The sequence below is a fragment of the Burkholderia sp. AU15512 genome, from assembly GCF_002223325.1.
Taxonomy (GTDB): domain Bacteria; phylum Pseudomonadota; class Gammaproteobacteria; order Burkholderiales; family Burkholderiaceae; genus Burkholderia.
Map to the genome: position 1 here is coordinate 338,685 of NZ_NKEX01000003.1, position 57,127 is coordinate 395,811.

At 67.0% G+C, this 57,127-nt stretch carries 51 protein-coding genes (2 of these 51 only partly in view); 34 read left to right on the forward strand and 17 right to left on the reverse strand.

Annotation, left to right across the window (positions count from 1 at the left end; translation table 11 throughout):
* Positions 1-221, forward strand: the 3' portion of a protein-coding gene (locus CFB43_RS04055) for a polyketide cyclase (RefSeq protein WP_089495243.1). 181 nt of this gene lie to the left of the window's left edge; the window shows 221 of its 402 coding nt (coding positions 182-402); its start codon lies off the left edge, out of view; it ends in the stop codon at positions 219-221.
* Between the two features lie 34 nt (positions 222-255).
* Here the strand turns inward: CFB43_RS04055 and CFB43_RS04060 are convergent, their stop codons facing one another.
* From CFB43_RS04060 to CFB43_RS04070, 3 genes are all read right to left on the reverse strand, one after another.
* On the reverse strand, positions 256-1,203 hold the full coding sequence (locus CFB43_RS04060; protein ID WP_011351110.1) for a LysR family transcriptional regulator: 948 nt from the start codon (positions 1,201-1,203) through the stop codon (positions 256-258).
* Positions 1,204-1,271: 68 nt separating this feature from the next.
* Complete coding sequence (locus tag CFB43_RS04065; RefSeq protein ID WP_089439342.1) at positions 1,272-1,910, reverse strand: 2-hydroxychromene-2-carboxylate isomerase; 639 nt, start codon at positions 1,908-1,910, stop codon at positions 1,272-1,274.
* A 94-nt stretch (positions 1,911-2,004) separates the two neighbouring features.
* Complete coding sequence (locus CFB43_RS04070) at positions 2,005-3,447, reverse strand: TAXI family TRAP transporter solute-binding subunit (protein ID WP_089494192.1); 1,443 nt, start codon at positions 3,445-3,447, stop codon at positions 2,005-2,007.
* Between the two features lie 438 nt (positions 3,448-3,885).
* Between CFB43_RS04070 and CFB43_RS04075 the strand changes: the two genes are divergently transcribed.
* The 5 genes from CFB43_RS04075 to CFB43_RS04100 all read left to right on the forward strand — a co-directional run bounded on the left by CFB43_RS04075 (position 3,886) and on the right by CFB43_RS04100 (position 10,180).
* Positions 3,886-4,251, forward strand: a complete 366-nt coding sequence (locus CFB43_RS04075) for a BON domain-containing protein (RefSeq protein ID WP_089424630.1) — start codon at positions 3,886-3,888, stop codon at positions 4,249-4,251.
* Between the two features lie 136 nt (positions 4,252-4,387).
* Entirely contained in the window at positions 4,388-6,478 is a 2,091-nt protein-coding gene (locus CFB43_RS04080) for a D-(-)-3-hydroxybutyrate oligomer hydrolase (RefSeq protein WP_089494193.1), read from the forward strand.
* 617 nt (positions 6,479-7,095) lie between these two features.
* Entirely contained in the window at positions 7,096-8,931 is a 1,836-nt protein-coding gene (locus CFB43_RS04090; RefSeq protein ID WP_089494194.1) for a S10 family peptidase, read from the forward strand.
* 221 nt (positions 8,932-9,152) lie between these two features.
* Positions 9,153-9,743 carry a nucleotidyltransferase domain-containing protein gene (locus tag CFB43_RS04095; RefSeq protein WP_089494195.1) on the forward strand — a complete coding sequence of 197 codons (591 nt, stop codon included), beginning with the start codon at positions 9,153-9,155 and terminating at the stop codon, positions 9,741-9,743.
* A complete protein-coding gene (locus tag CFB43_RS04100; protein WP_089494196.1) occupies positions 9,743-10,180 on the forward strand; it encodes a hypothetical protein in 438 nt (145 codons plus the stop codon). Before CFB43_RS04095 ends, CFB43_RS04100 begins: the two co-directional genes overlap by 1 nt.
* A gap of 107 nt (positions 10,181-10,287) precedes the next feature.
* On the opposite strand, the gene CFB43_RS04105 is transcribed toward CFB43_RS04100, so the two are convergent.
* The 5 genes from CFB43_RS04105 to CFB43_RS04125 form a co-directional block, all read right to left on the reverse strand.
* On the reverse strand, positions 10,288-11,076 hold the full coding sequence (locus tag CFB43_RS04105) for a sulfite exporter TauE/SafE family protein (protein WP_089430683.1): 789 nt from the start codon (positions 11,074-11,076) through the stop codon (positions 10,288-10,290).
* A 342-nt stretch (positions 11,077-11,418) separates the two neighbouring features.
* Positions 11,419-12,855 (reverse strand): DHA2 family efflux MFS transporter permease subunit, encoded by a 1,437-nt coding sequence (locus CFB43_RS04110; protein ID WP_089430684.1) that lies wholly within the window; start codon positions 12,853-12,855, stop codon positions 11,419-11,421.
* A gap of 136 nt (positions 12,856-12,991) precedes the next feature.
* Positions 12,992-13,723, reverse strand: a complete 732-nt coding sequence (locus CFB43_RS04115; protein WP_089494197.1) for a DsbA family oxidoreductase — start codon at positions 13,721-13,723, stop codon at positions 12,992-12,994.
* A 206-nt stretch (positions 13,724-13,929) separates the two neighbouring features.
* A complete protein-coding gene (locus tag CFB43_RS04120) occupies positions 13,930-14,724 on the reverse strand; it encodes a helix-turn-helix transcriptional regulator (RefSeq protein ID WP_069247283.1) in 795 nt (264 codons plus the stop codon).
* On the reverse strand, positions 14,721-15,695 hold the full coding sequence (locus CFB43_RS04125; protein ID WP_089494198.1) for an ornithine cyclodeaminase family protein: 975 nt from the start codon (positions 15,693-15,695) through the stop codon (positions 14,721-14,723). Before CFB43_RS04125 ends, CFB43_RS04120 begins: the two co-directional genes overlap by 4 nt.
* A 384-nt stretch (positions 15,696-16,079) precedes the next feature.
* On the opposite strand from CFB43_RS04125, the gene CFB43_RS04130 reads away from it, so the two are divergent.
* The 9 genes from CFB43_RS04130 (at position 16,080) to CFB43_RS04175 (ending at position 25,206) form a co-directional block, all read left to right on the forward strand.
* Positions 16,080-16,859: an ABC transporter substrate-binding protein gene (locus tag CFB43_RS04130; protein WP_089439353.1), complete on the forward strand. Its 780-nt coding sequence runs from the start codon at positions 16,080-16,082 to the stop codon at positions 16,857-16,859.
* A gap of 73 nt (positions 16,860-16,932) precedes the next feature.
* Positions 16,933-18,177, forward strand: a complete 1,245-nt coding sequence (locus tag CFB43_RS04135; protein ID WP_089424639.1) for an NAD(P)/FAD-dependent oxidoreductase — start codon at positions 16,933-16,935, stop codon at positions 18,175-18,177.
* 483 nt (positions 18,178-18,660) lie between these two features.
* Positions 18,661-21,570, forward strand: a complete 2,910-nt coding sequence (locus CFB43_RS04145) for a beta strand repeat-containing protein (protein WP_089494199.1) — start codon at positions 18,661-18,663, stop codon at positions 21,568-21,570.
* 295 nt (positions 21,571-21,865) lie between these two features.
* Positions 21,866-22,225 (forward strand): COG4315 family predicted lipoprotein, encoded by a 360-nt coding sequence (locus CFB43_RS04150; RefSeq protein WP_089494200.1) that lies wholly within the window; start codon positions 21,866-21,868, stop codon positions 22,223-22,225.
* A 34-nt stretch (positions 22,226-22,259) separates the two neighbouring features.
* Complete coding sequence (locus CFB43_RS04155) at positions 22,260-22,775, forward strand: sigma-70 family RNA polymerase sigma factor (protein WP_089472250.1); 516 nt, start codon at positions 22,260-22,262, stop codon at positions 22,773-22,775.
* On the forward strand, positions 22,772-23,554 hold the full coding sequence (locus tag CFB43_RS04160; RefSeq protein ID WP_089494201.1) for an anti-sigma factor family protein: 783 nt from the start codon (positions 22,772-22,774) through the stop codon (positions 23,552-23,554). Before CFB43_RS04155 ends, CFB43_RS04160 begins: the two co-directional genes overlap by 4 nt.
* 31 nt (positions 23,555-23,585) lie before the next feature.
* Positions 23,586-24,017 (forward strand): quinol oxidase, encoded by a 432-nt coding sequence (locus CFB43_RS04165; protein ID WP_373452528.1) that lies wholly within the window; start codon positions 23,586-23,588, stop codon positions 24,015-24,017.
* Entirely contained in the window at positions 24,014-24,646 is a 633-nt protein-coding gene (locus CFB43_RS04170) for a LolA family protein (RefSeq protein WP_089494202.1), read from the forward strand. The genes CFB43_RS04165 and CFB43_RS04170 overlap by 4 nt, the downstream gene beginning before the upstream one ends.
* Positions 24,647-24,690: 44 nt before the next feature.
* Entirely contained in the window at positions 24,691-25,206 is a 516-nt protein-coding gene (locus tag CFB43_RS04175; protein WP_089494203.1) for an SRPBCC family protein, read from the forward strand.
* 76 nt (positions 25,207-25,282) lie between these two features.
* Here the strand turns inward: CFB43_RS04175 and CFB43_RS04180 are convergent, their stop codons facing one another.
* The 6 genes from CFB43_RS04180 to CFB43_RS04205 all read right to left on the reverse strand — a co-directional run bounded on the left by CFB43_RS04180 (position 25,283) and on the right by CFB43_RS04205 (position 33,042).
* Positions 25,283-26,332 carry an ABC transporter ATP-binding protein gene (locus CFB43_RS04180; protein ID WP_089494204.1) on the reverse strand — a complete coding sequence of 350 codons (1,050 nt, stop codon included), beginning with the start codon at positions 26,330-26,332 and terminating at the stop codon, positions 25,283-25,285.
* A gap of 28 nt (positions 26,333-26,360) precedes the next feature.
* Positions 26,361-27,959, reverse strand: a complete 1,599-nt coding sequence (locus CFB43_RS04185) for an ABC transporter permease (protein ID WP_089494205.1) — start codon at positions 27,957-27,959, stop codon at positions 26,361-26,363.
* A 2-nt stretch (positions 27,960-27,961) separates the two neighbouring features.
* The gene (locus CFB43_RS04190) at positions 27,962-28,996 is read right to left on the reverse strand and encodes an iron ABC transporter substrate-binding protein (protein WP_089494206.1); all 1,035 of its coding nucleotides are present in this window, start codon (positions 28,994-28,996) and stop codon (positions 27,962-27,964) included.
* A 65-nt stretch (positions 28,997-29,061) separates the two neighbouring features.
* Complete coding sequence (gene efeB / locus CFB43_RS04195) at positions 29,062-30,366, reverse strand: iron uptake transporter deferrochelatase/peroxidase subunit (RefSeq protein ID WP_089494207.1); 1,305 nt, start codon at positions 30,364-30,366, stop codon at positions 29,062-29,064.
* Positions 30,367-30,377: 11 nt separating this feature from the next.
* Complete coding sequence (locus CFB43_RS04200; protein WP_089494208.1) at positions 30,378-31,511, reverse strand: hypothetical protein; 1,134 nt, start codon at positions 31,509-31,511, stop codon at positions 30,378-30,380.
* Positions 31,512-31,575: 64 nt separating this feature from the next.
* Entirely contained in the window at positions 31,576-33,042 is a 1,467-nt protein-coding gene (locus CFB43_RS04205) for a carbohydrate porin (protein ID WP_089494209.1), read from the reverse strand.
* Positions 33,043-33,722: 680 nt separating this feature from the next.
* Here CFB43_RS04205 and groES point away from each other — a divergent pair.
* Together groES and groL are read left to right on the forward strand one after the other, a co-directional pair.
* Entirely contained in the window at positions 33,723-34,016 is a 294-nt protein-coding gene (gene groES / locus CFB43_RS04210) for a co-chaperone GroES (protein WP_039361157.1), read from the forward strand.
* A gap of 46 nt (positions 34,017-34,062) precedes the next feature.
* The gene (gene groL, locus CFB43_RS04215) at positions 34,063-35,703 is read left to right on the forward strand and encodes a chaperonin GroEL (protein WP_039361154.1); all 1,641 of its coding nucleotides are present in this window, start codon (positions 34,063-34,065) and stop codon (positions 35,701-35,703) included.
* A gap of 189 nt (positions 35,704-35,892) precedes the next feature.
* Here the strand turns inward: groL and CFB43_RS04220 are convergent, their stop codons facing one another.
* Positions 35,893-36,759, reverse strand: coding sequence for a hydroxymethylpyrimidine/phosphomethylpyrimidine kinase (locus CFB43_RS04220; protein WP_089439368.1), 867 nt, complete (start codon positions 36,757-36,759; stop codon positions 35,893-35,895).
* 254 nt (positions 36,760-37,013) lie between these two features.
* Here CFB43_RS04220 and CFB43_RS04225 point away from each other — a divergent pair, with 254 nt between their 5' ends.
* From CFB43_RS04225 to CFB43_RS04260, 8 genes are all read left to right on the forward strand, one after another.
* On the forward strand, positions 37,014-37,184 hold the full coding sequence (locus CFB43_RS04225) for a rubredoxin (protein WP_004186709.1): 171 nt from the start codon (positions 37,014-37,016) through the stop codon (positions 37,182-37,184).
* Positions 37,185-37,288: 104 nt separating this feature from the next.
* Positions 37,289-38,590: a hypothetical protein gene (locus CFB43_RS04230; RefSeq protein WP_089494210.1), complete on the forward strand. Its 1,302-nt coding sequence runs from the start codon at positions 37,289-37,291 to the stop codon at positions 38,588-38,590.
* Positions 38,591-38,772: 182 nt separating this feature from the next.
* Entirely contained in the window at positions 38,773-39,351 is a 579-nt protein-coding gene (locus CFB43_RS04235; protein WP_011351143.1) for a YqgE/AlgH family protein, read from the forward strand.
* A complete protein-coding gene (gene ruvX, locus CFB43_RS04240) occupies positions 39,348-39,797 on the forward strand; it encodes a Holliday junction resolvase RuvX (RefSeq protein WP_011351144.1) in 450 nt (149 codons plus the stop codon). Before CFB43_RS04235 ends, ruvX begins: the two co-directional genes overlap by 4 nt.
* Complete coding sequence (gene pyrR, locus CFB43_RS04245) at positions 39,784-40,296, forward strand: bifunctional pyr operon transcriptional regulator/uracil phosphoribosyltransferase PyrR (RefSeq protein WP_039361132.1); 513 nt, start codon at positions 39,784-39,786, stop codon at positions 40,294-40,296. The genes ruvX and pyrR overlap by 14 nt, the downstream gene beginning before the upstream one ends.
* Before the next feature lie 73 nt (positions 40,297-40,369).
* Positions 40,370-41,401 carry an aspartate carbamoyltransferase catalytic subunit gene (locus tag CFB43_RS04250; RefSeq protein ID WP_006476735.1) on the forward strand — a complete coding sequence of 344 codons (1,032 nt, stop codon included), beginning with the start codon at positions 40,370-40,372 and terminating at the stop codon, positions 41,399-41,401.
* 52 nt (positions 41,402-41,453) lie between these two features.
* A complete protein-coding gene (locus CFB43_RS04255; RefSeq protein WP_089494211.1) occupies positions 41,454-42,734 on the forward strand; it encodes a dihydroorotase in 1,281 nt (426 codons plus the stop codon).
* 19 nt (positions 42,735-42,753) lie between these two features.
* Positions 42,754-43,611, forward strand: coding sequence for a lysophospholipid acyltransferase family protein (locus tag CFB43_RS04260; protein WP_089494212.1), 858 nt, complete (start codon positions 42,754-42,756; stop codon positions 43,609-43,611).
* Positions 43,612-43,643: 32 nt separating this feature from the next.
* On the opposite strand, the gene CFB43_RS04265 is transcribed toward CFB43_RS04260, so the two are convergent.
* On the reverse strand, positions 43,644-44,483 hold the full coding sequence (locus CFB43_RS04265) for a symmetrical bis(5'-nucleosyl)-tetraphosphatase (protein WP_089494213.1): 840 nt from the start codon (positions 44,481-44,483) through the stop codon (positions 43,644-43,646).
* Positions 44,484-44,836: 353 nt separating this feature from the next.
* Between CFB43_RS04265 and rfbB the strand changes: the two genes are divergently transcribed.
* Genes rfbB through CFB43_RS04290 form a run of 5 tightly spaced genes read left to right on the forward strand, consistent with a single transcriptional unit; the run spans position 44,837 to position 49,162 of the window.
* The gene (gene rfbB / locus CFB43_RS04270) at positions 44,837-45,898 is read left to right on the forward strand and encodes a dTDP-glucose 4,6-dehydratase (protein WP_089494214.1); all 1,062 of its coding nucleotides are present in this window, start codon (positions 44,837-44,839) and stop codon (positions 45,896-45,898) included.
* Between the two features lie 11 nt (positions 45,899-45,909).
* A complete protein-coding gene (rfbA, locus tag CFB43_RS04275) occupies positions 45,910-46,803 on the forward strand; it encodes a glucose-1-phosphate thymidylyltransferase RfbA (protein ID WP_089494215.1) in 894 nt (297 codons plus the stop codon).
* Entirely contained in the window at positions 46,788-47,339 is a 552-nt protein-coding gene (gene rfbC / locus CFB43_RS04280) for a dTDP-4-dehydrorhamnose 3,5-epimerase (protein ID WP_089494216.1), read from the forward strand. The genes rfbA and rfbC overlap by 16 nt, the downstream gene beginning before the upstream one ends.
* 21 nt (positions 47,340-47,360) lie before the next feature.
* Complete coding sequence (gene rfbD, locus CFB43_RS04285) at positions 47,361-48,266, forward strand: dTDP-4-dehydrorhamnose reductase (protein ID WP_089495245.1); 906 nt, start codon at positions 47,361-47,363, stop codon at positions 48,264-48,266.
* Positions 48,260-49,162 (forward strand): glycosyltransferase family 2 protein, encoded by a 903-nt coding sequence (locus tag CFB43_RS04290; RefSeq protein WP_089494217.1) that lies wholly within the window; start codon positions 48,260-48,262, stop codon positions 49,160-49,162. Before rfbD ends, CFB43_RS04290 begins: the two co-directional genes overlap by 7 nt.
* A 35-nt stretch (positions 49,163-49,197) precedes the next feature.
* On the opposite strand, the gene CFB43_RS04295 is transcribed toward CFB43_RS04290, so the two are convergent.
* Entirely contained in the window at positions 49,198-51,363 is a 2,166-nt protein-coding gene (locus CFB43_RS04295; RefSeq protein ID WP_256989911.1) for a glycosyltransferase family 2 protein, read from the reverse strand.
* A 461-nt stretch (positions 51,364-51,824) separates the two neighbouring features.
* Here CFB43_RS04295 and CFB43_RS04300 point away from each other — a divergent pair, with 461 nt between their 5' ends.
* The 4 genes from CFB43_RS04300 to CFB43_RS04315 all read left to right on the forward strand — a co-directional run.
* Complete coding sequence (locus CFB43_RS04300; RefSeq protein WP_226204511.1) at positions 51,825-52,580, forward strand: ABC transporter permease; 756 nt, start codon at positions 51,825-51,827, stop codon at positions 52,578-52,580.
* 3 nt (positions 52,581-52,583) lie between these two features.
* Entirely contained in the window at positions 52,584-53,297 is a 714-nt protein-coding gene (locus CFB43_RS04305; RefSeq protein WP_089494220.1) for an ABC transporter ATP-binding protein, read from the forward strand.
* 179 nt (positions 53,298-53,476) lie between these two features.
* Positions 53,477-55,699: a glycosyltransferase gene (locus CFB43_RS04310; protein WP_089495246.1), complete on the forward strand. Its 2,223-nt coding sequence runs from the start codon at positions 53,477-53,479 to the stop codon at positions 55,697-55,699.
* A 12-nt stretch (positions 55,700-55,711) separates the two neighbouring features.
* Positions 55,712-57,127, forward strand: partial view of a class I SAM-dependent methyltransferase gene (locus CFB43_RS04315; RefSeq protein WP_089494221.1) — the 5' portion only. It continues 639 nt past the right edge of the window; 1,416 of the gene's 2,055 nt are visible here — the first part of the coding sequence; it begins with the start codon at positions 55,712-55,714; its stop codon lies beyond the right edge, outside the window.

A 57,127-nucleotide genomic window follows, 5' to 3' on the forward strand; every position in this document is an offset into this window, starting at 1 on the left:
TGTTCGACAAGCTCGCCGGCGCGAAGCCGGGGCTGCGCATCACGCTGTCGGACACCCGCGTACTCGCGGCCGATGCGTCGCATGCGACGCTCACCTATCTCGAAGCGCAGCACGCGGCGTCGGGCGAGCTGCCCGCGCGGCGTGCAACCGCCGTGTTCGAGCGCGACGCGGCGGGCGTCGTGCGCTGGACCCATCTGCAGGAAACCTTCTGCACGGGCTGAACCCGAGCGGCCGCGCCCCGTTTTGTGCCGCGGCTCAGCGCTTGCGGCTGCGAGGAACCGTCAGCTCGTCGGACACGCTCTGCATCAGCGCGCACAGCCACGCGATGTCGGTCGGGCGGTCGGGCTGCGGATGCGTGAGCAGGTAGCTCTTGATGCGCGGGAACGGCACGGGCGGCGTGACGACCACGAGCGGCAGCAACTGCGCATAGTGCGTCGCGAAGCGGCGCGTCGTCGTGAAGATCAGGTCCGACTGCAGCAGCACCTGCGGCACGATGCCGAAGTAGGGCAGCGTCGTCACGATGCGCCGCGTGAGACGCGCGCGTGCCAGGCCGATCTCGATCGCGTTGCGCTTGTCGCCGGTGTACGGCGTCGGCGCGACGTGCGCGGCCGATGCGTACGCTTCGCGCGTGAGCGGCACGCGTGCGAGCGGGTGCGCATCGCGCATCAGGCACACGATCGTGTCGGAGAACAGGTCCTGGCGTGCGAACTGCGGGTCGGGCTTCGGCCAGTTGCCGATCACGAGATCGAGCGCGCCCGATTCGAGCGCGCCCGCGTGATCGAGCGCGGGATTCAGCGAATCGATTTCCAGATGCGCATGCGGCGCCGCGTCGCGAAAGCGCTCGATCAGCGTGGGCATGAAGAAATCGTTCAGGTAATCGGGGGCGGCGACGCGGAACGTGCGCCGCGCGGACGAAGGATCGAAATCGCCGTGCGGTGTCGCGATGAAGTCGACCTCGCGCAGCGCGCGCTGCGCCGCCTCGAGCAGCGACGCGCCGTATTCGGTCGGCACCATGCCGGATTTGCCGCGCACGAGGATCGGGTCGTTCAGCGTCTCGCGCAGCTTGCGCAGCGCGGTGCTGATCGCCGGCTGGGTCTGGTTCAGCCGCAGCGCGGCCTGCGTGACGCTGCGCTCGAGCAGCAGCGTGCGCAACACGCGCACGAGCCAGATATCGAGCGAGGCGGTACGGTCGTCTTCTTCCATCGTAGGCGGGGATTGCGGGGAAGCGTAACCTTACCGCAGCCGCGCATTGGCGTGCGTGATACCGGCCATCACACACGGCCCTTCGGCAGCACGCTGATCCGCTTGACCTCGCGAGATTCCAGCCAGTTCGGCGTGCGCGCGCAGTACAGCACCATCGGCAGCGCGTCCTCGCCCCAGAACAGCTGCTGGTTCATCCAGAAGGTCGGCACGCCGAACACGCCGAGCGCGATCGCGTCGTCGGTGTTGCGGCGCAACTGCGCGCTCGTCTCCTCGAATTCGATCAGCTCGTCGCCGTGGCCGACGCCGACACGCTCGCACAGTGCCGCGAAGCCTTCCGGCGTCGACGGGTCGTTGCCGTCATGCCAGATGAAGCGGAACATTTCCAGCACGGTCGCGATGTCGGCGCGCAGCGCGATCGCGAGGCGCAACACCTTGTCTGAATCGAACGGATGGGCGGGCGGCATCTTGAAGCGGATGCCGAGCTGCTCCGCGCGAAACAGGGCGTGACGGTACGTGAACACGCGCTTGGCGGGCACGTCCGCGCTCGAGCGTTGCCCCCAGTGGCGCTGCAGGTCGGGCAGCGACACCGCGACGGGCTCGAACGGCACGTCCGGCCATTTGTCGAGCTGTTCGAGGAGCAGGTAGGAGAACGGCGACACGAAGTCGTAGAACCAGGCGGGTTGGGCGGTGTCGAGGCCGGTTGTCATGGCGATCTCCAGAGGGTGGGGCGAGCGGCGCCTGGCGGCGGCCTCCATGTTACGCGGCGGCGCGCGCATGCGGCAATGATCGCGGATCGTCCGCTCACGCGGAACCGGGAGTCGCCCGAGGGGGCGTGCCGGCCGGCGGCGCGGTTTCGGCCCGTGCCTGCGGCGGGCCGCCGGCGCCCGGCGGGCTGGCCGGCGTGTCCTGGTCGTGCGCGGTGAGCCGTTCGCGCACGAAACCGATGTGCTCGCGCAGCACGTAGAACTGCCCGGCATAGGCCAGCGGCATCTTCATCCGGTTCACGGCTTCCTCGATGTCGTCGAGCTCGTCGAGCAACTGCACGCGCTCCTCGGCCGTGTGCTCGCCGAGCGCGCTGCGCTCGAGCGCGATCAGCGCGCCGTACCAGCGGTAGATGCGCGAGCGCACGCGCCAGCCGTACAGCGACGGCACGAGCCGCAGCCCGGGGATCAGCACGACGATCAGCGGCACGACCACGACGAGCAGCCGGTCGACGAGGCTCGCGACCCAGAACGGCAGCCGTCGGTACAGGAAGGTCTTGCCTGATTTGTAGTAGCGCGCGGCGTCGTCGGAGAGCGGGAACCCGCGCGTGACGGGCGACGGGAATTCGCCCGCGTGCTGCAGGATCGTCGCGTGGCCGTGCACCTCGCGCGCGGCCTCGATCAGCAGGTCGGACAACGCGGGGTGCAGCGAGTCGCGCGCGACGAGTTCGATGGTCGGCGCAACCGTGTGGATGTCGGCGGGCGGCAGGTTCCGGCCGAGATCGTAGACCCCCATCGGCAGCGTGATCGCGGTCAGGTACGGAAAGCGCCGCGCGTACGCCTCGGCCTGCGTGAACGAATACACGTGCACGCCCGGCGCGCGGAACAGTTTCGCCATCACCGGGATCTGCGTCGAGTCGCCGGACAGGAACGCCGCGTCGATCTTGCCGTCGAGCAGCGCGGTGGCTGCGTCCTCGCCGGCGGTCGGCAGCAGCTCGGTCGAGCCGCCCGGCACGATGCCGTTCATCTTCAGCAGCGCGAGGCTCAGCTCGCGCGCGCCGCTGCCCTCCGCGCCGAGCGCGAGCCGCTTGCCCTTGAAGTCGGACAGGCGCGCGACGACCGGGCCGCGATACATGATCGCGAGCGGCACGTAGCCGATGCTGCCGAGCGACACGAGGTGTTCGTCGCGCTCCTTCGGGCCGATGCCGCTCTGCACGAAACCGACGTCGACCGGCGCGTTCGGGTTCGACAGCCGCGCGAGGTTCTGGGCGGACCCTTCGGACGACTGGACGTCGAGCGTGACGTCGTTCTTCGCGAGAATCGTCTTGTATTTCTGCGCGGCGTTCCAGTACGTGCTGCCGGGCGGCCCGGACGAGATCACGAGCGTGGACGGCGGGGCCGGCTGGATCAGCTTGACCGCGAGCCAGACGGCCGCGCCGGCGAGCAGCACGGTCGGGCCGATCGACAGCGCGAGGTCGCGCCACGACACCGCGACGAAGCGGGCGAGGATGCGGCGAGGCGGGCGAGGGCGGGCTGGCTTCATGGGGGCGGCGGATGACGCTGGCGTGACGTATCGGTGACGATCGGACGGTGGTCATGGACGACGCCGATGCTCGCGGCGATGGTACCCGGTTTCACCGGACGTGCGCGAGTGGGGCGGCCTGGCGCGGCCCCGCGGCGACAGTGGCGGGCGCCCCCGCGTCAAAAGCTTTGCGCTTCCGCGGGCGCTGGATTACATTGTGCGACGCAGCCGCGCCCGATTTGCGCGCGACCCGGCACGCAATGAGACCGGGCGCGTTCGGCCGGCGGCTGTCCGGCCCGGCCGGCCCGCTTTCGCGTGCGCCGGCCGCCAGCCCGTCTCGCCTCTCTCGTATCGCCGTGGAAAACACCGGCTGTCCCGCCCGTTCGCGCGCGGGCCGGCTGTTTTTGGGGGTAATCGGCCGTACTGTGCACGGCCGTTCCGGAGTGATAAGGAGATAGCATGAAGTCGATCGTGTTGAGAGCGTTGGGCGTTGCCGCCGTGGCGGCCTGTCTGTCGGGCAGCGTGTATGCGCAGTCGAGCGATGCCGCGGCAACGGAAGCGCCCGCGGCCGCGACCAGCGCGCCGAAGGCCGCCGCGAAGACCGCGAAGAAGGCGAACCGCAAGCTTGGCTATGCGGTGCGCAAGGCCATTACGAAGGCGGGCGGCATCGACGTGGCGAACATCGTCGTGCGCTCGAAGGGCGGCGCGATCACGCTGGAGGGCACGGTGCCCGACCAGGCCCAGATCGACAAGGCGGAAGAGGCGGCGAAGGGTGTGAGCGGCGTGACGTCGGTGTCGAACAAGCTGACGGTTCAGCAGCAGTGACGCCGGGCGGCGGCGCGCGAGCGCCGCGTGCGCCCGTTTTCAGGCGGGCCCCGGCATGCCGGGGCCCGTTTGCGCTTGAGAGGCCGCAAGCCGCACGAAGCGGCGGCGGACCGATAACGATATCGAGAGGGCGGCGATGACGAGACTCGGGTGGGGCAGGCGGATGGTTTTCGGCGCGGCGCGGGCCGCGGTCGCGATACTCGGCGCCTGTAACGGCGACGAGTCGGCCGAGCGCAACCGGTTGCCCGGTTTCGTGTCCGGCAGCGTGCGCACGACGGCCTATGACGGCGCGAGCGACGACCTGCTGACGGCCGGCCTCGGCAAGACGGGCCTCGGCTCGGCGAGCGCCCCCGGCTTTGCGAATGCCGCCCGGCCGACGGGCGCCGAGCTGCGCCGTCTCGCGATCTGGTCGAACTACCGCGCGCTCGTCGACATGAGCGCCAACGGCGGCTACGGCCGCTTCTGGGGGCCGAACGTCGACCTCGACGGCAACGACACGCTCGGCGAAGGCAAGATTCCCGGCACCGAATATCTCGCGTACGCCGACGACGGCAGCGGCAGCAAGAACGTCACGCTGCTCGTGCAGGTGCCCGCCAGCTTCAATCCCGCGCAGCCGTGCATCGTCACCGCGACGTCGTCGGGCTCGCGCGGCGTGTACGGCGCGATTTCCGCGGCCGGCGAATGGGCGCTCAAGCGCGGCTGCGCGGTCGCCTACAACGACAAGGGCGGCGGCAACGGCGCGCACGAGCTGATGTCGGACACCATCACGCTGATCGACGGCACGCTCGCCAACGCGGTGCTGGCCGGCGCCGCGAGCCTGTTCACCGCGAACGTCACCAGCGGCGATCTCGCCACGTTCAATTCCCGCTTCCCCAACCGCTATGCGTTCAAGCACGCGCATTCGCAGCAGAATCCCGAGCAGGACTGGGGGCGCGTGACGCTGCAGTCGGTCGAGTTCGCGTACTGGGCGCTCAACGAGCAGTTCGGACCGCTGGTCGACGGCTCGCATCACGGCGTGCGCTATCGTGCGGGCGACATCACGACGATCGCCGCGTCGGTCAGCAACGGCGGCGGTGCGTCGCTCGCGGCGGCCGAACAGGACAACCGCGGCTGGATCACCGCGGTCGTGGTCGGCGAGCCGCAGATCAACGTGCGGATGGCGCCGAACGCGGTTGTGCGCTCGGGCGGCCAGCCCGTGCCGTCGTTCGGCCGGCCGCTGGCCGACTACGCGACGCTCGCGAACCTGCTGGAGCCGTGCGCGGCCGCGTCGGCGTCGCTTGCCGACGCGCCGTCCCTGAGCGCGCTGCCGGCGGCGACCACGCAGTCGATCCGCACCCAGCGCTGCGCGACGCTCGCCGCGGCCGGGCTCGTGTCGGGCGCCGATACGCAAAGTCAGGCCGCCGACGCGCTCGCGCAGCTCCACGCGGCCGGCTACCTCGCCGATTCCGACCTGCTGCAGGCGCCGATGTGGGATTCGCAGGCGATTCCGGCGATCGCGGTCACGTATGCGAACGCGTACACGCGCTCGCGCGTCACCGACAACCTGTGCAATTTCAGCTTCGCGACGACGAACCCGGCGACGGGCGCCGTCGCCGCGCCCGCCACGTCGCCGATGCCGGCGGTGTTCGGCGTCGGCAACGGCGTGCCGCCGACGGCCGGCATCAACCTCGTGTTCAACACGGGCGCGGGCGTCGACCACCGGCTCGCGACGCCCGACGGGAGCTTCGCGGGCGCGCTGTGCCTGCGCCAGCTCTGGACGAACGGGATGCTCGGGATGCCCGCGAACGTCGACGCGGTGCGCGTGAACGCGAACCTGCAGGGCAAGCCGGCGATCATCGTGCAGGGCCGCAGCGATGCGCTCGTGCCCGTGAATCACGCGTCGCGCGCGTACGTCGCGCAGAACGGCATCAGCGAAGGCGGGCGCAGCCAGCTCGTGTTCTACGAGGTGACGAACGGCCAGCACTTCGACGCGTTCCTGCCGGTGCCGGGCTTCGACACGCGCTTCGTGCCGGTTCATTACTACAACCTGCAGGCGCTGAACCTGATGTGGAAGCACCTGAAGAACGGCGCGCCGTTGCCGCCGTCGCAGGTGATCCGCACGGTGCCGCGCGGCGGCACGCCGGGCGCCGCGCCCGCGCTGACGGGCGCGAACCTGCCGCCGATCTCGGCCGCGCCGGGCGCGAATGCGATCGCGACCGGCGCCGGCGCGATCGACGTGCCGCTCTGACGGCGCGCGCCGCGCCGCCCTCACGAAGCCGGACAGTCGTCCGGCTTTTTCTTTTTGGGTGCTCTGGAATCGGTCCCGCACTGCCTTTTATCGGATTGGCGAGCGCCGTAACAAATTATTACTTTACGGCGATAAATCGGGACCCTAATATGCGCCGGTATTTTCACTTAATTTAATAAATTCCAGATACGAGATATTCCTTTCCGTTTAGTTAATCGATCCTTTCGATTTTATTAAATCGGCTCGAGTCGCGATTGATCGTCGTTTTGCGATTAATCGGCATCTCGCCGAGGGGGATTGTTCGTCTGTTCGAAGCGAGGCGCCCTTGTCAGGGCTTGTCTGGCAAGGGCGCGCTTTTGCTGTCGATTTTGTGCGTGTGCAAATGCGCCAAATGAATCTGTATTGCTGCGGATTATCGAATTGTCGTTCGCAATGGAATTGATTTCATTGTGCGATCGCAAAAAAATATGGGTGGGGTAAATCATGCCGGTCGGTATTCGCCGAGCCGGTAAAAAACTCGGGGTGCGTCGCATAACGAATGCATTCCCGGTGCGGAGCGCCGGCGCAAATGATCCTTTGCGACCGGCGGTATTTATCGTTCTGTTCGAGAGGCAATAATGACGACACGGAAGTCCTTGAAAGACGGTTTCGCGCTATTCGGAACGACACTGAGCGTGCCGCTCGCCGCGGCCGCGGCTGCGGCGCTGCTCGTCACGGGGTGCGGCGGCGACGACGGGTCGAGCCCGGCCGCATCGGCGGCGGCCGCCGCCGCGACGTCGGCCGGCGCCAGCACGTCGGCCAACACCACCGCAACGGCCGCCGCGGCCGACCAGCCGTACGTCGACAACGACGTGTACGGCACCGGGCCGAACGACGCGGTCACGGATTCCACGGAAGGGGCGGCCGTCGTGCACCGCACGGTCACGATCGGCGGCAAGACCGTCAAGTACACGGCCACCACGGGCCACCTGACGACGATCGATCCGGTCACGTCGGCGCCGAACGCGAAGATGTTCTACGTCGCGTACACGCAGGACAATCCGGACCCGTCGAAGCCGCGCCCGGTCACGTTCTTCTACAACGGCGGCCCCGGCTCGTCGTCGGTCTATCTGCTGCTCGGCTCGTACGGGCCGAAGCGCCTGCAGTCGTCGTTCCCGAACTTCACGCCGCCCGCGCCGTACAAGCTGCTCGACAACCCGGACAGCCTGCTCGACCGTACCGACCTCGTGTTCATCAACCCGGTCGGCACCGGTTACTCGGCGGCGATCGCCCCGGCGAAGAACAAGGACTTCTGGGGCACCGACCAGGACGCCCGCTCGATCGACCGCTTCATCCAGCGCTACCTGACCAAGTACTCGCGCTGGAATTCGCCGAAGTTCCTGTACGGCGAGTCGTACGGCACCGCGCGCAGCGCGGTCGTGTCGTGGGTGCTGCATGAGGACGGCATCGACCTGAACGGGATCACGCTGCAGTCGTCGATCCTCGACTACGCGAACGCGCTGTCCGCGCCGGGCACGTTCCCGACGCTCGCGGCCGATGCGTTCTACTGGAAGAAGACGACGCTCAACCCGACGCCGACCGACCTCGACGCGTACATGGTCCAGGCCCGCAACTACGCGGACAACACGCTCGCGCCGCTCGCGCAGAAGCCGAACCCGCAGGACGGCGGCTTCGTGAACGTGCGCCTGAACCTGAACCTGCAGACCGCGCAGCAGATGGGCGCGTACATCGGCACGGATCCGACGTCGCTGATCCAGACGTTCGGCAATCCGGCCGCGCTCGGCAACGTGCCGTCGTCGAACGACAACCCGCCGTACACGTTCTTCCTGACGCTCGTGCCGGGCACGCAGATCGGCCAGTACGACGGTCGCGCGAACTTCACGGGCAAGGGCATCGCGCCGTACATCCTGCCGAACTCGGGCAGCAACGATCCGTCGATCACGAACGTCGGCGGCGCGTACACGGTGCTGTGGAACAGCTACATCAACACCGACCTCAAGTACACGTCGACGTCGTCGTTCGTGGACCTGAACGACCAGGTCTTCAACAACTGGGACTTCAGCCACACGGATCCGACCGGCGCGAACAAGGGCGGCGGCAATACGCTGTACACGGCCGGCGACCTGGCGTCGACGATGAGCGTGAACCCGGACCTGAAGGTGCTGTCGGCCAACGGCTATTTCGACGCCGTCACGCCGTTCCACCAGACGGAGCTGACGCTCGCGCAGATGCCGCTCGACCCGACGCTCAAGGCACAGAACCTGACGATCAAGAACTACCCGTCGGGCCACATGATCTACCTGAATGACGCGTCGCGGACCGCGCTGAAGGGCGATCTCGCCAACTTCTACGACGGCATCCTGGCCAACCGCACCGCGCTGCAGCGCGTGCTGAAGCTGCAGATGCGCACGCAGCAGCTCAAGCAGCAGAAGTTGCAGCAGCAGGGGCAGTAAGCGCTGTGGGCGGCTTGCGCCGCCTGACGTGATGTCAAGGCGCTGCCCGGCCACGTGCTGTAATTCGTCACGTGACGTGTGTTGATGGCGGTGCTGTCGTTCCCCAAGATGCCCCGTGAGTCATGGACTTGCGGGGCATCGTCTTTTCCGGAGATTGGCGCCGTAATCCTCAAAATGGGGATGATTGGCCTTCTATTGAGGATTTTTTGGAAATCCCTATAATGAGGCCGATCATCCCCAAATCGAGGATTGTCGTGAGTCTCGCGGATTTTCTCTTCACGCCGGGCATGCAACGGGTCCTTGGGGCCACGCTGCTGCGACCTGACCGCAGTTTTACGCTCCAGGAGCTGCTGCTTCTGGCAAACAGCGGGCGCGGAAGCGCTCAAAAGCAGGTGGACCGGCTGGTCGAGGTTGGCGTCCTGAAGGAAGACGCCAGGCGCGGGCGACAGCGGAGCATCCGAGCGAATACGGAATTCGTCCTTTATCCGGAACTGGTCAGCATCGCGCGCAAGTCATTTGCCGTTGCGGAGCCGTTGACGGAAGCCTTGTTGCCCTTTGCCGCGCACATCTCCACGGCGTTCGTGTTTGGCTCAGTGGCCAAGGGTACCGACAGCGGCCGTAGTGACATCGACCTGATCGTCATCGGGAACGTCCCGCTCCTCGAGCTATCCGAAGCCTTGCACGTGGTCGAGCAAAACCTGCTACGCCCCGTCAACTTCTCTTTGTACGAGCCCGATGAATGGACTGCGCTGGTAGAAGCCGATCCGGTCATGGCCCAAATCGCGCAAAGCCCTACGCTGAGGATACTGTGATGTCGCGCCCGACTGAATACGAAACCCTGATCAAGGCAAATGCCTTCGATGAGGTTGCTCCGACGCCCGGGGCAATCGCCGGCTTCCTTCGCAATGCCGCGGACTACAAGGTAACTGCCGACGAGTTGGATTCCGCTCGACATCTGCAGGTATTTACCTTGGCCTACGAAGGCTATTTTCAGGTAGTCCAGGCCATCCTGGAATTCTACGAAGTGCGAACCAAAGATGCCGGCCGCAACCTCGCCATCCAGCGGGTGTCCGCCTCGTTGGGTGTGAGCCCCCAAGAGTTTGCCTTCATCACGAAGGCGCACGAGCGTCGCAATGGAACGTCGTACGTTTCGCCGTTTCCGCCAGTGTCGAAGGCAGAGGCCGCCACCATGCTGAGCATCCTGACGAAATACCTGCCGGTGGCGCATACGCTGACCGGTACGCCGTAAGACTAGTCCGGACGACTGCCAAGACAGGGAGCGAAGGCCGGGGCGTGAGCCCGTGCGGTGTGTTTCGTCTGGGGCGAGAGGAAGTCGATGCGCGGCAGTCGCGCCGCTTACGCCAGCACGAGCCGCACGCCGACCGCGACGAGCGTCGAGGCGAGCAGGTTGCGCAGCAGCCGTTCAGGCGCGCGCGCCGACAGCAGGCTGCCGATCACGATGCCGGGCAGCGAGCCGAGCAGCAGCGACAGCAGCATCGACCAGTCGACCGAGCCGAGCAGCCAGTGGCCCATGCCCGCGACGAGCGTGAGCGGCACCGCGTGCGCGATGTCGGAGCCGACGATGCGGGTGGTCGCGAGCATCGGATACAGCAGCAGGAGCACGGTCACGCCGATCGCGCCGGCGCCGACCGACGTCATCGACACGAGCACGCCGAGCACGGCGCCTGTCAGCACGGTCGACCACAGCGTGCGCGCGGGGCTCGGCGCGAGCGGGTTGCGTGCGGCGAACGCGGTGAGCTGCGGCCGGAAGATCAGCGCGAGCGACGTGAGCAGCAGCGCGATGCCGAGCACGAGCTGGATCATCCGCGCGGTGCCCGGCGCGTTCATCCCGTGCGTGTGCAGCCACCACAGCGTGACGGCCGCGGCCGGGACGCTGCCCGCCGCGAGCCGGCCCGTGATGCGCCAGTCGATCGAGCCTTTCAGGCCGTGGACGAGCGTGCCGGTAGCCTTGGTCGCGGCCGCGTACAGCAGGTCGGTGCCGACCGCCGTGGCCGGGTGGACGCCGAACAGCAGCACGAGGATCGGTGTCATCAACGAACCACCGCCAACGCCCGTCAGGCCGACGAGGATGCCGACGAACAGGCCGGACAACGAGTACAGCAGATCGATATGGGGAAGCGACATCGGAAGCGGACGGTTATGCGGCGACGGTTATGCGATGTTCGGCGGCGGCACGTGGCCGCGGCGCGCGCGTCAAAGTCCGCCATTGTCGCAAATGTGGCGCGTCGATGTACGACTGCGTTAAAAATCGGCGGGGGAAGCCCGTGGGGCGGGCATCTGGCCCGAAGTAAAACAGGCGTTTGAGCGGAGCGAGGGGCGTGATGGCTGTTCTCCTCGCGACTGATCCGCCCGAAACGCCCGGTGAAGCGAGAGCGGGTGCCAGGCCCGGCACGCATAAAAAAGGGCGCGACAGTACGCGCCCTGGTTCAAGGGCAGCGGTCGATGCCACCCGCCGCCGGCTAGCGGTCAGTGCATTGCGGAGCCGACGCCTTCGACCGCACCCTGCTGCCGGATGCGCAGCGCGAGGCCGATCAGCGCGGCGACGGCAGCGAATGCCGCGCCGAACGCGAAGGCCGCATGGTAGCCGCCGTTCAGCGCGTCGAGCGGCGCATTCGCCGCCGCGAGCGCGTTGGTGCGGGCGGCCGCGAGGCTCGCGAGCACGGCGAGGCCGAGCGCGCCGCCCATCATGAATGCGGTGTTGACGATCCCCGACGCGAGCCCGGAATCGGCCGGATCGACGTCGCTCATCGCGGCGAGCAGCACCGGATTGAACGCGACGCCCGCGCCGATGCCGAGCAGCGTCATGCCGGGCAGCACGTGCCAGACGAAGCCGCCGTCCACCGGCGCACGCGAGAACAGTGCGAGGCCGCAGGCCGCGATCAGCAGGCCGGCCGCGATCGGGCCGCGGATGCCGAAGCGCATCACGATCCGCGCGGACAGCCCGAGCGAGAACGCGGCCATGATCAGGTTCGCCGGCAGGAACGCGAGGCCGACCTGCAGCGGCCCGTAGCCGAGCACGCGCTGCATGTACAGCGCGGACAGGAAGAACCACGCGAACATCGCGGCCGCCCACAGCACGGCGATCACGTTCGCGAGCGCGACGTTGCGCGACGCAAACAGCGAGAGCGGCATCAGCGGATGCGCGGCGCGCGCCTCGATCGCGATGAACAGCGCGAGCAGCGCGGCGGCCGCGCCGATCAGCGCGACGGTCTGCGTCGACAGCCAGCCGGCTTCGTTGCCGCCGACGATCCCGTAGACGGCCAGCATCAACGAAGCAGTGACGGTGATCGCGCCCGCGACGTCGAGCCGCGCGTTGCCGGCCGGCGCGCGCAGGCGCGGCAGCAGCGCGGCGCACATCGCATACACCGCGATGCCGATCGGCAGGTTGACGAGGAAGATCCAGTGCCACGACAGCGAGCTCGTCAGCAGCCCGCCGAGCAGCACGCCGATGCTGCCGCCGCCCGCGCAGACGAAGCCGTACACGCCCATCGCGCGGGCGCGTTCGCCGGGCTCGGTGAAGAGATTCATGATCAGCGACAGCGCGACGGCCGATACGACCGCGCCGCCGATGCCCTGCACCGCGCGCGCGGCGATCAGCATCGCCTGCGATTGCGCGAGGCCGCACGCGAGCGATGCGAGCGTGAAGACGACGAGGCCGGCGAGGAACATGCGCCGCTGGCCGTACAGGTCGCCGAGCCGTCCGCCGAGCAGCAGGCAGCCGCCGAACGTCAGCAGGTACGCGTTGACGACCCACACGAGGGCCGTCTCGGTGAAATGGAGGTCGGTGCTGATCGACGGCAGTGCAACGTTCACGATCGTGCTGTCGAGCACGATCATCAGCACGCCGAGGCAGAGGACGATCAGCGCGTACCAGCGCTTCTCGCCGTGAATCCCGTGGGTCATGGGCTTGCCGCCTTCTGATAGTTATTTGAAAGGCTGCATTGTAGACCCCCTCGGCGCGGGCTTCCTGCCGGTTTGTGGCAGCAGCGATGCGTAGTCGCGCGTCCGCGCGGGACGCGCGCGATGGATGCGACGGGCGTTACGAGCGCGCCGGCAGTTCGCAGCCATCGGGGCCGCACGCGGCTGCGTCGCCGCCGTCGAGTTCGACGATGCCGTCGCGCCATGCCTGGTCGAGCGCCTGCGCGAACGCGTCGGCCGGTTGCGCGCCCGACACCGCATAGCGGCCGCCGAACACGAACAGCGGCACGCCGCGGCCGCCGATCTGCGCGGCGCGGGCGGCATCGGCCTCGACGTCGGCGCGGTACAGGTCGCTGCGCAGCACGGCTTCGACGGCCGAGCGCTCGAGCCCCGCTTCGACCGCGAATTCGGTCAGCTCGGCGTGATCGAACAGCGAGCCGTGCTCGCAGAAATACGCGCGGTACAGCCGCTCGGTCAGCGCGTGCGCGCGGCCCGTCGCTTCCGCGAGCTTCACGAGCCGGTGGCCGTCGAGCGTATCGCCGACGAGCGTGCCGGGCAGGTCGTAGCGCAGCCCGACGCTCGCGGCCGCATCGGTCACCTGGCGCAGCATCTGGTCGACCTGCGCGGGCGACATCCGGTACTTGCCGGCGAGCATCGCCTCGACCGGCTCGACGGGCTGGCCGGGCATCAGCCGGTACGCGCGCAGCGCGACGTCGACGCGGTCGGCGTGCGCGAACGCGGCGAGCGCCTCGTCGAAGCGGCGCTTGCCGATCCAGCACCACGGGCAGATCAGGTCGGACCAGATTTCGACGGTCAGGGTCGGGCGGGCAGTCGGGGCGGGAGCGGTCGTCATGGGCAATTCCGGGCAGCAAAAAAATGTAACCGGGACTATATCATTTTGTACTTCGACGTTTCGTCCTGGCCGGGCGGCCATGCGGTCATATGAAACGGGCGCCCGGCGTATCACGAAGCATAGACACGGAAGCGGCGTCCCGATAGCGAATGCCGATGCCCGGCCGTCGCCGCGTGCGGCGGCGAACCGGCCCGAAGGGGAGGCGCTTACGCGTCGCCCTGCGTTTCCTTCAGGTGCTTGAGGTGCTTGTAGACCGTCGCGCGGCCCATCCCGAGCACGTTCGCGACGTAGTTCGCCGCGCTCTTGCCGCGGAACGCGCCCTCCGCGTAAAGCGCTTCGACGAGCTCGCGCCGGTGCTCGCGCGTGAGCCCGTTCAGCCCGACCTGCCGCTCGCGCAGCCAGCCGTGCAGGAACGTGTTGATGCGCTCCTGCCAGTCGTCGCGGAACAGCTCGTCCGGCTGCGCGACGACGCCCGCGCCCTTGATGAACAGGTCGAGCGTCGCGCGCACCTCGTCGAACACCGCGATGTTGAAGTTGATGCACATCATCCCGGCCGGGCGGCCTTCGTCGTCGAACAGCACGTTGCTCACGCAGCGCATCCGCCGGCCGTCCCAGTTCAGCTTCTCGTACGGGCCGATCACGCGCTCGCGCGCGGAATGATCGATTTCCTCGAGCGCGGAATCGTCGCCGACCTCGCGCTTCGACAGGTTGTTCGCGAGATACAGCACGGTCTGGTCGTGCAGGTCGTGGATCACGACTTCCGCGTACGGGAAGAACAGTGCGGCGATACCGTCGGCGATCGGCGCATAGCGGGTGAGCAGCAGGTCTTTGACGGGGGATTTCTTCTTGCGCATCGGGTTCGCCATCTCGGGTGGGCGGGGGCCGGGCAGCGCATCGGGCCGGCGTGCCGGCGCACCGTTGGCCGGCATGCCCGTGCGCCCGCGCGCGGCCGCCGCGGCGGTTGCGCCATTGTATCGGCCCCGCGCGCGCGTGCCGCTCATGCGCGTGCCAGATGCGTGTACAGCGCGTGCGCGATCGCGATGTCCTCGAGCCCGAGGCCGATCGAGCGGAAGAACGCGTGACGGGCGTACGACGGTGCCGGGCAGGTGCCGGCGACGAGCGCGGGCAGGTCGCCGGCGATCCGCGTGGTGTCCCAGCCGTGTTCGGCCGCCGCGATCTGCATCTCGCCGGCGCTCGCGGGCGTCGTGTGCCGGTAGTCGCAGTACACGTCCATGTCGGGCAGCCAGGCGGGCGGGATCTCGTGGGCGCGCGCGACGTTCGTGCTGATCGACGTGACGAGCGCGGGGCGCGTGAGCATCCCGTCGCCGAGCACGGGCGTGCCGGACGACGTGCACAGCATCACGACGTCCGCGTCGCGCACGCAGGCTTCGACGCTCGCCGCGGCGCGCGCACGCGGATCGAGCTGCGCGAGTGCCGCCTGCTGCGCCGCGTCGCCGGCGAGCGACGGCGAGTACACGCGGATCGTCTCCCAGTCGCGCAAGCCCGCCGTGTGCCGCAGGTGCGCGAGGCCGACCGCGCCCGCGCCGACGATCGCGAGATGGCGTGCGGCGCGCGGTGCGAGGCAGTCGACCGCGAGCGCGGTCGTGCCGGCCGTGCGCTCGACGGTCAGCAGGCCGGCGTCGCACCACATCAGCGGCTGGCCCGTGCGCATCGACATCAGCGCGGTCCAGGCGGTGACGATCGGTTTCCCGTCGGGCTTGCCGCCCGTCACGACATACGGCGACAGCTTCGCGCCGAATACCTGCGCGTCGGCGAGCGCGCCGAGATACGTGATGAAGTCGCCGGCCTGGTCGGGAAACAGCGTCAGCGTTTGCGGCGGCTGCACCGCGCGCGCCGCGGCGAGCGACGCGAACATGCTGCGCAGCGTGCCGAGCACGTCGAGCGACGGCAGGGCCGCGCGCACCGCGGCTTCGTCGACGGTCAGCGGCAGGGTCGGGGCGGTTTGCGTCATGGGGACATCTCCGGTCGGGGCCGGACAGGACAGTCTCGATCGACGGTGTCCGGCAGTGTTCGTGATGGACGAAAAGTCTAATATAGACAAACGAAGTCGGGAGAATTTTTCTTTTCGAGATGCCGTTCCGTCGCGTGGTTCGGAAAAATTTCAGGTAAATCAAGGGGGGTAGGGATGGGTGTCGAATTTTCGACGTCGCGTATCGGGGCACGATTCTCGTATCCCCTATAGTCTATAGTAGACTTTGAGTCTATATTTCGCGTGCAGGACACGACACGTCGCCGCGTGGCGGCTGCCTGGTTCGAATGCCGATCCGGCCTCCGGCCCGGCCCGGGCCGTCGTGTACCGATCTTCATCGCCTCAATCCGGAACGGAAGGACCGTCATGAACTGGAAGCTCTCCCTTTGCGCCGCTGCGGCGCTTGCCTGCGCGGCCGTCACGGCCCATGCGGAACAGACCACGTTGCGCTTCGGCATCGAAGCCGCCTATCCGCCGTTCGAGAGCAAGACGCCGGCCGGCCAGCTGCAGGGCTTCGACGTCGACATCGGCAACGCGGTGTGCGCGAAGCTGAACATGAAATGCGTGTGGGTCGAGAATGCGTTCGACGGCCTGATCCCGGCGCTGCAGGCGCGCAAGTTCGACGTGATCAACTCGGCGATGAACATCACGTCGAAGCGCCGGCAGAGCATCGACTTCACGCCGGCGATCTACGTGGTGCCGATCGTGATGATCGCGAAGCACGGTTCGCCGTTGCGGCCCGACGTCGCGAGCCTGCGCGGCAAGCACGTCGGCGTGCTGCAGGGCTCGTCGCAGGAGGATTTCCTGAAGGCGCACTGGGCCAACGCGGGCGTGGCCGTCGTGTCGTACCAGGATCAGGACCAGATTTATGCCGACCTCGTCGCGGGGCGTCTCGACGCGGCCGTGCAGGAAGCGCAGACCGCGCAGGACGGTTTCCTCGACAAGCCGGCCGGGCGCGACTACCAGATCGTCGGCGAGCCGCTGAAGGATCCGGCGACGCTCGGTGAAGGCACGGGCTTCGGGATGCGCAAGAACGACAAGGCGCTGCAGGCGAAGGTCGTCGGCGCGCTCGACGCGCTGAAGAAGGACGGCACGCTCAGCGCGCTGTCGCAGAAGTACTTCAAGCGCGACATCGTCTCGAAGTAATCGTCATGACCGCCGCGCGCCGGCCGCTGCGCCGGCGCGTGTCGTACTAAATCTCGACGCAGTACGGGGAACCATGGATTTCGACGTCATCGTTCTGGGGGCCGGCATCGTCGGCGTGTCGTCGGCGCTGCATCTGCAGGATCGCGGGCTGCGCGTCGCGCTCGTCGACCGGCGCGCGCCCGGCGAGGAAACGAGCCACGGCAATGCGGGGCTGATCGAGCGCTCGTCGGTCGTGCCGTACGCATTTCCGCGCCGGCTCGGCACGCTGCTGCGCTATGCGCGCAACCGCTCGGTCGATCTCTACTGGGACTACCGCGCGCTGCCCGCATATGCGGGCTGGCTCGCGCGCTTCTGGCGCGAATCGTCGCCGCAGCGGCTCGCGGCCGCCGCGCGCGACCTGTTACCGCTCGTCGCGGCGAGCGTCGTGGAGCACGACGCGTTGCTCGCGCGCACCGATGCGCAGCCGCTCGTGCACGACGGCGGGTGGATCGAGGCGTTCCGTTCGCCCGCGCTGTTCGATGCGGAAACGCGCGCGCAGCAGCGCGTGGCCGACGCGCACGGGCTGCGGATGACGGTGCTCGACGCACGTGCGTTGCGGGCGCGCGAGCCCGGTATCGGCGACGCGTTCTGCGGCGCGTTCCACTGGCAGGACCCGAAGACCGTGTCGAGCCCGGGCGGGCTGACCAAGGCCTACGCGCGGCTGTTCGAGCGCGACGGCGGCACGTTCGCGCTCGGCGATGCCAGGACGCTCGTGCAGGTGGATGACGGCTGGCAGGTCGGTACCGAGCACGGGCCGATTTCGGCGCGCTCGGCCGTGGTGGCGCTCGGGCCGTGGTCCGATCACGTCTTCGAGCCGCTCGGCTACCGGATTCCGCTGCGCGCGAAGCGCGGCTATCACATGCACTACCGGCCGACGCGCGCGCCGCTGAACGTGCCCGTGTGCGATACCGAGGCAGGTTTCGTCGTCGCGCCGATGGAAGGCGGCCGCCTGCGGCTCACCACCGGTGTCGAGATCGCGCTGCGCGGCGCACCGCCGACCGGCGTGCAGCTCGCGCGCGCCGAGCCGCTGGCGCGCGACGCGTTCGGCATCGGCGAGCGGCTCGATCCCGAGCCGTGGCTCGGAATGCGTCCTTGCACGCCCGACATGCGCCCGGTGATCGGGCCCGCGCCGCGCCATCGCCACCTGTGGTTCGCATTCGGCCATTGCCATCACGGGCTCACGCTCGGCCCCGCAAGCGGACGCCTGCTCGCCGAAATGATGACGGGCGCGCCGACCTATATCGATCCCCATCCGTACCGGCCTGCGCGCTTCGGCTGATCCGGCGGCGCGCGCTGCGTCGCGCGCGCCGGTCTTCACAATGTTTCAGTCTGCTATCCGAATTATCGGAAATCACGCAATCGGAAATGATCTGCGTAATCGGCAAGAAAGATAATCGAGAAATAAAGAAAATCAGCAAATCGGCGATTTATCAATGCATTTTCATATTGATGAAATGCGTAACGGCCAACTGCTCGTGATGATGTGGCACGTCGTTGCGGCGGACGTTCCGGTGTTACGTGGAATGTACCGGAACACGTTACCACGGGGCTCGCAAACGTTACGTTACATCCGCGTTCAGCCGGCCTTTTCGTCAGATGATTGCGGCGCCAGGGCCGTGTATTTCGTCTGAAATCGATTAAAAAAGCGTTATTGCCCGTCAATAGACAGACGAATCAATCCTGTTTTTCGAATTGGCACACTTCGTGCAATCCGTCCCCATGCTTTATCAACGTTGTGCCAACCGAGATGGGGAAAATAAAGATGGGACACAATTTGAAATTGACGGGTGTAGCGCTGTCGGTCGCGACGGTGTTCGGGGTACTGGCTTCGGGTTCCGCGATGGCGGGGGCCCTTGATGCGCTGCCGATTCCGCAAGTGATCGTCAACCCGCCGACGAACAGCGTGTCGGTCGGGTTGGTCGCGACGGGGACGTCGCCGCTGGGCTCGGTCACCGTGGCGGCAGGCGGGGCAGGCGCGATCCAGACGTCGCTGGGCGATCCCGGCCAGGTACTGTCGGGCGCCGTGGGGGCGGTGACGGGCGCACTCGGCGGTGGCGGCGGCACGGTGCAGCCGCTCGCGCCGGTCCAGGGTGTGCTGAATCAGGTGACGGGTGCGCTGAGCGGCGGCAACCCGGCAGGTGCGTTGACCGGTGCGCTGAATACGGCGACGGGGACGCTGAGCAATGCGGTTGGCACGGTAACGGGGGCACTGGGTAATGTCGGCGGTGGGGCGAACCCGCTGGCGCCGGTTCAAGGTGTTGTCAATCAAGTGACGGGCGCGCTCGGTGGCGGCAATCCGGCAGGTGCATTGACTGGCGCGCTCGGCACGGTCACGGGCGCACTGGGTGGTATCGGCGGTGGTTCAAATCCGCTGGCGCCGGTTCAGGGTGTCGTGAATCAAGTGACGGGTGCGCTCGGTGGCGGCAACCCGGCAGGTGCATTGACTGGCGCACTCGGTACGGTGACGGGCGCACTGGGTGGCATCGGCGGTGGCGCGGATCCGCTGGCGCCGGTTCAAGGCGTCGTCAATCAAGTGACGGGTGCGCTCGGTGGCGGCAACCCGGCAGGCGCACTAACCGGTGCCCTTGGCACGGTGACGGGCGCGCTGGGCGGTATCGGCGGCGGCGCGGACCCGCTGGCGCCGGTTCAAGGTGTCGTCAATCAAGTGACGGGTGCGCTCGGTAGCGGCAACCCGGCAGGTGCGTTGACCGGTGCGCTGAACACGGCGACCGGGGCACTGAGCAACGCACTCGGTACGGCAACGGGGGCGCTCGGCGGTATCGGCGGCGGTTCGAACCCGCTGGCGCCGGTACAAGGCGTCGTCAATCAAGTCACGGGCGCACTCGGCAGCGGCAACCCGGCAGGTGCATTGACCGGTGCCCTCGGCACGGTGACGGGTGCACTAGGCGGTATCGGTGGCGGCTCGAACCCGCTGGCGCCGGTTCAAGGTGTCGTCAATCAAGTGACGGGTGCGCTCGGTGGCGGCAACCCGGCAGGTGCATTGACAGGCGCACTCGGTACGGTGACGGGCGCACTGGGTGGCATCGGCGGTGGCGCGGACCCGCTGGCGCCGGTGCAAGGCGTCGTCAATCAAGTAACGGGTGCGCTCGGTGGCGGCAACCCGGCTGGCGCGTTGACCGGGGCACTTGGTACGGTGACGGGTGCACTGGGCGGTATCGGCGGTGGTTCGAACCCGCTGGCGCCGGTGCAAGGTGTCGTCAATCAAGTGACGGGCGCGCTCGGGGGCGGCAATCCGGCCGGCGCACTGACCGGTGCCCTCGGCACGGTGACCGGCGCACTGGGCGGCATCGGTGGCGGCTCGAACCCGCTGGCGCCGGTGCAAGGTGTCGTCAATCAAGTCACGGGTGCACTCGGCAGCGGCAACCCGGCCGGTGCACTGACCGGTGCCCTCGGCACGGTGACCGGCGCACTAGGCGGTATCGGCGGCGGCTCGAACCCGCTGGCGCCGGTACAAGGTGTCGTCAATCAAGTCACGGGCGCACTCGGCAGCGGCAATCCGGCAGGCGCACTGACCGGCGCACTCGGCACGGTGACGGGCGCACTGGGCGGTATCGGTGGCGGCTCGAACCCGCTGGCGCCGATCCAGAGCGTCGTCGACCAGGTCACGGGTACGCTCGGCAGCGGCAACCCGGCCGGTGCACTGAGCAACGCGGTCAACACGATCACGGGCACGCTCGGCAACGTCGGTGGCGCGGGAAGCCCGCTGGCGCCGGTGCAGGGCGTCGTCACGCAGCTCGCCGGCACGCTTGGCGGCGCGGGGAGCCCGCTGGCGCCGGTGCAAGGCGTCGTGAACCAGGTCGTCGGCACGCTGTCCGGCGCCGGTGGCGGTAGCCCGATCACGCCGATCACGAACCTCGTCAACGGCCTGCAGAACGCGCTGCCGACGGGCGGCAACGCAGCCGGCGCGCTGACCGGCGCACTGGGCTCGGTGACGGGCGCACTCGGCAACCTCGGCGGCTCGAACCCGCTGGCGCCGGTGCAGGGCGTCGTGAACCAGGTGGTCGGCACGCTCGGCAACAGCAACGCGGTCGGCACGGCCACGAATGCCCTGGGTAACGCGGTCGGCTCCGTCGTGGGCGCACTCGGCAACCTCGGCGGCTCGAACCCGCTGGCGCCGGTACAGGGCGTCGTGAACCAGGTGGTCGGCACGCTCGGCAACCTCGGCGGCTCGAACCCGCTGGCGCCGGTGCAAGGCGTCGTCAACCAGGTCGTCGGCACGCTGTCGGGCGCGGCGGGCAGCAACCCGATCGCACCGATCACGAACCTCGTGAGCGGCCTGACGGGCGGCAGCAACCTGACCGGTGCGCTCGGTTCGGTGACGGGCGCACTCGCGAACGGTCCGGCGGCCCTCGGGCAGGCGGCCGGCGCGCTGTCGGGCGCGGCCGGTTCGACGGCGGCGGCGGGCGGCAGCCTGCTCGGCTCGGGCGCGAACGCGGCCGGCGGCACGGCGGGCGCAGTCGGCTCGCTGCTGACGACGGGTGCCAACGCGACGGCGACGGTCGTCAACGCAGTCGGTACGACGGTGGGCACGGCGCTCGGCTCCGCGCCGGGCCTGTCGGTCACGCCGCATTCGGGCAACAGCGCGCCGGGCAACCCGCTCGCGCCGGTGTCGTCGCTGCTCCAGTCGCTGACGGGTGCACTGCCGAAGTAACCGGCCGCGCACGCACGGCGGAGCCGGATCGGCCGCCGTGCGCAACGGGCCGCACAACGCGGCATGGCAGCGATGTCATGCCGCGTTGTCTTTTGGTGTCCCTTTTTTCCTGCGTCGCACGAATGGCTGCCGCCGCCGCCAACGACGCTCGCCGGCCGGCGTGGAATAACCGGTCGCCTCCATCCGTTTACCTACCGAATCCCGGCAGCGCCGGCCGGCGGGATAATGGTCGTGACGAAGCCGATCGTCCCGGCCGGTGCCGCCGTGTCGCGATGCCGTGTCAAGGAGAAAGGGCATGAAACGGATACTCGTCGCCGCCGCGCTGACGGCGTCAATCGTGCGGCCGGCCGCCGCGGAACCACCACGAGCCGGCGACGGAAAGCTCGTCGACGAAGATCGCATGACGCTGTACGTGTTCGATCGCGATGCGCCCGGCAAGAGCGTGTGCGACAGCGCGTGCGCGGCCAACTGGCCGCCTGCGCGCGCCGACGCGTACGACAAGCCAGTGGGTGCGCTGAGTCTCGTCGCGCGTGACGACGGCAGCAAGCAATGGGCGTACCGCGGGCGCCCGCTGTATCGCTGGAAGCTCGATCACAAGCCCGGCGACACGGGCGGCGACGGGGTCGGCGGCATGTGGCACGTCGCGCGTCCGTGACGACGGGCGGTGGGGCGGTGCGCGAGGCATCCTGATGAGCTACGAATCGGATCTGCTGGTGTGGTTGCCGCATCTCACGCGTTATGCGCGCGCGCTGACGGGTGACCGGGCCTGGGCGGACGATCTCGTGCAGGACACCCTCGAGCGGGCGCTGAACCGCCCGCCGCGCGACGGCGGCAACCTGCGCGCGTGGCTGCTGACGCTGCTGCGGCACCGCTTCATCGACCAGTTGCGCGCACGGCACGAGATCGCGGTCGACGATGCGACGGCGCCGTGGCAGACGATGGCCGCACCGGCCGGCGAAATCGGCGGGCTGGTGCTGCGCGACGTGCAGCGCGCGCTGTATCGGCTGCCGGTCGAACAGCGCGAGGTGCTGCTGCTGGTCGCGCTCGAGGAATTGAGCTATCGCGATGCCGCAGCGGTGCTCGGCGTCCCGGTGGGCACGGTGATGTCGCGGCTTGCACGGGCGCGCGGGCAGATGCGCGCGCTGTTGTCCGACGAGCCGCCGGCGCACGGCACGGCGGCATTACGGGTGATCGGGAAGACATGATGGACGATCCGCACAAGCCTTCGAACGAGCGGGACGACGATGCGTCGGCGCAACTGCTGTCCGCGTTGCTGGACGGCGAGCTGTCCGGGCACGAGCGTCGCGAGGTGCTCGAGCGCGTGCTGGCCGATCCGCAGGAGGCCAAACGATTCGCGCATTACCGGGCGCAGCGCGACGCGCTGCAGGCGCTGTTCCCGCTGCCGGCCGCCGCGCCCGCGCTGTTCGTGCAACGCCGTGCGCCGCGCCGGCGCGGGATCGCCTATGCATTCGCTGCGCTCGCGGCCGGGCTGCTGATCGGTGTCGCGCTGCATGCGGGCTGGGTGGCATTCGGCGGTGAGCCGGCGTTCGCCGCACGCGCGGATGCCGCCTATGCGACGTACGTGGCCGACCACGACCATCCGGTCGAGGTCGGTGCGGGCGATCCTGACCATCTCGTCGCGTGGCTGTCCGCGCGCCTCGGGCGTCCCGTGCGTGCGCCGTCGCTCGACGAATACGGTTACCGGTTGCTCGGCGGCCGGCTGCTCCCCGGCGAAGCGGGGCCGGCCGCGCAACTCATGTACCAGCGCGCGGACGGCGCGCGCGTGACGCTGTACATGACGGCCTACGACACACGGCGCCTCGCGCCGCAGGCGATGTTGGCCGGTGGCCGCTACACGTATTTCTGGTCGGATCGCGGGATGGGCTACGCATTGTCCGGCCAGGGCGACGAACGACGCCTGCGCGAACTCGCGATCGACGCGTGCGGCGCGCTAGGCGGCCCGACCGACGCGTGGAAGGGGTGACGCGCGCGCCGCCGCCGGCAGGGAGCAGGTGATGAAGACGACGATGACGAAGCGGCGCGTGCCGATGCTGGTACTCGCGGGGCTCGCCGTGGGCACGGCGCTTGCGCAGGCGGACGGCGACGCGCCGCTGCGCGTGCCCGTCGACGCCGACGGCGTGCAACGGGTGGCGATCGTCGGCGGCAGCTATTTCTTCCGACCGAACCACGTGATCGTGCGGGCGCACGTGCCGGTCGAGCTGACCGTGGCGGCCGAGCCCGGCCTGGTGCCGCACAGCTTCGAAATCGATGCGCCGCAGGCCGGCATCGCGGTGCGCGCCGAGCTCGGCACGACGCCGAAGACGTTTCGCTTCACGCCGGCGCAGCCGGGCCGGTTCGCCTACTATTGCACGCATCGGCTGCTGTTTTTCAGGAGCCATCGCGAGCGCGGGATGGAAGGCGTGCTCGATGTCGAGGCGGCGCCGTGATCGCCGCGTTGCTGGCCGCGAGCCTGATAGGAGCGAGCATGACCGCCGATCCCGTGACCGTCGCGCAGGCGCATTTCGACCACGTCCGCTCGTACCGCGCGACGATCCGCTCGTCCGCGCGCGGCGGCGAGCGCACCGAAATCCATTACGCGTACCTGAAACCGGGCTTCGTCCGGATGGATTTCGTGTCGCCGCATCACGGCGCGGTGCTCGCGTACGATCCCGGCGACGGCAAGGTGCGGCTGCGTCCGTTCGGCGTGCATGCGCCGCCCGCGCTGACGCTGTCGCCGTCCAATCCGCTCGTGCGCGACCGCAGCGGCCACCGGGTCGACCGGTCGGACGTCGGCGAACTGCTGCGCAACGTCCATGCGCTGCAGGAAGGCGGCGCGACGGTGACCGAAGGCGAGGAGGCCGTCGGCGGCCGGACCGCGCTGCGCGTGTCGGTCACGGGCGCGCCCGCGCATGTGGTCGACGGCGTGCATCGCTACCGGCTGTGGCTCGATACCGAGGACGGCTTTCCGCTGAAGGTCGTCAGCTTCGCGGACGATGACGACGTGCCGCTCGAAACCGTGACGCTCGACGATATCGAAATCGATGTCGCGTTTCCCGAACGCTTCTTCGCGCCCTGAGCGGTGCGCTGACTCATGCCCGTGACGGGCATGCCGGAGGCTGCATGGCGGAATACCGGTTCTCGACGACCTGGCGCGTGGACGCGCCGCTCGCGGCGGTGTGGGACGCGATCTACCAGGTCGACCGCTGGCCCGTCTGGTGGAAGGGTGCCGTGCGCACCGTCGAGATCGAACCGGGCGACGCGCGCGGCGTCGGCGCGCTGCACCGTTACACATGGAAGGGAGCGCTGCCGTACCGGCTGACCTTCGACATGCGCGTGCGGCGCGTCGAGCCGCCGCATGTGCTCGAAGGCCGCGCGAGCGGTGCGATCGAAGGCGACGGATGCTGGTCGTTCGTCGCCGACGGCGCACGTACGATCGTGCGCTACGACTGGCACATCCGCACGCACGTGCGCTGGATGAACCGGCTGGAGCCGCTCGGTCGCCCGCTGTTCCGCTGGAACCACGACGTCGTGATGCGCGAAGGCGCAAAGGGGCTCGCGCGGCTGCTGGGCGCGACGGTCGAGACGGAGGGCCGGATCTTCCGCCCGTTGTCGGAGGTGGGCTGCGCCGATGCCTGAACGCGGGCGAGCGCGACTGAACGCGACTGAACGCGAGTAAGTGCGAGTAAGTGCCCGCCGCGACGGCCCGCGCCGCTCAGCGCGCGTACGCCATCACCGCGCCATCCACCACCAATGCGACACGTTCGCCGACGGCCGGACACCGGTGTCCCGGCACGCGTGCGCGCACGCGCACGTCGCCATCGGCATCGAGGCGCACGAGCACGTCGGCGTCCTGGCCCGCGAATTGCACGGCTTCGACACGCGCCGTATGGCCGCGCGCCGCGTCGCCGTGCGTGACCGGCACGATGCCGATCTGCTCGGGACGCAGCATCGCATCGGCCGGCCCGTCGGGCAGCGGCGCGACGAGCGGCAGGTCGCCGAGCGCGCAGGCGATGCGCATGTTGCACACGCGGCCGGCGAGCAGCACCGCCTGCCCGACGAACGACGCGACGTCGCGCGTGACGGGCTGCCGGTACAGCGTCTGCGGCGCGGCCGTCTGCACGAGCCGGCCGTGCCACATCACCGCCACTTCGTCGCCGAGCGTCATCGCCTCGGGCTGGTCGTGCGTGACGAGCACCGAGGTCGCGCCTGCCGCGGCGAGCGCATCGGCGACCGCGCTGCGCGTTTCGTGGCGCAGCGACGTGTCGAGCGCGGAGAACGGTTCGTCGAGGATCACGAGCGACGGCTCGGGCGCGAGCGCACGAGCGAGCGCGACGCGCTGCTGCTGTCCGCCGGACAGTTGCTGCGGCGCACGGCTCGCATACGACGCGGGCAGCCCGACCATCTCGAGCAGTTCGTCGACGCGATGATGGCGCCGCCGCGCCGCGCGCGGCAGCCCGAACGCGATGTTGTCGGCCACCGACAGATGCGGAAACAGCGCGCCTTCCTGCGGCACGTAGCCGATCCGGCGCTGTTCGGGCGGCACGTGCACGTCGGGCGCGGCCACGCGGCGCCCGTCGATTTCGACGGTGCCGCGCTCGGCGCGCTCGAAGCCGCACAGCACGCGCAGCAGGGTGGTCTTGCCGCTGCCGGACGGGCCGAGCAGCGCGAGGCGCGAGCCGCGCCGCACCGTGAGGTCGATGTCGTGCAGGACGGTATGCGCTCCGAACGATTTCGACAGGCCGAGGATGCGTAGTTCGCTCATGGGCGGTTCCGGGGAAAAAGGGCGGCGCTCAGTCGCGCACCGACGCGCGGCCGAGCAGCAGGAACAGCAGTCCCGACGCGCCGAGCGACAGCGCGACGAGCAGCGCCGCGTAGGGCGCCGCGGCGGCGAACGCAAGCGTCGCCGTATCGCTCCACACCTGCGTCGCGAGCGTGCGGGTGCCGATCGGCGACAGCAGCAGCGTCGCGTTGAGTTCCGTCACGACCGAGATGAACACCATCGTCGCGGCCGCGCCGAGGCCGGGCGCCGCGAGCGGCAGCACCACGCGCGTGAGCGTCGCGCGCCAGCCGAGGCCGAGCGAGCGGGCGGTTTCCTCGAGCCGGACCTGCACGTGCGACAGCGCGGCGCGCACGCTGACGACCGCGAGCGGCAGGAACAGGATCGCGTATGCGCCGACGAGCGCCGGTGCGCTCTGGTAGAGCGGCTGCAGCAGCCGCACCGTGATCGACACGATCGCCAGCGCGACGACGATGCCCGGCACGCCCTGCACGGTCATCGCGGTGCGCTCGAGGAGCGTCGCGACGCGGCCGGGATAGCGAACCAGCAGGAACGCGAGCGGCAGCGCGAGCAGCGTCGTGACGGCTGCCGCCATCAGGCCGTAGCCGGACGACGCGAGCGTGGCCTGCCACAGCAGTTCGGGCGACACGTCGGCCGGCGTGACGGCGGCCGCGCCCTGTTGCGTGAGCCAGTAGCCGATCATCGCGAGCGGGACGCCGAGCGTCGCCGCTGCGAGCGCGGCGAACGCGACGGTGACGGGGCCGCGCAGACGGCCGAGCGGATAACGCATCGCGACGCGGCGCGCGGCACGGTGCGTATGGCCATAGCGCGCATGGCCGCGTGCGCGTGCCTCGATCGCGAGGCACAGCAGGCACAGCGCGATCAGCACGCAGCCGAGCAGCGAGGCGCCGCCGCCGTCGAATGCGGTGCGGTATTCCGCATAGATCTCGGTGGTGAAGGTGCGAAAGCGCAGCAACTGGAATGCGCCGAACTCGGACAGCACGCCGAGCGCGACGAGCAGCATCCCGCCGCACAGCGCGGGGCGCAGCTGCGGCAGCACGACGCGCAAGAAGGTATGCCACGGCGAGCAGCCGAGCGTGCGCGCGCTTTCCTCCAGCGCGGGGTCGAGCTCGCGCAGCGCGGCGGCCACCGGCAGGTAGACGAGCGGGAAGTATGCGGAAGTCAGCACGATCAGCGCGCCGAGGAAATCCTGCAGGTCGAGGCTCAGCGACACCCACGCATAGCTCGTGATGAACGGCGGCACCGCGAGCGGCGCGGCCGCGAGCGCGGTCCACAGCGGCCGGGCGGGCAGGTCGGTGCGCTCGATGAACCATGCGAGCGCCGTGCCGAGCAGCGTGCACGCGAGGGTCGCGGCGAGCGTGATCGACAGCGTGTTGACCAGCAGTTCGCCGACGAGCGGGCGCCACAGCAGCTCGATCGCATCGTCGACGCCGAAGGTGGCCGCGCGGTACAGCGTGAAGCCGAGCGGCAGCAGGATCGCAAGCGGCCCGCACGCGGCCGCGGCGACGAGCGCGCGTGGCGGGCGGCGCCGTGTCGCGGTGGGCGCGCCGTCGCGTGCGCTGCGTGCCGTGCGGGACACGGCGTCGCTCATGGTCAGAGCAGACCGGCCTGGCGCAGCAGCTTGCCGGCCTGGCTGTCGTCGCCGAGCTGTTCGAACGTCAGCGCCGGCGGGCTCAGTTCGTTGAACGGCTTCAGGATCGGGTCGGGCGCGACGCCCGGATGCAGCGGATACTCGAAGCTGATGTGGCCGCCGGCCATCAGTTTCTGCGCGCGCTCGCTGACGAGATACGCGACGAACTTCTGCGCTTCCGGCTGGTGCTTCGACGCCTTCAGCACCGCGGCGCCGGACACGTTGACGGCCCCGCCGACGTCACCCTTGCCGAAGTGGTAGATCGCGCTGCGGGTCGACTTGTCGCCGAGCTCGGCGTGCAGGCGGTCCCAGTAGTAGTTGTTGACGATGCCGGTCAGCACGCCGCCGCGGTTGACGGCCGCCGTCACGCCTTCGTCGTCGTCGAAGATCTGCGCGTTGGCCTTCAGGCCCTTCAGCCATTGCAGTGTCGCGGCTTCGCCGTGCAGTGCGAGCACCGCGCTCACGAGCGGCAGGAAGTCCGCGTCGCTCGGCGCGACGCCGACCTTGCCCTTCCATTCCGGCTTCGCGAGATCGAGCAGCGAAGCGGGCAGCTGCTGCGGCTGGATTTTCGCGGTGTTGTAGACGAGCACGTTCTCGCGCGCGAGCACGCCGACCCAGTTGCCGTCCGCCGGGTTGAAGCGCGCGGGCACCGACTGCAGCGTGGCGGCGTCGGTCTTCGCGAACAGGCCCTTGCGGTCGAGCAGCACGAGCTCCGGCGAGTTCTCGGTGAAGTACACGTCGGCCGGTGTGCGGTCGCCTTCCGCGACGAGCTGCGCGGCGAGCGCCGGGCCTTCGCCCGAGCGCACCTTCACGGTGATGCCGCTCTGCGCTTCGAAGTCCTTGACGAGCTGGTTGACGACCTGCTCGTGCTGCGCGTTGTACAGCGTGAGCGTCGCGGCATGCGCGCGCGCGGCGTGCAGCGCGCCGGTCAGCATCAGCGCGGCGGCCGCCGCGGAAATCAGGTGCCGCAGCGGGCGGCTAACGGGTGAAGTGTTCATGTGGTTTTCAGCAGGTTGCACCCGGCCGGGCCGGGAAGGTGTGCGTTGCCTTGCGTTGTGCGTCGTCATGCCTCGAACAGCGCGGCGCCGATGTACGAACCCGGTTGCGCGCCCGGCGGGCACGCGAAGATCGCGCTGCCGACGTGCGTGGTGAACTGGTTCATGATGTCCAGCTTCGCGAGCTTCTCGTTGATCGGAATGAAGCCCTTGCGCGGGTCGCGCTGGTGCGCGACGAACATCAGCCCCGCGTCGTACTCGGTCTGCTGGCGCCACGGCGGCCAGCGCTCGATGTAGAAGTTCGTGCTGTCGTTGTACGAGTACGCGCGTCGCAGGATCTGCGCGCCGTTGTTCAACTGCGGCGACGCGAGACGCGCGTGCGCGTTGTCGGGGATCACCGGGTTGCCGTCCTTGTCGGCCGCGTCGAGATCGAGCGCCTCGAACTCGTGCTTCTGGCCGAGCGGCGCCCCACTGTACTTGTGACGGCCGACCACCTGCTCCTGGAAGCCGAGTTCCGTGTTGTCCCAGTGCTCGAGCGTGATGCGGATCCGGCGCACGACCGTGTAGGTGCCGCCGTTCATCCATGCCGGGCCTTCGCTGCCGGCCCACACGAATTCGTTCATCGCGGCCGGATCGGACATCGGCGGATTCATCGTGCCGTCCTTGAAGCCCATCAGGTTGCGCGGCGTTTCGCCGGGCTTGCCCGACGTGAAGCCGGCCTGGCCCCAGCGCATCTGCGCCGCTTTCGCGCCGAGGCGCACGAGCTGGCGCACTGCGTGGAACGCGACCTGCGCGTCGTCCGCGCACGCCTGGATGAACAGGTCGCCGCCAGTCTTTTCCGGCAGCAACTGGTCGCCGTTGAAACGCGGCAGGTCGACCAGCGCGGCGGGGCGATGCTTGGCGAGGCCATAGCGGTCCTTGCCGGCGAGCGCGAACATGCCGGGGCCGAAGCCGAACGTTATCGTCAGGCGTGCGGGGCCGAGGCCGAGCGCGTCGCCCCCGTCCGCCGGCGCGACTTCGTCGCTGCCCGTCGTGGCGAGCGGTTGCGCGGTATCGCCGCGCGCCATCCGCGCGGCGGCGTCGGTCCAGGTTTTCAGCAGCGCGATGACATCCGCGCGCTGGGCGGTCGTCAGGTCGAGCGCCGCGAAATACGCGTGGCGCTGCTGCGGCGTCGTGATGCCGCTCTGGTGCTTGCCGTAGAACGGCTCGACGCCGTCATGCGCGGCAGCGGGCGCGGGTGCGGCGGCGGGTGCATCAGCGGCCTGCGCGGCCGGGATCGACGCCGCCGCGAGGCCGGCGGCCACCGCGGCGCCGCCCGCCTTCAGGAAGCCGCGCCGTGCGGGGCGCGGTGGCTGGTTGGAATCGTCTGCCATGATGGGCTCCCTTACTTCGCGAGCAGCAGAGTGTTGACGTCGTCCGCGACGTAGTAGAAGCCGTCGCCTTCAGGCGTCATCGCGATGCCGAACAGGTTGCCGTTGCCGGGGGGCGATTGCGCCTTGTCGGTATTGATCCAGCGCGCGTAGATCTGCTTGCCGGCGACCGGATCGATCTCGACGACCTGGCCGTTCTGCGCGTTGGTCGCGAGCAGGTGGCCGTTCGGCGCGGTGGCGAGCGCGAGCGGGCGGCGCAGGAAGCCGTCGGCGGTGACCTGGCGGCCCACGCCCGCGCTGGTGTCGCGCGTGAGCGGATCGTCGATCTCGACGATGCGATTGCCGATCGCGTCCGACACATACAGTTTCTTCTGGTCGCCCGACAGCGCGAGGCCGGTCGGGCCGACCAGGAACACGCCCTTGTCGGCCTGCGCGCCGAGGCCGCTCGCGACGACCGTTTCCCGCTTGATCACGGGCGGCTTGCCGGCCGGCACGTCGAGGTCGAGACGCAGTACCGTCGCCTGCTTGTAGACGGGCGGATTGCCGTCCGCGCCGCCGACGCCGAAGCCGGCCATGCTGACGAACAGCGTCGCGCTGTCGCCGCGGTCGACCACGGCCATGTTGCCCCACGGGTCGTTGATGTTCGGGGTCGACCACGTCGACGCGATCTTGCCTTGCGGATCGAGCACGATCAGGCAGCCGGCGCCCTTGGTGTTAGTCGTGCCGTCGTTGCTCGGCGTGCTGCCGACGATCACCCAGCCGGATTTCAGCATCGTCATCGCCGTCGACAGGCCGACGCCGCCGGGGCAGCCCTTCAGGTCGCGCGGAATCGACGCGAACAGGCTCAGCTGCTTCGTCGACGGGCGGTAGTTGACGATCGTGCTGCCGGTGCCCTGCAGGTTCGCCGCGTTGTTGAAGTTGTCGACGAGCACGTCGCCCGCCTGGATCGTGCCGGCCGACACCGGCGCGACCGCGATCGCGTACGGGTTCTGGTCGCCGTTGTCCGGCACCGTGTTGACGAGCGTGGTGTGGCGATGCACGGTCTCGAGGAAACCTTGCGGCTCGGCGAGTGCGCCGGCGGCGGCCGTCAGCGCGGCGGCGGCCAGCGCGCCCGTCGCGAGGCGGCGAAGCGGGGCGGATCGAATCATGTGAATCTCCTGGGGAGCGCGCCGTCCGGGCGGCGCGCGAAAATGGGCAGCGTGGGCGCGTCGCTCAGAACGTGATCGTCGTCCGTGCGCCGAGCACGAACGTGTTGCGCAGCGGCTGGGTCGCGTCGCTCGGGTTCTGGCCGGCGCCGGCATTGAACGTGTACTGCGCGTCGGCCTGGACGATCCACCACGGGTTGACCTGGTACTGGTAAGTCGCCTCGAGCGTCGTCTCGCGGGTGCGCACGCCGTACGGGCCGGTCGCGAACGCTCGCGCGGTCTGGTCGAGGTCGGTCACGTGGTTGCCCACCTGGATGTACGTGACGCCGAGGCCGACGCTGTCGTTGTCGCGGCCGGCGAACGGCGCCTTCAGCACGATCCCCGCGTTGGCGGAGAAGCTCACCAGGTTGCGGTCGCCCGGCGCGCCCATCACGCGCGCAAACACGCCGAGGCTGCGCGGGCCGGTCGGGTCGGGGCGCCAGATCATCTGGTCGGCCACCGCGTAGAAGCTGTAGTTCCCGTGACGCTGCTGCGCGTCGCCGTTCGACGCGGGATCTGCGAGCGACAGCCCGTCGCTGCCGACGTTCTGGTCCGCGAAGCGGCCGTTGTGATACCAGACGCCGATCTTGTAGGTGCCCGGCAGCCCGTTCGAGCGGCCGGTATCCATTTCGCCGTCGGACGGCTGGTTCAGCGCGTACTGCAGTTCGCCGATATAGAGCGCGCCGTTGTGCAGGTTGAAGTTGGTGCCGCTGAGGTTGTTCGGGTTGTTGCCGAGCGGATCGCCGTCGAACACGCCCGCGAGCGCGGTGAGTTTCGGCGTGATCTGCGCGCGTACGCGCACGCCGAGGCCCGCGAGCGGATACGCGGGGCCGCCGTTCGGCAGGTCGTAGGACGGCAGCGCGGGCCAGCCGAACATCGTGTTGACGAACGTGTTCGCATACGTGCTGACCATGAATTCCTGGTCCAGGCTCTGCTGGCCGATCTTCACGTCGACGCGCTTGTCGAGGAACGACTGCTGGTACCACAGCTCCCACAGGCGCGTCGTGCCCTGCGCCTCGATGCCGCTCGCGGTGTTGAGCGTGCCGAGGTTGCGCGCACTCAGGTTGGTGCCGTGGATCTGCAGCGCGCTGACGTTGAATGTCCCGCCCGGCAGGCCGATTGCCTTCTGCGTGTCGACCGTCAGGGTGGCAGTCGTCAGCCCGTCGTAGGCGCCGCCGCGGTTCAGGCCGCCGCGCAGGTTCGCGAGGTACTCGCTGGTTTCGGTGATCTGCAGCGTCGCGCCGTACTTGCCGAGCCACGGGCGGATGCCGCCCATGTCGCCGAGCAGGCTCTGGCGCGTCCAGATGCCGGTCCACATGTTGGTCGGTTTCGCCTGGATCGCCAGGTCGGCCTCGGGGGCTTCCGGCTGGGCGTCGACCGGCACGTCGGCGAACGCCGCGCCGCTCGCGAACGAGGCACACGCGAGGATGGCCGCGCAGGCGGCGGGGCGCATCCGGGCACGGGCGCTGTCTCCCTGGAACGATGCAAACTTCATATCAAATCCCTGGTTCTAATTAGTGTGGAGTCCTGCTTGTCGGTCGCTGTCCGGACGCTCGGCACCGATCGGCCAGGGCATGAAGATGAACGCAACGCGGCGCATCGTAGGAGTGTCGAATGGGAATGTCAATGTAAACGAGAATGATTCGCATCTAAATTACTGAATGTAATCCGCCTCCTTACGGGTGGGGCCCGACACGGGTTTACTGACGAGGTAAACCGTAAATATCGTTGTAATGAAAATGAATGCTTCTATGCGGGTCGATGGATCCGCGGCGCGAGGCGCAGGCGGCAACCGGCGGGTGCGGGAGGGCGCGTGCCGGCGGACGGAATCGACGCCGCTGCGGCATTTATCGAGTGATGCCGCCGATCGAAGGAACTCCGTGCTTTCCCGGTGTCCAAACGGGGCTGGATGGGATTCCGGGGCCGCGCGGCCCCGCCTGCAAGGCGGGGTGGCGCTTGCCGGGGTTTGTTTTCAAAGGGTTTTTTGTCGGATCCACGTGCTTTTTCCGCCCCGTCCCCGCCCCGAAAATTCGTCCGGTTCCCCTTCTTGAATTTGTCAAAACCCGTCCATATAATTAGCACTCGCTGCACGAGAGTGCTAACAATTCTCTGCCAGGCGACAAGCCGGGCAGATTCCCTAAGCGTTCTTCAATCTCAGTCAAGAGAGGAGTGAATATGAACCTTCGTCCTTTGCACGATCGCGTGATCGTCAAGCGCCTGGATCAGGAAACCAAGACCGCCTCGGGCATCGTGATCCCCGACGCCGCTGCTGAAAAGCCGGACCAGGGCGAAGTCCTGGCCGTCGGCCCGGGCAAGCGCGACGACAAGGGCGCCCCGATCGCGCTCGACGTGAAGGTCGGCGATCGCGTCCTGTTCGGCAAGTACGCAGGCCAGACCGTGAAGGTCGACGGCAGCGAACTGCTGGTCATGCGCGAAGAAGACATCATGGCCGTGGTCAACGCGAAGTAAGCGTCCACCGACGGTACATATTCCCAAGAATTCAAGGAGTTAGAAGATGGCAGCTAAAGACGTCGTATTCGGCGATTCCGCCCGTTCGAAGATGGTCGAAGGCGTGAACATTCTCGCCAACGCAGTCAAGGTCACGCTGGGTCCGAAGGGCCGCAACGTGGTGCTCGAGCGCAGCTTCGGCGGCCCGACGGTCACCAAGGACGGTGTGTCGGTCGCGAAGGAAATCGAGCTGAAGGACAAGCTCCAGAACATGGGCGCGCAAATGGTCAAGGAAGTCGCTTCCAAGACCAGCGACAACGCAGGCGACGGCACGACGACGGCAACCGTCCTCGCGCAATCGATCGTTCGCGAAGGCATGAAGTACGTCGCATCGGGCATGAACCCGATGGACCTGAAGCGCGGCATCGACAAGGCAGTCGCAGCGGCTGTCGAAGAGCTGAAGAAGATCAGCAAGCCGTGCACGACGAACAAGGAAATCGCACAGGTCGGCTCGATCTCGGCGAACAGCGACACGTCGATCGGCGATCGCATCGCTGAAGCGATGGACAAGGTCGGCAAGGAAGGCGTCATCACCGTCGAAGACGGCAAGTCGCTGGCTGACGAACTCGACGTCGTCGAAGGGATGCAATTCGACCGCGGCTACCTGTCGCCGTACTTCATCAACAACCCGGAAAAGCAAGTCGCCGTCCTCGACAACCCGTTCGTGCTGCTGCACGACAAGAAGGTGTCGAACATCCGTGATCTGCTGCCGGTACTCGAGCAAGTCGCGAAGGCTGGCCGTCCGCTGCTGATCATCGCTGAAGACATCGAAGGCGAAGCGCTCGCCACGCTGGTCGTCAACAACATCCGCGGCATCCTGAAGACCGTTGCGGTCAAGGCGCCGGGCTTCGGCGATCGTCGCAAGGCGATGCTGGAAGACATCGCGATCCTGACCGGCGGCCAGGTGATCGCTGAAGAAACCGGCCTGACGCTCGAGAAGGCAACGCTGGCAGAACTGGGCCAGGCGAAGCGCATCGAAGTGGGCAAGGAAAACACGACGATCATCGACGGCGCAGGCGAAGCCGTGAACATCGAAGCACGCGTGAAGCAAGTGCGCGCGCAAATCGAAGAAGCGACGTCGGACTACGACCGTGAAAAGCTGCAAGAGCGCGTGGCCAAGCTGGCTGGCGGTGTTGCAGTGATCAAGGTTGGTGCCGCGACCGAAGTCGAAATGAAGGAAAAGAAGGCACGTGTCGAAGACGCACTGCACGCAACGCGCGCGGCTGTGGAAGAAGGCATCGTGGCAGGTGGCGGCGTTGCGCTGATCCGCGCTCGCACCGCGATCGCAGGCCTGACCGGCGCTAACGCCGATCAAAACGCCGGCATCAAGATCGTGCTGCGCGCAATGGAAGAGCCGCTGCGCCAGATCGTCACGAACGGCGGCGAAGAAGCCAGCGTCGTGGTGGCGGCAGTTGCTGCAGGCCAGGGCAACTACGGCTACAACGCAGCGACGGGCGAGTACGTCGACATGGTCGAAGCCGGTGTGGTTGATCCGACCAAGGTCACGCGTACCGCACTGCAGAACGCAGCGTCGGTTGCAGGCCTGCTGCTGACGACGGACGCAGCTGTTGCTGAACTGCCGAAGGAAGACGCACCGATGCCGGGCGGCATGCCCGGCGGCATGGGCGGCATGGGCATGGACATGTAATCGACTTCGGTCGATGGTGTCCGGAGCGCGCAGCGATGCGTGCTCCAGCCAAAGAAAAAGACCCGCAGCGATGCGGGTCTTTTTTTATGGGCGCGCGGATTTCGATGCGTGCGCGGGGCGGCCGGAGATGTCGCGCCCACAGGGCGTGACATTGGGGGCGACGGCGGGGCATGCCCCGCCGCACGTGCGTCAATGCCGATGCGACGTCCTCGGCACCGCGTCGGCCTTCACGGCCGGCGGCGTATCCGAATCCTCGTTGCTGCGCGCCCAGAAGAACCGGTCGGGCAGGTACGCCCCCATGCCGGGCCGGAACGCGTCGCGCGTGGCCTGGTACAGGTATTCCTGCGCTTCGCGAACCGCTTCGGGTGGCTCCTGGCCGTTCGCAAGCAACGCCGCGATGGCCGCGCCCAGTGTGTCGGTGATGCCCATCAGCCGGTGCGGCGAGCGATCCCACATGTCCTCGCGCAGCTGGCCTTCCTCGCCGTACAGCGTGTTGACGAGCCGGTGCGAGCCCGTCTCGGACGACAGGATGTACTCGCAGCCCTGCGACAGCAGGTGCGAGACGGCCGCGTCGAGATTCGGCGCCTCGGCGTCGCCGTCCGGCTGCGCGAGCGCGATCAGCGTCGCGTAGTCGGCGACGAGCAGCGTGGTTTGCGGCGCCAGCAGGTCGGCGATCGATTCGCGCAGGTCGTCGGCTGCGAGCACGTGCTCGTCGTCGAGCGTGAAGTCGGGCGCGAGCACGAGCGGCACGCCGTCGTAGTCGGCGACGACCTCGGCGATCGCGCTCACGACTTCCGCGCGCGTCGCCGCGCCGATCTTGAACGCCGCAACCGGCATGTCTTCGAGCAGCATGCGCGCCTGGGCGGCGACCACGTCGGGATCGAGGCCGGTCACTTCGTCGCAGGCGGCCGAGTCGCGCACGGTATAGCCCGTCAGGACGGACACGCCGTGACAGCCCATGCTCGCCAGGGTCAACAGATCGGCTTGGATGCCAGAGCCGCCGGTGGGGTCGGACAGGCCAAAGGTGAGGACGATCGGAGGGGCGTTGCTGGACATGTAAAAATGGGGCAAGAGAAAAACGGGAAAGCGACGGGCATGCGGACGGCGAGGCGAAATGGGCGTTTTCGGCCCTGTGTTGCCCGGCAGGCCGCACTTTTCAGCCATTATGCGGCGGAATCCGGCCCGCACGACGGATTTTTTAGCGCAGCGCAACGTAGTCGCGTTACTCCAGCGCGATTGCTAGGCAGTCCGGCCCCGACACGGTACCATCATGGCTCCCGAATTTACCGACTTTCCCGACGCGGCTTAAGATGGAATACAAGAGCTGGATGTGCCTGATTTGTGGCTGGATTTACGACGAAGAAGCCGGGCTGCCGGAAGAGGGCATTGCCCCGGGCACGCGCTGGGAAGACGTCCCGATCAACTGGACGTGTCCTGAATGCGGCGCCCGCAAGGAAGACTTCGAGATGGTCCAGATCTGACCGGACCCTTGGCCCACGGACACACCGCTCAGGCCTCGCATCGACCCGGCGCTCATGCGTCGAGGCTCGCGCGAGCGACTTGACGACGACAGGCGCGCGTGTCCATGAGGCCAGAACCGGCGAACGTTCCCCACCCTGACGCACTGCCCAACCCGCGCGGCGGGGCCGTGCGCGCGGCCGACGCATGGCTTGCGGCGGCCGCCGACGCTTTCGAGCATCGCGACGACGCGGCCGCACCGCTCTCCGCTGCTGCGGCCGTGCTCGCGGAAGCCGGCTGGCTGCCGGCCGCGCGTTTCGCGGGGCAGCTGTCGGCCGCCGTGCCGCTCGTCGCCGCCGAGCCGACCTCGGCCGGCTGGCGTGCCGCGCTGCGCGATTTCCGCGCGGCCGTCGCACGCCACAACCTGCGCGAGCTCGCCTGCTCGCCGGTTCTCTTCGAACATTTCCGTGCCTTGCGTGCGCAAAGCGCCGCCGACCTGCGCGCGCAGGCGCCGCTCGACGCGCTCGCGCTCGTCGGCCGTGCGGTGCCGCCCGCCACGCTGCGCGCGCTGCCCGACGCGTTCGCGACCCGGATTCGTGCCCGCTACGAACAGGCGTTGCTTGGCGTGCTGCGCGCGGAACACGGCGCGCCCGATGCGGCACTCGACGAACTCGATGCGATGCTGGCCGCGCTCGCCAGCGATGATCCATACGATTTCTGGCGGCTCGCGGCCGCATGCGTGCGCGCGCTGCGCGCCAGCGGCGCACCCGAGCTGAAGCGCTTTCTCGCGCGCACGAACCTGCTGCTCGGCGAGCACGCGCAGGGCCGGCGCAGTGCGCCGCCCGAACTCGTGCGGGAGACGGTGGCGCTGCTGTGGCGCGATTTCGCGCTGTTCGGCGCCGCGGCCGAGGATGTCGCGCTCGTCGACGTGCTGCACGACTACGGATTGACGGTCGACTGGCACGTCGCCGGCACGCCCGCGTCCGAAGCGCTGTGGGAGGCCGATGCCGCCCGGGCCGAGCATGACGCGGTTGCCGCCGCGCCGACCCGCGCACTCGGCGTCGTGACGGTCAATGCGCATGCCTATGAGGATTTCCTGCAGACGGCCGATGCGTCGATGGTCGACCTCGCGGCCGATCCGGCGAGAGCCGACGCGGGTGCCGCATGGCATGCGTCCGGCGCCGCCTACCGGGTCGGCACGGCCGCGTGCGCGCTGGGGCTCGGCCATGCGGCGCTGCTGGCCGACACGCTTGGCCTCGCGTGGCGGCGTGCGGCGCACGGTGTGCCGCTCGCCGACGGCGGCCTCGATGCGCACGGCCACGCGTCCGACATGCTGCGCGCGGCGCTGCTGAAGATTGCAGCCGGCGTTGCGCCGCCGGATCTCACGGCGGCGTCCGGCGCGCTCGGCGCGGCGCTCGGCCGGGCCTGACGAAGAAGGGGACGAACACGCGCCGGCGGCCCTTGCCGCGCGGGCCCGCAACACGCTGCCGACAGCGCCCGCGCGCGTGTTAGAGTGCCGTGTGATCCGTGCGCGCCGTTGCCAGCGCGGTGCGGCGTTGCTTGTTGATCGCGGCCCGGTCAGGCCGCGGCGTCTTTGCTAAAATTCAAACCATGTCAAAGCCTTCCGATCGCATCAATCTCACCAACCAGTTCCTGATCGCCATGCCGAACATGGCCGATCCGACGTTCTCGGGAACGGTGGTCTATCTTTGCGATCACAGCGAGCGCGGTGCGCTCGGCCTCGTCATCAATCGTCCTACCGACATCGACCTCGAATCGCTGTTCAACCGCATCGACCTGAAGCTCGACATCGAGCCGCTGCTGCACATCCCGGTGTACTTCGGCGGCCCGGTCCAGACCGAGCGCGGTTTCGTGCTGCACGAGCCGGTAGAGGGCGCGAGCTACAACTCGTCGATGTCCGTCGAGGGCGGGCTGGAGATGACCACGTCGAAGGACGTGCTCGAGGCGGTCGCGACGGGCACCGGCCCGAAACGCTTCCTGCTGACGCTCGGCCATGCGGGCTGGGGCGCAGGGCAGCTCGAGGAAGAAATCTCCCGCAACGGCTGGCTGACGGTCGCCGCCGATCCGCGCATCGTGTTCGACACGCCGGCCGAAGAGCGCTTCGAAGCCGCACTCGGCCTGCTCGGCGTCAGCTCGTCGATGCTGTCCGGCGAAGCAGGGCACGCATGAGTGGCGCGAGCGCGCGCGATGCGACGCTGCTCGCGTTCGACTACGGCGAAAAACGTATCGGCGTCGCGGTCGGCAATGCGCTGACGCGCTCGGCCCGTGCGCTCGTCGTGATCCAGAACCTGAATCGCGAACACCGCTTCAAGGCGGTCGGCGACCTGCTGGCCGAATGGCGGCCGGACGCGCTCGTCGTCGGCCTGCCGATGCATCCGGACGGCACGCCGCACGACATGACGCAGCAGGCGAAGCGCTTCGGCAACCAGCTGAACGGCCGCTTCGGGCTGCCCGTCACGTGGGTCGACGAGCGCTATTCGTCGGTCGAGGCCGAGGCCGGGCTGCGCGAGCGCAACGTGCGCGGCCGCGCACGGGCCGAGATGCTCGATGCCGAGGCCGCGCGCGTCATCCTTCAACAGTATCTCGATCAATTGTCCGACCATGAGCACCATTGACGCCGAGGCGCTTTACCGCGTCCTGCTCGACCAGATCCGCGCCGCGTACGGCACGGCTTTCGCCGAACCGGGCGGCCCGCGGCTCGCCGGCATTCACAGCGGCGGCGCATGGCTTGCCGAGCGCCTCGCGCGCGATCTCGGCGCGCCGGCGTTCGGCGTCGTGAACGTCGCGCTGCACCGCGACGATTACGCGAAGAAGGGGCTGCACAGCCAGGCCAGCCCGACGTCGCTGCCGTTCGAGATCGACGGCGCGCGCATCGTGCTCGTCGACGACGTGCTGTTTACCGGGCGCACCGTGCGCGCGGCACTCAACGAGCTGTTCGACTACGGCCGTCCGGCCGCGGTCGAGCTCGCGGTGCTCGCCGATCGCGGCGGCCGCGAGCTGCCGGTCGCCGCGCGCTTCGCGGGCGGCGCGCTCGACGTGCCGGCCGGCGCGACGCTCGTGCTCGCACGCGACGATGCGCAGTTCACGCTGCGCGTCGAGGCACACGGCGCCTGAACGACACGCGAACCGTATCCCGGGCCGCTGGTTTGCACCGCGGCCCGTTTGCATAGTTGGAATCACGCACACCATGACCACCGACACCACTGGCCGCACCGGCAATCCCGCCGCGGCCGCGAGCCCCGACCGGTTCCGCTACGGCTTCCTGAAGGGCAACCCGCAGCTCACGAAAAACGGCGAGCTGAAGCATCTGCTGTCGATCGAGGGCCTGCCGCGCTCGATCGTCAACCACATCCTCGATACCGCCGAGCAGTTCGTCAGCGTGACGGACCGTGAAGTGAAGAAGGTACCGCTGCTGCGCGGCAAGTCCGTGTTCAACCTGTTCTTCGAGAACTCGACGCGCACCCGCACGACCTTCGAGATCGCCGCGACGCGCCTGTCGGCCGACGTGCTGAACCTGAACATCAATGCGTCGTCGACGAGCAAGGGCGAATCGCTGCTCGACACGATCAACAACCTGTCGGCGATGCATGCCGACCTGTTCGTCGTGCGCCATGCGTCGAGCGGCGCGCCGTACCTGATCGCCGAGCACTGCGCACCGCACGTGCACGTGATCAACGCCGGCGACGGCCGCCATGCGCACCCGACGCAGGGCCTGCTCGACATGTACACGATCCGTCACTACAAGCGCGACTTCACGAAGCTGCGCGTGGCGATCGTCGGCGACATCCTGCATTCGCGCGTCGCGCGCTCCGACATCCACGCGCTCACCACGCTCGGCGTGCCGGAAGTGCGCGCGATCGGCCCGCGCACGCTGCTGCCGGGCGGGCTCGAGCAGATGGGCGTGAAGGTGTTCCACAACCTCGACGAAGGGCTGAAGGGCGTCGACGTGATCATCATGCTGCGCCTGCAGAACGAGCGGATGAGCGGCGCGCTGCTGCCGTCCGCGCAGGAATACTTCAAGACCTGGGGCCTGACGCCCGAGCGTCTCGCGCTCGCCGCGCCCGACGCGATCGTGATGCACCCGGGCCCGATGAACCGGGGCGTCGAGATCGATTCGCAGGTCGCCGATGGCCCGCAGTCGGTGATCCTCAACCAGGTCACGTTCGGCATCGCCGTGCGGATGGCGGTGATGGGCATCGTCGCCGGCAACAGCGACTGAGCCCGCTTTCGCGCATCCTTATTCACGCAATCAACGCATTCACTGACAGCGCATGAAGATTCATATCAAAGGCGGCACGCTGATCGATCCGGTCGCCGGCACCGAGCAGCAGGCCGACGTATTCGTCGCGGACGGCAAGATCGCCGCGCTCGGCACGGCGGCGCCGGCCGGTTTCAACGCGGACAACACGATCGACGCCGTGGGCATGATCGTCGCGCCCGGCCTCGTCGACCTGTGCGCGCGGCTGCGCGAGCCCGGCTACGAGCACAAGGCGACGCTCGCGTCCGAGATGGCCGCGGCCGTCGCGGGCGGTGTCACGACCCTCGTGTGCCCGCCGGATACCGACCCCGTGCTGGACGAGCCGGGCCTCGTCGAGATGCTCAAGTTCCGCGCGCGCAACCTGCACCAGGCGAACGTGCATCCGCTCGGCGCGCTGACGGTCGGCCTCAAGGGCGAGGTGATCACCGAGATGGTCGCGCTGACCGAGTCCGGCTGCGTCGGGTTTACGCACGCCAACGTGCCGGTGCGCGACACGCAGGTGCTGCTGCGTGCGCTGCAGTACGCGAGTACCTACGACTACACCACGTGGCTGCGCCCGCAGGACGCCTTCATCGGCCGCGGCGGTGTCGCCGCGAGCGGCGCGCTGGCGTCGCGGCTTGGGCTGTCCGGCGTGCCGGTCGCGGCCGAGACGATCGCGCTGCACACGATTTTCGAACTGATGCGCGTGACGGGCGCACGCGTGCACCTCGCGCGGCTGTCGTCGGCGGCCGGCCTCGCGCTCGTGCGCGAAGCGAAGGCCGAGGGGCTGCCCGTGACCTGCGACGTCGGCGTGAATCACCTGCATCTGATCGACGTCGACATCGGCTACTTCGATTCGCAGTTCCGGCTCGATCCGCCGCTGCGCAGCGAGCGCGATCGCGAAGCGATTCGCGTGGCGCTCGCCGACGGTACGATCGATGCGATCTGTTCCGACCATACGCCGGTCGACGACGACGAGAAGCTGCTGCCGTTCGGCGAAGCGACGCCGGGCGCGACGGGGCTCGAGCTGCTGCTGTCGCTGACGCTGAAGTGGGCCGACGAGACGCGTACGCCGCTTGCGCAGGCGCTGCGCCGCATCACGTCCGCACCGGCTGATGTGCTGAAGCTGCCGGTCGGCCGCCTCACCGAAGGCGGCGCGGCCGACCTGTGCGTGTTCGACCCGCGCGCGCACTGGCGGGTCGAGCCGCGGGCGCTGAAGAGCCAGGGCCACAACTCGCCGTTCCTCGGCTACGAACTGCCGGCCACCGTGCGCGCGACGCTCGTGGCCGGGCAGGTCGCGTTCGAGCGCCACTGAACCACGCCGGACTATCGCCATGATTGCCATTCGCAAGCTGCGTCTCGTCTTTCACCTGTTGCGCGGCATGGCGATCGTCGCGCTGCGTTTTTCGCACGTCACGCCCGCGCGCCGCGCCGAGCTGATACGCCGCTGGTCGCTCAAGCTGCTGCGGATTTGCGGGATGCGTCTCGTCGTCCACAACGACAGCGCACGGCTCGACGCGAGCGCGCTCGTGGTCGGCAATCACGTGTCGTGGCTCGACATCTACACGGTCAACGCGTGGCGGCCGACGCCGTTCGTGTCGAAGGCCGAGGTGCGGCAGTGGCCGGTGGTCGGCTGGCTCGCCGAGAAGCTCGACACCGTGTTCCTGCAGCGCGAGAAGCGCACCGAGGCGATGCGCGTCATGCACGAGATGGCCGAGCGCCTGCGCAACGGCGGGCTGATGTGCGTGTTCCCGGAAGGGACGACGACCGACGGGCAGGAACTGCTGCCGTTCCACGCGAACCTGTTCCAGGCCGCGGTATCGGCCGGCTGCGCGGTGCAGCCGATCTGCCTGATGTACGAGGATGCGCAGGGGCGGCAGTCGGTTGCGCCAGCGTATACGGGCGAACTGGCGCTGGGCACGTCGCTCGACATGGTGTTGCGCGGCGGCCCGCTCGTCGCGCACCTGTACGTGTGTGACCCGATCGCGCCGGGTGGCGACCGGCGCGCGACGTCCGCGGCGGCGCGCGATGCGATCGCGGCTGCGCTTGCAAAGCTGCAGGAGAAGGTTGGCAAGCCGACGGCCGAGTCGCTCGCGGAACTGGCCAAACATGCGTATCCGGCGACCGAGGTTGGCGCCGGCGCGGCAGGGCATGAGGCGACCGACGCACCGGTGCCGGGGCGTGAGGGTTGACGCGCTTCCCGGCGACGCGACTCAGCCTTTAATCACTCGCCGCCCGGCGCGCGGCATGCTTCGCACTGCACCTGCGTGACCGTGCGCTGCGCCGGGTCGGCCGTCAGCCGCACGGCCGACAGCTGGTTACCCCACACACACCCCGAATCGAGCGCGACGACGTTCTCGCGCACCATCAGGCCGAGCGCGGCCCAGTGGCCGAACACGATCGTCACGTCCTCGGTGCGGCGCCCCGGTACGTCGAACCACGGCAGGTAGCCGGGCGGCGCGCTGTCGGGGCCGCCATTCGCCTTGAATTCCATCGCACCGTCGGGCGTGCAGAAGCGCACGCGCGTGAACGCATTGAACGCGACGCGCATCCGGTCGCGTTTCTTCAGATCCGGGCTCCATTGATTCGGCTCGTTGCCGTACAGCTTCTGCAGCGTGTCGCGCCAGTCGGGCGCGCGCAGCGCGCGCTGGAGTTCGTCGGCGAGCTCCAGCACGAGCGTCGCATCCCACTGCGGCAGCACGCCCGCATGGACGAGCAGCATCCCGTTCTCCGCATGCACGAACGGGCGGTGGCGGACCCAGTCGAGCAGCGCATCGGCATCGGGCGCGTCGAGGATCTCGCCGATGGTGTCGCCCGGGCGTTCGGTTCGCAGGCCGGCGGAGACCGCGAGCAGGTGCAGGTCGTGATTGCCGAGTACGACGGTCGCGCGCGGGCCGAGGTCGACGAGTGCGCGCAGCGAGGCGAGGGAGTCCGGGCCGCGATTGACGACGTCGCCGGCGATCCACAGCGGGGTGTCGGCGGGGGCTGAAAGTTTGTCGAGTAGGGACTGGAAAGCGGAATGACAGCCTTGGATGTCGCCGATGGCGATGGGGGTATGGGTCATGGGGCGACGTGGGTTACGTGTTTCGGCTTCGCGGTAGGATTGGTCTGGTTGGCATTATTTTGCGCAATTTTTTTGAGAAAAAGCCCGTGAAATGGTATGAAATTTCATTGCCGGGAAGCTTGCGAGCGCTGTATCAAGTTGTTAGCGGCATGGCATTTGCGTGTTGCGGCTCCCTATAATTATGGTTCTCCCCAACAAAATTAGCATTTCATGACTTTGGAGGCCATGTCGACCGGTTAAAATTCGCGGTCTGACGTAGCGGTCACAAGTTACCGGTTACGAGCACTTGTGAATCTGATGCGGCGAGCGCCCCGAGAGCGTTCGCCGCGCATTGCATTACTAGAGGGAGCCTCATGATCCTGGTTACGGGCGGCGCGGGTTTTATCGGCGCAAATTTTGTACTCGATTGGCTGCGCGCATCCGACGAAGCCGTGCTCAACGTCGACAAGCTGACGTACGCAGGGAACCTGCGCACACTGCAGTCGCTGGACGGGAACTCGAAGCACGTGTTTGCGCGCGTCGACATCTGCGATCGTGAAGCGCTCGACGCGTTGCTTGCCGAGCACAAGCCCCGCGCCGTGCTGCACTTCGCAGCGGAAAGCCACGTCGATCGCTCGATCCATGGACCTGCGGATTTCGTGCAGACCAACGTCGTCGGCACGTTCACGCTGCTCGAAGCAACCCGTCAATACTGGAACGGCCTGAGCGATGCCGACAAGGCCGCGTTCCGCTTCCTGCACGTATCGACCGACGAGGTGTTCGGTTCGCTGTCCGCAACCGATCCGCAATTCTCCGAGACGACGCCGTACGCACCGAACAGCCCGTATTCGGCGACGAAGGCGGGTTCCGACCATCTGGTGCGCGCGTACCATCACACGTACGGTCTGCCGGTGCTGACGACGAACTGTTCGAACAACTACGGCCCGTACCAGTTCCCCGAGAAGCTGATTCCGCTGATGATCGCGAATGCGCTCGCGGGCAAGCCGTTGCCGGTGTATGGCGATGGTCAGAACGTTCGCGACTGGCTGTACGTTGGCGATCATTGCAGTGCGATTCGCGAAGTGCTCGCGCGTGGCGTGCCCGGCGAGACGTACAACGTCGGCGGCTGGAACGAGAAGAAGAACCTTGAGGTCGTGCACACGCTGTGCGATCTGCTCGACAAGGCTCGCCCGAAGGCAGCCGGTTCGTATCGCGACCAAATCACCTATGTGACGGATCGCCCCGGGCACGATCGCCGTTATGCGATCGATGCGCGCAAGCTTGAGCGCGAGCTCGGCTGGAAGCCTGCGGAGACGTTCGAGACTGGTCTGGCGAAGACGGTCGACTGGTATCTCGACAATCAGGTGTGGGCCGATGAGGTCGCATCGGGTGAATACCGCAAGTGGGTCGAGACGAATTACGCGAAACGCGCTTGAGGAGAGAAGCGATGGCACGTAAAGGCATCATTCTCGCCGGCGGGTCCGGCACGCGGCTGTATCCGATCACGCACGTCGTATCGAAGCAGCTCCTGCCGGTGTACGACAAGCCGATGATCTACTACCCGCTGTCGACGCTGATGGTCGCAGGCATCCGCGATGTCCTGATCATCTCGACACCGCAGGACACGCCGCGCTTCGAATCGATGCTCGGCGACGGCAGCCAGTGGGGGATGAACATCCAGTACGCGGTGCAGCCGTCGCCGGACGGTCTCGCGCAGGCCTTCATCATCGGCAAGGAGTTCGTCGGCAACGATCCGTCGGCCTTGATCCTCGGCGACAACATCTTCTACGGGCACGATCTCGTGAAACAGCTCGACCGGGCGAACGAGAAAGCGGCCGGGGCGACGGTATTTGCGTATCACGTGCACGATCCCGAGCGCTACGGCGTGGTGGAATTCGATCAAAACTTTCGTGCGCTGTCGATCGAAGAAAAACCGACCAAACCGCGCTCGAACTATGCGGTGACGGGCCTGTATTTCTACGACAACCGTGTGTGCGATATCGCCGCCGACATCAAGCCGTCCGATCGCGGTGAGCTCGAGATTACCGACGTGAACTCGCGCTATCTGGCAGACGGGGCACTCGATGTCGAGATCATGGGGCGCGGCTATGCGTGGCTCGACACCGGCACGCACGACTCATTGATCGATGCGGCGCTGTTCATCGCGACGCTGCAAAAGCGCCAGGGGCTCGTCGTCGCTTGCCCGGAAGAAATTGCCTTCCGCAGGAAGTGGATCGACGCCGATCAACTGTGCAAGCTCGCCGCACCGCTATCGAAAAATAGCTACGGGCGGTATCTCCAGAACATTCTTTCTGACCAAGTCGCATGGCCATCCAGGTAACGGCAACGGCATTGCCGGAAGTCAAAATCATCGAGCCGAAAGTGTTCGGCGACGCACGCGGATACTTCTACGAGAGTTTCAATGCGCGTGAGTTTGCTGAACTTGTCGCGCCCGGCGTCGAATTCGTGCAGGACAATCATTCGCGATCGGCGAAGGGTGTGCTGCGCGGTCTGCATTATCAGATTCAGCATGCGCAGGGCAAGCTTGTCCGTGTGGTTGAGGGCGACGTGTTCGATGTTGTGGTTGACTTGCGCCGCAGTTCGCCGAATTTCGGCCGATGGGCCGGCGTGAATCTGTCTGCCGACAACTACCGGCAGCTATGGGTCCCGCCCGGATTCGCGCATGGCTTCGTCGTGCTGTCCGAGTCGGCGCAATTTCTCTACAAGACGACCGACTACTGGTTTCCCGAGCATGAACGCAGCATCGTCTGGAACGATCCGGATATCGGAATCGTATGGCCGATCGACGACGAGCCGGTGCTGGCCGCCAAAGACGCGGCAGGCAAGCGTCTTGCCGATGCCGACGTATATGCGTGACCCGTTACAGAGGGGCGAATGATGGTTGCCGCAAACGGTAATCGCACGATTCTCGTCACGGGAGTCAACGGTCAGGTCGGTTTCGAACTGCTGCGCACATTGCAGGGGCTCGGGCGCGTGATCGCGATCGATCGTGGTGCACTCGATCTACGACGTCCCGATGCGATCCGGACGCTCGTGCGCGAAGCGCGCCCATCGATCATCGTCAACCCGGCCGCGTATACTGCGGTCGATCAAGCGGAAACGGACACCGTAACGGCACGGCAGATCAATGCCGAAGCGCCGGCCGTCCTTGCCGAAGAGGCAAAGCGGCTGGGGGCGGTGTTCGTCCATTACTCGACCGACTACGTGTTCGACGGCAGCAAGGCAGGGCCGTATGTCGAGAGCGATGCGACCGGGCCGCAGAGCGTCTATGGCGCGACCAAGCTTGAAGGAGAGCGGGCGATTGCGGCTGCGGATTGCGCGCACTTCATTTTTCGCACGAGCTGGGTGTATGGGCGGCGAGGTAAAAATTTTCTACTGACAATGCTGCGTCTTGCCGAGCAGCGACCCGAGCTGCGCGTGGTTGCCGACCAGGTCGGCGCGCCGACCTGGTCGGCAACCGTTGCGACCTTGACCGCGCACATACTGGCGCAGGGGTGCGGCGCATCGGGCGACGTGCACGAATGGGCGGCGCCGCGAAGCGGCGTGTACCACCTGGCAGCGACCGGCAGCACATCGTGGGCTGGATTCGCTGAAGCGATTTTCCAACGCGCGGATCTAGCATCGGCGCCGCGTGTCGTGCCCATCCCGGCAGCCGAGTATCCGTTGCCGGCGAAGCGTCCTGCGAATTCACGATTGGATACGTCGAAGCTGACCGAGGTGTTCGGCATCACGCCTCCTGACTGGCGTGATGCGCTCGACCTCTGTCTCGGTGGCGCATGTTGAGCGGTATCGGCCGCGACGAAGTCGGCGCAGTCGTCGTTTTCTACAACCCGGATCGCGCCTGTATCGAGCGTGCCAATCGGATCGCGAACCTGTGTCGCTGCGTTGTCGTCGATAACACGCCGGCGGACGCGCATTCGCCGGAGGTCGAGCGTGCGCTCGATGCGCGCATCGACTATGTGGCGAATGTGCGCAATGTCGGCATTGCGACTGCGCTCAATCAGGGGCTGGAGCGCCTGATTGCGGAGGGCTGCAAGTACGCGCTGCTGTTTGATCAGGACAGCGAGCCAACCGAAGCGCTGGTGCGCGAGCTGGTGCGCGTGATGAGTGAATGTGTTGCGCGACGCGAAGCAGTTGCGGTGGTTGGCCCGGCCTATGAAGATGCGCGACTTCGGGGTGTGGCGCCGTTCGTGCGATTCGGCTATTTCCGCCTGAAGCGAATCGCGCCGCAGGGCGACGTGCCGATCGACGTGGACTTCCTTATCACGTCGGGCTCGTGCGTGAATCTCGGATGCTGGTCCGACGTAGGACGTATGGACGATTCCCTGTTCATCGATTTCGTCGACACCGAGTGGTGCATCCGCGCGCGCTCACGCGGTTACCGCGTAGTCGGCATACCGTGGCTGAGAATGCAGCACGAGCTGGGCGAAGAGCCGATTCGTGCGTTCGGCCGCAGTTATCCGATGCACAGCCCGGTGCGTCACTACTATCTGTTTCGCAACGCCGTGGCATTGCTGAAGCGTAGGTATGTCCCGTGGACGTGGAAGTCGACGGAGCTGGTCAAGCTTCCCGTGCGGCTGGCCATTTACGCGTTGTATGCACCGGATGCGCGTGCGCACCTGACGATGGCGCTGCGTGGCATCCGGCACGGGCTGGCCGGCCGGATGGGGATGCTGTAACGAATTGTGAGAATGCCGAACGACGCAGACGCGCGTCAATCGAATTGGCCAATGCGCGGCTCATCGGCGAGTGCGTAGGCATGCTTCGACGCATCGAGCGTGAGATTGGGGTTGTAGGCGGGATCGTTGAACAGTGCCGCACCCCAGCGTTGTTCCATGAAGCGTATTTCTCGCAGGAAGCGTTGTGCCTTTTCCGGCGACAGATCGGAGCCACGCGTCGCGGATTCGTGATGGTACAGCTCGGCATGGGGTGTCCAGACATTGCGATAGCCGGCATTGCGCACCCGAATGCAGAAGTCGACGTCGTTGAAGGCGACAGCGAGCTCCTCGTCGAGTCCCTGCACTTCATCGTAGATCGACCGGCGAATCAGCAGGCAGGCGGCAGTGACGGCGGACAGATTCTGCGTGGAGACGGCCCTCCCGAAGTAACCGAATGCGCCGCGTGGCAGCCGGGCGTGGATGTGGCCCGCCACGCCGCCTACACCTAGCATCACGCCGCCGTGCTGGAGCGTGTCGTTCGGATACCAGAGGCAAGCGCCGATCGCGCCGTTGCCGGGCTGCGCGGCGAGGGACACCATCTCCTCGAGCCAGTCGGGCGTGATGACTTCGATATCGTTGTTGAGCAGGCAGACGTATTCGCCGCGCGATTGGCTGACTGCGACGTTGTTGAGCGCCGAGAAGTTGAATGGACGGTTGTCGCGCAGCACGCGGACGTTCGGGCGCACGCGCAGCGAATCGAAGTATGCGAGCGTTTCCGGCTTCACGCTGCCGTTGTCGACGATGACGATCTCGAAGTCGGGGTATGTGCTGCGATCGAAGATGCTCTCGACGCATTGCCGAAGCAATTCGACCCCGTCGCGCGTGGGAATCACGATCGAGACGAGCGGCGCCGGTGCCGGCATTGCGTAGCGCACGCGAATGAGGCCGATGTCGCTCGCGGCTTGCGAGACGGTTGCCTCGACTCCGATGCGTTGCAAGTGTGCTTCGACGGCGCGAATGCCGGCGGTCAGCGCGTATGGCTTTTCCGCGCCGGAGGCCGCTGTGCTGCCGGGAACGATGCGCCAGTGGTAGAGGATGTGAGGTATGTGGTGAACCGCATCGTGGCCGGCCTTTTCGATGCAGCGCATGGCAAGGTCGAGATCCTGGCTTCCTTCGAAGCCTTTTCGGAAACCGCCGACCTCGCGAACGAGCGCCGTTTCGTAGACGCCGAGATGAGAGAACAGGTTTTGTGTGAGAAACAGCTCCGGGTTCCAGTCGCTCTTGAAGTACGGGGCAATCCGTTGGCCTTCCGGTGTCAGCTTGTCTTCGTCACTGTAGAAGAGGCGAGCGCGGGGATGTTCGTTGATCGCCTTGACGACCATGTAGAGCGCGTGTTCCGGAAGGGTGTCGTCGTGATCGAGCAGCGCGACGTATTCTCCGGACGCGCAGGCGAGCGCGCTGTTGCTGGCTTCGGCGATATGGCCGTTCTGATCGCGCAGCACGACCTTGATACGGGCGTCGCGCGCGGCGTAATCGGCAAGCGTGGTGCGTACCGCTTCGATCGTGGACGCATCATCGGCGATGCAGAGTTCCCAGTTCGGATAGATCTGGGCGCGCACCGACTCGATCATCTCGTGCAGCAGTGCGATGTCGCTGTTGTAGGTGGGCACGACGATCGAGATCAGCGGACGGTGCGCCAATTTCGCGACGGCTGTCCGCAGCGCGACGCGTTTGCCTTCGTCGATGGTGTCGTATTGCGCGATCCAGCTGGCGTACGCTTCGGGGCTGTCCTCGAACGTATCGCGCGCGAGAATCCGGTTGGCGCGACGGCGGATGCCCTGCACGCCTTCTTTGCGCCAGATCGCGTAGTAATGACGCAGTGCGGTGAGGAGTCCGCCGCGCGCGCGCAGATGGGCAGCCACGGAGCGGGCCGAGTGTCCGGCGCGACGCGTCGCATTGACGCCGGCGCGCAACGGCGCGGTGATGCGCCATGATGCCGACGTGTGAACGGCGGCAAGATCAGCCGAGAGCTGGTCGATGATGGATTGGTTGTTCGCGCTCGATTGCGCGCGCGTTTCCGCGGCGGCGAGCTTTTGCTGCAGATCGGCGACGCTCGCTTCGAGCGCGGCGATGCGCGCATCGGCATGCTGGCTTCCCATGGTGACCGGGTCTGGGGATGCCGTCTCTCGGTCGGTGTTGGGCGAATCGCTGGGAATTTGCATGATCGTGAGAATTCGACGGGTAGTACGGACCGCGACCGTGCAGACATGCGGTCACTGTGTGAAGCGATCGATTATAGCGGAGGCATGCGCCGACACCCCGCTGGGCGGCACGAGTGGTGGAGGCGAGGCGGTGGCGTGAAACGAGAAAAAATTCAATGAATTCATGGTTGTATGCGGCCCATTGAGTGGCGGAGGATGGAACTTCGAGGGTGGGGCCATTACAATACGGCCTCGAAACCAGGCGGGCATGGGCGCCGCCACGACATGGGGTGGCAACCTGCGACGCAGTCTGCTTTCGTGGCGTGCGGTGGAGGACGGAGATGCCGGTGATGCGACGGGTACACGCACGCCAGCGTAGGTGGATTGTTATTTTTTGAGATTAAAGGGTCACACGAAACATGCAACAGTTATCTGCAGTACGAGGCGGCGAAAGCAGAGCGACGCTTGCGATGCGGGACGTGATGGACGGGATCAAGGCGTACCCGATCTGGACGACACTCGCGTGGCAGGATATTCGCCAGCGCTATCGGCGTTCGGTGCTGGGGCCGTTCTGGATCACACTGACGATGGTCGTCACGATCGCTGGCATGGGGCCGCTCTACGGTGCGTTGCTCAATATCAAGACGGAAGAGTTCGTTCCCTATCTCGCGCTCGGCATCATCACGTGGGGGCTGCTCTCGACGCTGATCCTCGACGCGTGCAATGCGTTCATCGGCTCGGACAGCATCGTGCGTTCGGTACGGCTTCCCCTCTCGTTGCATATATTCCGCTCGGTCTACCGGAACGTGCTGTTCTTCGCGCACAACATTCTCGCGTTCGTGCCGGTGATGCTGTACGCGAAGATCGTGCCGACGCTGCAGTGGTTGATGGTCATTCCCGGCCTGCTGATTATCGTGATCGCCGCCGTGCCGCTATCGATCCTGCTTGGCATTTTCTGTGCGCGGTTCCGCGACATGCAGCCCATCGTCGGCAGCATCGTCCAGCTCGCGTTCTTTCTGACGCCGATTTTCTGGAAGCCCAGCGCGCTTGGCCATCGCGCATACGTTGCGCACTACAACCCGCTCTACATGTTTCTCGAACTCGTGCGCGGGCCGCTGTACGGGACGATGCCGGACGCGTCGGTTTACGCCGGCGCCGGCATCACGACGGTGATCCTGTTCGCGCTGGCGATTCCGTTGTTCACCCGTTTTCGTTCCCGTATCGCGTTCTGGATCTGAGTCATGGCATTTCTTAATCTCGACAACTGCAGCCTCAACTTGCCGGTGTATGGTGCAAGCAACCGCTCGCTGAAGCAAATGATGCTGTCGTCCGTGACCGGCGGGCGGATCGCCTCGGACAGCCACAAGTTGACCGTGGTCGAAGCGTTGCGTGGCGTGTCGCTCGACATTCGCGCTGGCGACCGTGTTGGATTGATCGGTCACAACGGTGCCGGCAAGACGACGCTGCTGCGTCTGCTCGCCGGCATCTACGAACCGACGGCCGGCGTGTTCCGAAGCCAGGGCCGCGTGACCAGCCTGCTCGATCTCACGCTTGGCCTCGATTACGAGGCGACCGGCTACGAGAACATCGTGCTGCGCGGGCTGATTCTCGGCTCTTCCAAAACCGAGATGCAGCGTCTCACGCCCCAGATCGCGGAATTCTCGGAGCTGGGCGATTACCTCAACATGCCGGTGCGCACCTACTCGAGCGGTATGGTTTTGCGGTTGGCGTTCGCGATCGTAACGAGCGTACATGCCGACGTGCTGCTGATGGACGAGTGGTTGAGTGTCGGCGACGCGGATTTCGTGAAGAAGGCTGAGAAGCACATGATGGATTTCGTCGGCAAGGCCGACATTCTCGTGCTTGCGTCGCACAACTGGAACATCATCGATGATCTTTGCAACGTGATCGTCGAGATGGAGGCGGGAGCCGTCAAGGAAGTGCGGCGGGTCTGAGTTCGCGGCATGCATTCCGTGAATCTGGCTCACGCTGCCATTGCATTTCAGCAACGTATTGTGTGCGGCGCGACGTCGCGCGCGATCGTTTGCGGTCGTTCTGCTGTCAATCGGCGCGACGGCGCGGGCTTCGCGCGCTTGTCGGCAATCGCGCGGAGAATCGCTTGCGCGGGGAATACATGTCGCAGCTAAAGGTCTTCGTTACAAGTGAGCTGTTTCCATTTACGCATGGTGGAATCGGCCGCGTCATAGCTAATCTGCTCGATCTGCCAGAGTTTTCCGGGGCTGGCGATTGCAGGGGCAAACCGGCGGTCGCTGTCGTCTTCACGGGCGAGTCGTTCGACGAGGCGCGATTCAACGCCCGTTTCCCAGGCGTGCTGTTTGTTGACGCGACGCCGCGAACGTATGTCGAACGCGACGGTGATACCGGTTTTCGCTACGTTCATCCGGATCTCTACACGACGCATCCGTTGCACGCCGTCTCCGTGAGGGCAATGCAAGCGCTTAGGCGGCTCGAACGCGAGCAGGGTCCGCTCGACTACATCGAGTTCCCGGACTGGGGCGCGGCTGCGTTCGCGACGGTGCAGGAAAAGCGACTGGGTCTTGCTTTCCAGGAGGCCACGATCGCCGTGCGCCTGCACACGTCGGACAGCGTGCTGAACTCGATGGAGGCGCGCTTTGTCGATCGGGCCGCGCTTTCGCTGCTCGACCTGGAACGCAAGGCACTGGCCGATTGCGATCTGATCATCGGGCAGGTGTCGGGAACGGCGACCGCCATGCAGCAGATCTTCGATTTCGACGATGCGGAATGGTTGCCACGATTGCATATCGACGCGCCGCCCGTCATGCTGGATCACGGCACGCCAGTGCAGGCGTCGATCACGGTTGCGTGGGATACGCCGATCGTCTTTTCGTCGAAGATCCAACGCATCAAACGTCCCGATATCTTTGTGCGCGGATGCTGCGATTTTCTCCGGCTCAATCCACGCTATTGCGGGCAGATTCGTCTGATCGCGATGGCGACGGATATGGACTACCTCGCAGAAGTACGCCGCCTTATCCCGGGCGATTTGCTCGATCGATTTCACTTTGCGACCGATGCCGACGCGGCCGAACGCCATCGCATCGTCAGCGAGTCGGTATGCGTGTTTCCGGGGACGTTCGAGTCATTCTGTCTCGCGGCATACGAAGCGTCGCTTTCCGGCGCATTGTGCGTACTGGCGGACTTGAATCCGGCATTCGGGGATGCGTCACCGTGGCAGGACGGCATCAACTGCATGAAGTTCGACGGATCGCCAAGTGGCTTGGCCCAAGCGTTGTCCAGGGTGTTTGACGCGCCGCAAGCGTTGCGCTCCGTTGTCGTTCCAACGGGACCGAGGCCATGGACATTGCCGAAGCACCCGCGCCCGGCCGAACGGGCATCGGGTGCCGCACTTGTCAGCATTCTGATTCCACACCATAACCTTGGCGACTACGTCGAGGAGACGGTCGATAGCGTGCTCGAGTCCGCGTATCCGAATATCGAGTTGATTGTCGTCGACGATGCATCGACCGATCCCGAAAGCCGGGACGCCCTGCTTCGGCTCCAGGCGAGAAACGACGAGCGGATAAGGGTTGTCTGGTCGACACAGAATCGGGGGCTGGCTGCTACGCGGAATCTGGCACTTTCACACGCGCGCGGCGAGTTCGTGCTGACGCTTGACGCAGATGACCTGATTGATGGCCGGTTTGTGTCGATCGGGGTGGATGCGCTGACGCTTAACGACGATGTGTCCTTCGTTGTGCCGCAAACGGCTTATTTCGACGATCGCCCCGACGCGGACCCGGCGGCGGACGTGTGGACCCAGTGCATCACGTTCGTGGGCGAGGCGAGATCGTCCGGGTTGTGTCAGAACCGCTTCTCGACGGCGACCATGATGGGCCGCACGGAAATGCTGCGCTCCCTTGGATATGACGAATCGCTGAGCGCTTACGAAGACTGGGATCTGTACATGCGGGCAGTGATGGCGCGTAGCCGTTTCGTTGTCACGAACGCTGTTCATTTTTATTACCGTCGGCGCGCGCACTCGATGATACATTCCGACGCCGCGACGCGCCGGATCGGACTGTATTACCACGACATCCTGCGCAAGAAGCGCGTCACATTCGGAAGTATGACGCTGCCGATGTATGTGCTCGAGGGGATGAGCGGCACGACGCATGGGGAGTCCGTCGAGGCCATGCGCGCAAAGCTCGCGGCGTACGAAGGAAGCGCGGCCGTTGCGGCAGCGCTGGCACTGCAGGTTCGTCTGAATCGGCTTCCGCCCTGGATGCGGGTAGCGTTGAAACGGATGGCGCACTGGATGATGCATTGTAGAAGGGCAAGGCGTGAGCGCATCATTGGCGCGCGCGCCGACAGGTAGGTGAGGTCATCAATGGAAAAGGCAAATCAGAACTACTGGCTGCATCAGTCAGGGGCGGATTACGAGCGTCAGCAGATCTGGCGCGCGGAGCAAGGGCGCGCCGCATACCGAGCGCAGGAGACCTGGTTGATCGACCACCTGCGCGATCGCAGCGAACAACTCGGTCGACCGGTGCGTGTGCTCGACTTCGGTTGCGGTTTCGGGCGCATGGCGCGTGTTCTGTCGGCGTACCCGTTCGTCGACTACCATGGCTACGATTTTTCTGAAACGATGATCCGGCAGTTGCTCGACGAGCCGCCAGCGACGTTGACGGATGCCGGTCGCCGCGTTCGCGTCGCGCCAAGCGTGACGGAGGCGTTTGCAGGAGCCACGTTTGACGTTGTCTTCACGGTGTCGGTGCTGATTCACAACACGCGTGAGGATGCCGCACGTTTGCTCGCGGAGATGAAGCGTCTGCTGGACGCAGAAGGTTATCTGTTGCTGATCGAGAATCAGCTCGTGCCGTTTGATCTTCGAGAGAACAATTGGCATGGCGGCTGCTGGGTGCATGATTACGTCGGTGATCTGGCCGCCGACAGCAACGTGCTGGTTTTTCACGATGCGATTCAAGATCACGGCGTCTACAAGATCGAGCCGGCTGGTGCGAATGGTCGCCTGGTTTCGATCATGCAATCCGATGGCCGGGTTCAGCCTCTCGACGAGAGTGAGCGAATGAGAATGAGTCTGCCCAGACTGAAGGTCGCTCTTCAAGGACTCGCGGGTGAGTTGGAGCAGAGCGATGTTGCGGCGCTCGAAGGTCGACTTCACGACTTCGCTGAAACGACCGAAAACCAGCAGCGACTCATCGACAGGCAGGAACGTGCGCTGGAAAGGCAGCAGATCGAGATCGAACGATTGCGCAAGGAGTGCGCCGACCTGCGCGAAGTGCAGGACTTACGCAAACGTCTGCATCGTGTCATGACCGACGCGCACCGCGAAATCGCGCCGATTCATGTGGTGCCTGTTGCGACGAGCGACGCCCCCCAAAGCAATTTCGCGAACGCATTTCCGGACGTGCGGATCTTGGAATGGCAGGCGTCGCGCGATACGATGTACGCGAACGCGGACACGCGATTCGACCGCGTATGCCATATCTTTCATAACGACTGGATGGGTATCCGCTCGGCTGTCGGTGCGCTGCCCGGTTACAAGCTGGCGATTCCGTCATCGACGGGCATTCCCGTGCACGAAATCGAGGTGATCATGCAACGACTGCACGATCACGCGATCGAAAAGATCGTTCTGCACGGCATTTCCGATTCCATGTACGCGTTGACGCGCGCGCTTGCAGACAACGGATTCCGCGACCAGTACCTCGTCTGGCACGGCACGACGGCGCAATGGGTATGGGAGGACGAGCGGCGTTACGCGCAGATGGCGATTCGCATG

Coding starts and splice junctions, on each gene's coding strand:
- CFB43_RS04105 (WP_089430683.1), bottom strand. CDS start 11,076: ATGTCGCTTCCCCATATCGATCTGCTGTACTCGTTGTCCGGCCTGTTC.
- CFB43_RS04205 (WP_089494209.1), bottom strand. CDS start 33,042: ATGAAGTTTGCATCGTTCCAGGGAGACAGCGCCCGTGCCCGGATGCGC.
- CFB43_RS04115 (WP_089494197.1), bottom strand. CDS start 13,723: ATGACGACCGCTCCCGCCCCGACTGCCCGCCCGACCCTGACCGTCGAA.
- CFB43_RS04255 (WP_089494211.1), top strand. CDS start 41,454: ATGAAGATTCATATCAAAGGCGGCACGCTGATCGATCCGGTCGCCGGC.
- rfbA (WP_089494215.1), top strand. CDS start 45,910: ATGGCACGTAAAGGCATCATTCTCGCCGGCGGGTCCGGCACGCGGCTG.
- CFB43_RS04265 (WP_089494213.1), bottom strand. CDS start 44,483: ATGACCCATACCCCCATCGCCATCGGCGACATCCAAGGCTGTCATTCC.
- CFB43_RS04160 (WP_089494201.1), top strand. CDS start 22,772: ATGATGGACGATCCGCACAAGCCTTCGAACGAGCGGGACGACGATGCG.
- CFB43_RS04135 (WP_089424639.1), top strand. CDS start 16,933: ATGGATTTCGACGTCATCGTTCTGGGGGCCGGCATCGTCGGCGTGTCG.
- groES (WP_039361157.1), top strand. CDS start 33,723: ATGAACCTTCGTCCTTTGCACGATCGCGTGATCGTCAAGCGCCTGGAT.
- rfbD (WP_089495245.1), top strand. CDS start 47,361: ATGGTTGCCGCAAACGGTAATCGCACGATTCTCGTCACGGGAGTCAAC.
- CFB43_RS04150 (WP_089494200.1), top strand. CDS start 21,866: ATGAAACGGATACTCGTCGCCGCCGCGCTGACGGCGTCAATCGTGCGG.
- CFB43_RS04120 (WP_069247283.1), bottom strand. CDS start 14,724: ATGAGCGGCACGCGCGCGCGGGGCCGATACAATGGCGCAACCGCCGCG.
- CFB43_RS04235 (WP_011351143.1), top strand. CDS start 38,773: ATGTCAAAGCCTTCCGATCGCATCAATCTCACCAACCAGTTCCTGATC.
- CFB43_RS04300 (WP_226204511.1), top strand. CDS start 51,825: ATGGACGGGATCAAGGCGTACCCGATCTGGACGACACTCGCGTGGCAG.
- CFB43_RS04305 (WP_089494220.1), top strand. CDS start 52,584: ATGGCATTTCTTAATCTCGACAACTGCAGCCTCAACTTGCCGGTGTAT.
- CFB43_RS04080 (WP_089494193.1), top strand. CDS start 4,388: ATGACGAGACTCGGGTGGGGCAGGCGGATGGTTTTCGGCGCGGCGCGG.
- CFB43_RS04130 (WP_089439353.1), top strand. CDS start 16,080: ATGAACTGGAAGCTCTCCCTTTGCGCCGCTGCGGCGCTTGCCTGCGCG.
- CFB43_RS04145 (WP_089494199.1), top strand. CDS start 18,661: ATGGGACACAATTTGAAATTGACGGGTGTAGCGCTGTCGGTCGCGACG.
- CFB43_RS04225 (WP_004186709.1), top strand. CDS start 37,014: ATGGAATACAAGAGCTGGATGTGCCTGATTTGTGGCTGGATTTACGAC.
- CFB43_RS04070 (WP_089494192.1), bottom strand. CDS start 3,447: ATGAAGCCAGCCCGCCCTCGCCCGCCTCGCCGCATCCTCGCCCGCTTC.
- CFB43_RS04100 (WP_089494196.1), top strand. CDS start 9,743: ATGTCGCGCCCGACTGAATACGAAACCCTGATCAAGGCAAATGCCTTC.
- CFB43_RS04250 (WP_006476735.1), top strand. CDS start 40,370: ATGACCACCGACACCACTGGCCGCACCGGCAATCCCGCCGCGGCCGCG.
- CFB43_RS04290 (WP_089494217.1), top strand. CDS start 48,260: ATGTTGAGCGGTATCGGCCGCGACGAAGTCGGCGCAGTCGTCGTTTTC.
- CFB43_RS04155 (WP_089472250.1), top strand. CDS start 22,260: ATGAGCTACGAATCGGATCTGCTGGTGTGGTTGCCGCATCTCACGCGT.
- CFB43_RS04185 (WP_089494205.1), bottom strand. CDS start 27,959: ATGAGCGACGCCGTGTCCCGCACGGCACGCAGCGCACGCGACGGCGCG.
- CFB43_RS04125 (WP_089494198.1), bottom strand. CDS start 15,695: ATGACGCAAACCGCCCCGACCCTGCCGCTGACCGTCGACGAAGCCGCG.
- CFB43_RS04200 (WP_089494208.1), bottom strand. CDS start 31,511: ATGATTCGATCCGCCCCGCTTCGCCGCCTCGCGACGGGCGCGCTGGCC.
- CFB43_RS04295 (WP_256989911.1), bottom strand. CDS start 51,363: ATGCAAATTCCCAGCGATTCGCCCAACACCGACCGAGAGACGGCATCC.
- rfbC (WP_089494216.1), top strand. CDS start 46,788: ATGGCCATCCAGGTAACGGCAACGGCATTGCCGGAAGTCAAAATCATC.
- CFB43_RS04095 (WP_089494195.1), top strand. CDS start 9,153: ATGAGGCCGATCATCCCCAAATCGAGGATTGTCGTGAGTCTCGCGGAT.
- ruvX (WP_011351144.1), top strand. CDS start 39,348: ATGAGTGGCGCGAGCGCGCGCGATGCGACGCTGCTCGCGTTCGACTAC.
- pyrR (WP_039361132.1), top strand. CDS start 39,784: ATGAGCACCATTGACGCCGAGGCGCTTTACCGCGTCCTGCTCGACCAG.
- CFB43_RS04310 (WP_089495246.1), top strand. CDS start 53,477: ATGTCGCAGCTAAAGGTCTTCGTTACAAGTGAGCTGTTTCCATTTACG.
- CFB43_RS04075 (WP_089424630.1), top strand. CDS start 3,886: ATGAAGTCGATCGTGTTGAGAGCGTTGGGCGTTGCCGCCGTGGCGGCC.
- CFB43_RS04110 (WP_089430684.1), bottom strand. CDS start 12,855: ATGACCCACGGGATTCACGGCGAGAAGCGCTGGTACGCGCTGATCGTC.
- CFB43_RS04230 (WP_089494210.1), top strand. CDS start 37,289: ATGAGGCCAGAACCGGCGAACGTTCCCCACCCTGACGCACTGCCCAAC.
- CFB43_RS04065 (WP_089439342.1), bottom strand. CDS start 1,910: ATGACAACCGGCCTCGACACCGCCCAACCCGCCTGGTTCTACGACTTC.
- CFB43_RS04180 (WP_089494204.1), bottom strand. CDS start 26,332: ATGAGCGAACTACGCATCCTCGGCCTGTCGAAATCGTTCGGAGCGCAT.
- CFB43_RS04260 (WP_089494212.1), top strand. CDS start 42,754: ATGATTGCCATTCGCAAGCTGCGTCTCGTCTTTCACCTGTTGCGCGGC.
- CFB43_RS04060 (WP_011351110.1), bottom strand. CDS start 1,203: ATGGAAGAAGACGACCGTACCGCCTCGCTCGATATCTGGCTCGTGCGC.
- CFB43_RS04220 (WP_089439368.1), bottom strand. CDS start 36,759: ATGTCCAGCAACGCCCCTCCGATCGTCCTCACCTTTGGCCTGTCCGAC.
- rfbB (WP_089494214.1), top strand. CDS start 44,837: ATGATCCTGGTTACGGGCGGCGCGGGTTTTATCGGCGCAAATTTTGTA.
- CFB43_RS04165 (WP_373452528.1), top strand. CDS start 23,586: ATGAAGACGACGATGACGAAGCGGCGCGTGCCGATGCTGGTACTCGCG.
- groL (WP_039361154.1), top strand. CDS start 34,063: ATGGCAGCTAAAGACGTCGTATTCGGCGATTCCGCCCGTTCGAAGATG.
- CFB43_RS04090 (WP_089494194.1), top strand. CDS start 7,096: ATGACGACACGGAAGTCCTTGAAAGACGGTTTCGCGCTATTCGGAACG.
- CFB43_RS04190 (WP_089494206.1), bottom strand. CDS start 28,996: ATGAACACTTCACCCGTTAGCCGCCCGCTGCGGCACCTGATTTCCGCG.
- CFB43_RS04175 (WP_089494203.1), top strand. CDS start 24,691: ATGGCGGAATACCGGTTCTCGACGACCTGGCGCGTGGACGCGCCGCTC.
- efeB (WP_089494207.1), bottom strand. CDS start 30,366: ATGGCAGACGATTCCAACCAGCCACCGCGCCCCGCACGGCGCGGCTTC.